Origin of the sequence: Streptomyces sp. NPDC086554, assembly GCF_040686095.1 — a bacterium.
Classification (GTDB): Bacteria; Actinomycetota; Actinomycetes; order Streptomycetales; family Streptomycetaceae; genus Streptomyces.
Genome location: NZ_JBFBJK010000011.1, coordinates 1 through 57671 on the forward strand (window position 1 = coordinate 1; position 57671 = coordinate 57671).

Annotated in this window: 45 protein-coding genes and 1 pseudogene; 24 read left to right on the forward strand and 22 right to left on the reverse strand. The window is 71.7% G+C overall.

Annotation, left to right across the window (positions count from 1 at the left end; all coding sequences use genetic code 11):
• Positions 1 to 417 precede the first annotated feature (417 nt).
• Together AB0O76_RS19330 and ptsP are read left to right on the forward strand one after the other, a co-directional pair.
• A complete protein-coding gene (locus AB0O76_RS19330) occupies positions 418 to 867 on the forward strand; it encodes a PTS glucose transporter subunit IIA (protein ID WP_365492389.1) in 450 nt (149 codons plus the stop codon).
• 77 nt (positions 868 to 944) lie between these two features.
• The gene (gene ptsP, locus AB0O76_RS19335) at positions 945 to 2615 is read left to right on the forward strand and encodes a phosphoenolpyruvate--protein phosphotransferase (protein WP_365492392.1); all 1671 of its coding nucleotides are present in this window, start codon (positions 945 to 947) and stop codon (positions 2613 to 2615) included.
• A gap of 104 nt (positions 2616 to 2719) precedes the next feature.
• Here the strand turns inward: ptsP and AB0O76_RS19340 are convergent, their stop codons facing one another.
• Positions 2720 to 3613: a hypothetical protein gene (locus AB0O76_RS19340; RefSeq protein ID WP_365492395.1), complete on the reverse strand. Its 894-nt coding sequence runs from the start codon at positions 3611 to 3613 to the stop codon at positions 2720 to 2722.
• 79 nt (positions 3614 to 3692) lie between these two features.
• A complete protein-coding gene (locus tag AB0O76_RS19345; RefSeq protein WP_365492398.1) occupies positions 3693 to 5675 on the reverse strand; it encodes an acetoacetate--CoA ligase in 1983 nt (660 codons plus the stop codon).
• A 211-nt stretch (positions 5676 to 5886) separates the two neighbouring features.
• Here AB0O76_RS19345 and AB0O76_RS19350 point away from each other — a divergent pair, with 211 nt between their 5' ends.
• Entirely contained in the window at positions 5887 to 8268 is a 2382-nt protein-coding gene (locus AB0O76_RS19350; protein WP_365492401.1) for a glycoside hydrolase family 31 protein, read from the forward strand.
• 24 nt (positions 8269 to 8292) lie between these two features.
• On the opposite strand, the gene AB0O76_RS19355 is transcribed toward AB0O76_RS19350, so the two are convergent.
• The gene (locus tag AB0O76_RS19355; protein WP_365492404.1) at positions 8293 to 8823 is read right to left on the reverse strand and encodes an NUDIX domain-containing protein; all 531 of its coding nucleotides are present in this window, start codon (positions 8821 to 8823) and stop codon (positions 8293 to 8295) included.
• A 73-nt stretch (positions 8824 to 8896) separates the two neighbouring features.
• Between AB0O76_RS19355 and AB0O76_RS19360 the strand changes: the two genes are divergently transcribed.
• The 5 genes from AB0O76_RS19360 (at position 8897) to glpK (ending at position 14046) form a co-directional block, all read left to right on the forward strand.
• Complete coding sequence (locus AB0O76_RS19360) at positions 8897 to 9709, forward strand: M15 family metallopeptidase (RefSeq protein ID WP_365492407.1); 813 nt, start codon at positions 8897 to 8899, stop codon at positions 9707 to 9709.
• A gap of 53 nt (positions 9710 to 9762) precedes the next feature.
• Positions 9763 to 10188 carry a zinc ribbon domain-containing protein gene (locus AB0O76_RS19365; RefSeq protein WP_365493089.1) on the forward strand — a complete coding sequence of 142 codons (426 nt, stop codon included), beginning with the start codon at positions 9763 to 9765 and terminating at the stop codon, positions 10186 to 10188.
• Positions 10185 to 11375, forward strand: coding sequence for a lipid-transfer protein (locus AB0O76_RS19370; RefSeq protein ID WP_365492410.1), 1191 nt, complete (start codon positions 10185 to 10187; stop codon positions 11373 to 11375). The genes AB0O76_RS19365 and AB0O76_RS19370 overlap by 4 nt, the downstream gene beginning before the upstream one ends.
• A gap of 371 nt (positions 11376 to 11746) precedes the next feature.
• The gene (locus AB0O76_RS19375) at positions 11747 to 12502 is read left to right on the forward strand and encodes an MIP/aquaporin family protein (RefSeq protein WP_365492413.1); all 756 of its coding nucleotides are present in this window, start codon (positions 11747 to 11749) and stop codon (positions 12500 to 12502) included.
• Positions 12503 to 12525: 23 nt separating this feature from the next.
• The gene (gene glpK / locus AB0O76_RS19380; protein ID WP_365492416.1) at positions 12526 to 14046 is read left to right on the forward strand and encodes a glycerol kinase GlpK; all 1521 of its coding nucleotides are present in this window, start codon (positions 12526 to 12528) and stop codon (positions 14044 to 14046) included.
• Between the two features lie 87 nt (positions 14047 to 14133).
• Here the strand turns inward: glpK and AB0O76_RS19385 are convergent, their stop codons facing one another.
• The 5 genes from AB0O76_RS19385 to AB0O76_RS19405 are packed head-to-tail and all read right to left on the reverse strand — an operon-like array spanning position 14134 to position 22321.
• Complete coding sequence (locus AB0O76_RS19385; protein WP_365492418.1) at positions 14134 to 14739, reverse strand: ATP/GTP-binding protein; 606 nt, start codon at positions 14737 to 14739, stop codon at positions 14134 to 14136.
• Positions 14720 to 18418 (reverse strand): hydantoinase B/oxoprolinase family protein, encoded by a 3699-nt coding sequence (locus AB0O76_RS19390; RefSeq protein ID WP_365492421.1) that lies wholly within the window; start codon positions 18416 to 18418, stop codon positions 14720 to 14722. The genes AB0O76_RS19385 and AB0O76_RS19390 overlap by 20 nt, the downstream gene beginning before the upstream one ends.
• A 25-nt stretch (positions 18419 to 18443) precedes the next feature.
• Complete coding sequence (locus tag AB0O76_RS19395; protein ID WP_365492424.1) at positions 18444 to 18848, reverse strand: DUF742 domain-containing protein; 405 nt, start codon at positions 18846 to 18848, stop codon at positions 18444 to 18446.
• A 9-nt stretch (positions 18849 to 18857) separates the two neighbouring features.
• Entirely contained in the window at positions 18858 to 19298 is a 441-nt protein-coding gene (locus AB0O76_RS19400) for a roadblock/LC7 domain-containing protein (protein ID WP_360780819.1), read from the reverse strand.
• Complete coding sequence (locus AB0O76_RS19405) at positions 19295 to 22321, reverse strand: nitrate- and nitrite sensing domain-containing protein (RefSeq protein WP_365492428.1); 3027 nt, start codon at positions 22319 to 22321, stop codon at positions 19295 to 19297. Before AB0O76_RS19405 ends, AB0O76_RS19400 begins: the two co-directional genes overlap by 4 nt.
• Before the next feature lie 450 nt (positions 22322 to 22771).
• Between AB0O76_RS19405 and AB0O76_RS19410 the strand changes: the two genes are divergently transcribed.
• Entirely contained in the window at positions 22772 to 23221 is a 450-nt protein-coding gene (locus AB0O76_RS19410; RefSeq protein WP_365492431.1) for a hypothetical protein, read from the forward strand.
• A 43-nt stretch (positions 23222 to 23264) separates the two neighbouring features.
• Here AB0O76_RS19410 and AB0O76_RS19415 read toward each other — a convergent pair whose 3' ends face one another.
• Positions 23265 to 24446: an FAD-dependent oxidoreductase gene (locus AB0O76_RS19415; protein WP_365492433.1), complete on the reverse strand. Its 1182-nt coding sequence runs from the start codon at positions 24444 to 24446 to the stop codon at positions 23265 to 23267.
• Positions 24443 to 24763, reverse strand: a complete 321-nt coding sequence (locus tag AB0O76_RS19420) for a bifunctional 3-phenylpropionate/cinnamic acid dioxygenase ferredoxin subunit (RefSeq protein WP_365492436.1) — start codon at positions 24761 to 24763, stop codon at positions 24443 to 24445. Before AB0O76_RS19420 ends, AB0O76_RS19415 begins: the two co-directional genes overlap by 4 nt.
• A 204-nt stretch (positions 24764 to 24967) precedes the next feature.
• Here AB0O76_RS19420 and AB0O76_RS19425 point away from each other — a divergent pair, with 204 nt between their 5' ends.
• The 4 genes from AB0O76_RS19425 (at position 24968) to AB0O76_RS19440 (ending at position 30813) form a co-directional block, all read left to right on the forward strand.
• Positions 24968 to 25810, forward strand: coding sequence for an IclR family transcriptional regulator (locus tag AB0O76_RS19425; protein WP_365492439.1), 843 nt, complete (start codon positions 24968 to 24970; stop codon positions 25808 to 25810).
• 283 nt (positions 25811 to 26093) lie between these two features.
• A complete protein-coding gene (locus AB0O76_RS19430; RefSeq protein ID WP_365492442.1) occupies positions 26094 to 27179 on the forward strand; it encodes an S-(hydroxymethyl)mycothiol dehydrogenase in 1086 nt (361 codons plus the stop codon).
• Entirely contained in the window at positions 27176 to 29656 is a 2481-nt protein-coding gene (locus AB0O76_RS19435) for an FAD-dependent oxidoreductase (RefSeq protein WP_365492445.1), read from the forward strand. The genes AB0O76_RS19430 and AB0O76_RS19435 overlap by 4 nt, the downstream gene beginning before the upstream one ends.
• Positions 29657 to 29694: 38 nt before the next feature.
• Complete coding sequence (locus AB0O76_RS19440) at positions 29695 to 30813, forward strand: aromatic ring-hydroxylating dioxygenase subunit alpha (RefSeq protein ID WP_365492448.1); 1119 nt, start codon at positions 29695 to 29697, stop codon at positions 30811 to 30813.
• Here the strand turns inward: AB0O76_RS19440 and AB0O76_RS19445 are convergent.
• The 4 genes from AB0O76_RS19445 to AB0O76_RS19460 all read right to left on the reverse strand — a co-directional run bounded on the left by AB0O76_RS19445 (position 30810) and on the right by AB0O76_RS19460 (position 38915).
• Positions 30810 to 35564 carry a hypothetical protein gene (locus AB0O76_RS19445; RefSeq protein ID WP_365492451.1) on the reverse strand — a complete coding sequence of 1585 codons (4755 nt, stop codon included), beginning with the start codon at positions 35562 to 35564 and terminating at the stop codon, positions 30810 to 30812. The genes AB0O76_RS19440 and AB0O76_RS19445 overlap by 4 nt on opposite strands.
• Positions 35565 to 35632: 68 nt before the next feature.
• Positions 35633 to 36481: a hypothetical protein gene (locus AB0O76_RS19450; RefSeq protein ID WP_365493092.1), complete on the reverse strand. Its 849-nt coding sequence runs from the start codon at positions 36479 to 36481 to the stop codon at positions 35633 to 35635.
• A 144-nt stretch (positions 36482 to 36625) separates the two neighbouring features.
• A complete protein-coding gene (locus AB0O76_RS19455) occupies positions 36626 to 38152 on the reverse strand; it encodes a hypothetical protein (protein ID WP_365492454.1) in 1527 nt (508 codons plus the stop codon).
• Positions 38153 to 38210: 58 nt separating this feature from the next.
• Positions 38211 to 38915 carry a GntR family transcriptional regulator gene (locus tag AB0O76_RS19460; RefSeq protein ID WP_365492457.1) on the reverse strand — a complete coding sequence of 235 codons (705 nt, stop codon included), beginning with the start codon at positions 38913 to 38915 and terminating at the stop codon, positions 38211 to 38213.
• Between the two features lie 167 nt (positions 38916 to 39082).
• On the opposite strand from AB0O76_RS19460, the gene AB0O76_RS19465 reads away from it, so the two are divergent.
• From AB0O76_RS19465 to AB0O76_RS19485, 5 genes and pseudogenes are all read left to right on the forward strand, one after another.
• Complete coding sequence (locus AB0O76_RS19465; RefSeq protein ID WP_365492460.1) at positions 39083 to 40384, forward strand: MFS transporter; 1302 nt, start codon at positions 39083 to 39085, stop codon at positions 40382 to 40384.
• Positions 40381 to 40845, forward strand: a pseudogene (locus tag AB0O76_RS19470) (DUF1445 domain-containing protein). Before AB0O76_RS19465 ends, AB0O76_RS19470 begins: the two are co-directional and overlap by 4 nt.
• A gap of 52 nt (positions 40846 to 40897) precedes the next feature.
• Entirely contained in the window at positions 40898 to 41686 is a 789-nt protein-coding gene (locus AB0O76_RS19475) for a 5-oxoprolinase subunit PxpA (protein ID WP_365492463.1), read from the forward strand.
• The gene (locus tag AB0O76_RS19480; RefSeq protein ID WP_365492466.1) at positions 41683 to 42297 is read left to right on the forward strand and encodes an allophanate hydrolase subunit 1; all 615 of its coding nucleotides are present in this window, start codon (positions 41683 to 41685) and stop codon (positions 42295 to 42297) included. The genes AB0O76_RS19475 and AB0O76_RS19480 overlap by 4 nt, the downstream gene beginning before the upstream one ends.
• On the forward strand, positions 42294 to 43166 hold the full coding sequence (locus AB0O76_RS19485) for a biotin-dependent carboxyltransferase family protein (RefSeq protein WP_365492469.1): 873 nt from the start codon (positions 42294 to 42296) through the stop codon (positions 43164 to 43166). The genes AB0O76_RS19480 and AB0O76_RS19485 overlap by 4 nt, the downstream gene beginning before the upstream one ends.
• Positions 43167 to 43171: 5 nt before the next feature.
• On the opposite strand, the gene AB0O76_RS19490 is transcribed toward AB0O76_RS19485, so the two are convergent.
• From AB0O76_RS19490 to AB0O76_RS19510, 5 genes are all read right to left on the reverse strand, one after another.
• Entirely contained in the window at positions 43172 to 44026 is an 855-nt protein-coding gene (locus AB0O76_RS19490; RefSeq protein WP_365492472.1) for an SGNH/GDSL hydrolase family protein, read from the reverse strand.
• Positions 44023 to 45324, reverse strand: a complete 1302-nt coding sequence (locus AB0O76_RS19495; RefSeq protein ID WP_365493095.1) for a glycosyltransferase — start codon at positions 45322 to 45324, stop codon at positions 44023 to 44025. Before AB0O76_RS19495 ends, AB0O76_RS19490 begins: the two co-directional genes overlap by 4 nt.
• Positions 45325 to 45428: 104 nt before the next feature.
• Positions 45429 to 46553, reverse strand: a complete 1125-nt coding sequence (locus AB0O76_RS19500; protein WP_365492475.1) for a glycosyltransferase family 1 protein — start codon at positions 46551 to 46553, stop codon at positions 45429 to 45431.
• Positions 46554 to 46701: 148 nt separating this feature from the next.
• Entirely contained in the window at positions 46702 to 48120 is a 1419-nt protein-coding gene (locus tag AB0O76_RS19505) for a HEAT repeat domain-containing protein (RefSeq protein WP_365492479.1), read from the reverse strand.
• A 302-nt stretch (positions 48121 to 48422) separates the two neighbouring features.
• The gene (locus AB0O76_RS19510; protein WP_365492482.1) at positions 48423 to 48815 is read right to left on the reverse strand and encodes an ankyrin repeat domain-containing protein; all 393 of its coding nucleotides are present in this window, start codon (positions 48813 to 48815) and stop codon (positions 48423 to 48425) included.
• Between the two features lie 291 nt (positions 48816 to 49106).
• Between AB0O76_RS19510 and AB0O76_RS19515 the strand changes: the two genes are divergently transcribed.
• Both AB0O76_RS19515 and AB0O76_RS19520 read left to right on the forward strand, forming a co-directional pair.
• A complete protein-coding gene (locus AB0O76_RS19515) occupies positions 49107 to 49301 on the forward strand; it encodes a hypothetical protein (protein ID WP_365492485.1) in 195 nt (64 codons plus the stop codon).
• Between the two features lie 48 nt (positions 49302 to 49349).
• The gene (locus AB0O76_RS19520; RefSeq protein WP_365492488.1) at positions 49350 to 50930 is read left to right on the forward strand and encodes a hypothetical protein; all 1581 of its coding nucleotides are present in this window, start codon (positions 49350 to 49352) and stop codon (positions 50928 to 50930) included.
• Positions 50931 to 51006: 76 nt separating this feature from the next.
• On the opposite strand, the gene AB0O76_RS19525 is transcribed toward AB0O76_RS19520, so the two are convergent.
• Complete coding sequence (locus AB0O76_RS19525; protein WP_365492491.1) at positions 51007 to 52506, reverse strand: PLP-dependent aminotransferase family protein; 1500 nt, start codon at positions 52504 to 52506, stop codon at positions 51007 to 51009.
• Between the two features lie 64 nt (positions 52507 to 52570).
• On the opposite strand from AB0O76_RS19525, the gene AB0O76_RS19530 reads away from it, so the two are divergent.
• The 4 genes from AB0O76_RS19530 to AB0O76_RS19545 all read left to right on the forward strand — a co-directional run bounded on the left by AB0O76_RS19530 (position 52571) and on the right by AB0O76_RS19545 (position 56104).
• The gene (locus tag AB0O76_RS19530; RefSeq protein ID WP_365492494.1) at positions 52571 to 53308 is read left to right on the forward strand and encodes a hypothetical protein; all 738 of its coding nucleotides are present in this window, start codon (positions 52571 to 52573) and stop codon (positions 53306 to 53308) included.
• A complete protein-coding gene (locus AB0O76_RS19535) occupies positions 53305 to 54072 on the forward strand; it encodes a glycerophosphodiester phosphodiesterase (RefSeq protein ID WP_365492497.1) in 768 nt (255 codons plus the stop codon). Before AB0O76_RS19530 ends, AB0O76_RS19535 begins: the two co-directional genes overlap by 4 nt.
• 48 nt (positions 54073 to 54120) lie before the next feature.
• Positions 54121 to 55473 (forward strand): MFS transporter, encoded by a 1353-nt coding sequence (locus tag AB0O76_RS19540; protein ID WP_365492500.1) that lies wholly within the window; start codon positions 54121 to 54123, stop codon positions 55471 to 55473.
• Between the two features lie 256 nt (positions 55474 to 55729).
• Positions 55730 to 56104 (forward strand): RNA polymerase-binding protein RbpA, encoded by a 375-nt coding sequence (locus AB0O76_RS19545; protein ID WP_030360404.1) that lies wholly within the window; start codon positions 55730 to 55732, stop codon positions 56102 to 56104.
• An 82-nt stretch (positions 56105 to 56186) separates the two neighbouring features.
• On the opposite strand, the gene fxsA is transcribed toward AB0O76_RS19545, so the two are convergent.
• The gene (gene fxsA / locus AB0O76_RS19550; RefSeq protein WP_365492503.1) at positions 56187 to 56762 is read right to left on the reverse strand and encodes an FxsA family membrane protein; all 576 of its coding nucleotides are present in this window, start codon (positions 56760 to 56762) and stop codon (positions 56187 to 56189) included.
• A gap of 99 nt (positions 56763 to 56861) precedes the next feature.
• Positions 56862 to 57653: a polyprenol monophosphomannose synthase gene (locus AB0O76_RS19555; protein WP_365492506.1), complete on the reverse strand. Its 792-nt coding sequence runs from the start codon at positions 57651 to 57653 to the stop codon at positions 56862 to 56864.
• Positions 57654 to 57671: the final 18 nt, after the last annotated feature.

Below are 57671 nucleotides of genomic sequence, written 5' to 3' on the forward strand. Positions count from 1 at the left end.
CTGGCGTTGACTTTTGGCACGCTGTTGAGTTCTCAAGGAACGGACGCTTCCTTTGTACTCACCCTCTCGGGCTTTCCTCCGGGCGCTTCCCTTCGTTGTGTTCCAAACTCTATCAGGTATTTCTCGTCTCCCTGACCACTCATCTGCGAGCACGCAGAAGCTGACCCAGGGATTAGGATCCGACTTGATAGGTGCTGCCGAGTCCGGACGCTTGACCGCGTCGCTCGCCTCAGGCAGGAGTCCGACTCTACATGGGGCGCTGAGTGGGCGCAAATCGTTTGTGCAGTGCCCCTACTCAGTCAACCGGGACCTCTCGCGCGGAACCGGGACTTTTTATGACTTACTCTTCTGAACAGTGCGCCGTCCGGGACAGGCAGTGACGGCGGCTACGAATCTCCGCCCCCTGGGAGGCATGCCATGACCAGCGTGACGTCACCGCTTGCAGGACGCGCCATCGGGCTCGCCGCGGTACCGGACCCCGTGTTCTCCGGTGCGATGGTCGGCCCCGGTACGGCCATCGACCCCGTGCGTGAGCCTTCAGAAGCTGTCGCCCCCGTCGACGGCATCGTCGTCTCGCTTCACCCGCACGCCTTTGTCGTCGTGGACGACCAGGGGCACGGCGTGCTGACGCACCTGGGCATCGACACCGTTCAGCTCAATGGTGAGGGCTTCGAGCTGCTCGTCAACAAGGGTGACACGGTGCAGCGCGGGCAGGCCATCGTGCGCTGGGACCCGGCGGCCGTCGAGGCGGCCGGCAAGTCCGCGGTATGCCCCATCGTGGCGCTCGAGGCCACCGCCGAGTCCCTCAGCGGGCTCGTGGAGGATGGGGACGTCAAAGCCGGGGACGCTCTCTTCAGCTGGAAGTGACGTCAACGCCGTCCCTGACGGCAAGTAGGACATCCACCGCGGCGGCTGGGCCCGTCGCTCTATTGGAGACGGGTGAAATGGAGACAACGCTGCGAGGCGTCGGCGTGAGCCATGGTGTGGCGATCGGCGAAGTTCGGCACATGGGGACGGCGGTGCTCGAGCCGCCTGCCAAGCAGATTCCCGCGGAGGAGGCCGAGCGCGAACAGGGGCGCGCCCGGCAGGCCGTGGAGGCTGTCGCGGCCGATCTGATTGCGCGCGGCAATCTGGCCGGTGGGGAGGCGCAGCACGTACTCGAGGCGCAGGCGATGATCGCCCAGGACCCCGAGCTCATGTCCGACGTCGACCGCCGCATCACGGTCGGCAGCACGGCGGAGCGCGGTATCTACGACGCGTTCTCCCACTACCGCGAACTGCTTGCCGGTGCCGGTGAGTACATGGCCGGTCGTGTCGCTGACCTCGATGACGTACGGAATCGCATCGTCGCGCGGCTGCTCGGCGTTCCGATGCCGGGTGTTCCGGACAGCGATGAGCCCTACGTTCTGATCGCGCGTGATCTCGCGCCTGCGGACACGGCGCTGCTTGACCCCGCGCTGGTGCTCGGCTTCGTCACCGAGGAGGGCGGGCCTACCAGTCACAGCGCGATTCTCGCGCGGGCGCTCGGTGTGCCCGCCGTTGTCGCTCTGCCGGGTGCGGGCGAGCTCGCCGAGGGCACCGTTGTGGCCGTGGACGGCAGCACCGGTGAGATCTTCGTCGACCCGAGTGCGGAGAAGCGGAGCCAGATGGCGGCCGCGGCCGCCGAGCGGAAGGCAGCCCTCGCCGCTTCGACCGGTCCGGGTGCGACGTCCGACGGTCACAAGGTGCCGCTGCTCGCCAATGTCGGCGGTCCCGCCGACGTGCCGGCGGCGGTGGAGGCCGGGGCCGAGGGTGTCGGTCTCTTCCGTACCGAGTTCCTCTTCCTGGACGACAGCACCAAGGCGCCGTCGGAGGAGAAGCAGGTCGAGGCGTACCGCAAGGTACTCGAGGCGTTCCCCGAGGGCCGGGTCGTGGTGCGTGTGCTCGACGCGGGCGCCGACAAGCCGCTCGACTTCCTGACGCCCGCCGATGAGCCGAACCCGGCGCTCGGTGTGCGGGGCCTTCGGTCGCTGCTCGAGCACCCCGATGTGCTGCGTACGCAGCTGACCGCGCTGGCCAAGGCCTCCGAGGGGCTGCCTGTCTACCTCGAGGTCATGGCCCCGATGGTCGCGGACCGTACCGACGCCAAGGCGTTCGCGGACGCGTGTCGCGAGGCGGGGCTGCAGGCCAAGTTCGGCGCCATGGTGGAGATTCCGTCGGCGGCACTGCGGGCGCGCTCGATCCTGCAGGAGGTCGAGTTCCTCTCGCTGGGCACCAACGACCTGGCCCAGTACGCCTTCGCGGCCGACCGTCAGGTGGGCGCGGTGTCGCGGCTGCAGGACCCGTGGCAGCCCGCGCTGCTCGACCTGGTCGCGCTGTCCGCCGAGTCGGCCAAGGCCGAGGGCAAGAGCTGTGGTGTCTGTGGCGAGGCTGCGTCCGACCCGCTGCTCGCGTGTGTGCTGACCGGTCTCGGCGTCACCTCCCTTTCCATGGGTGCGGCGTCCATTCCTTATGTGCGGGCGACTCTCGGCAAGTACACGCTGGCCCAGTGCGAGCGCGCTGCGGCCGCCGCGCGGGCCGCGGACAGCGCCGAGGACGCGCGGAAGGCCGCTCAGGCGGTTCTGTCCGGCGAGTAGCAGGCGAGTAGCAGGCGAGTAGCAGGTACGTGCGGGCCGCTCGGTCCGCTGTATGACGTGCGAGGGGCGTTCCATCCGATGCGGATGGGGCGCCCCTCGGGCGTTCAGTGCCGGTGTCGCCCTTCGGGCGGATCGTCTTCGATGGGTGGGGCCGCGCAGTAGTCGACGCCGGATTCCGGGGCGACGAGGTCGCCCGAGATCGCGTCCGTGCAGTAGGCGTCGAAGACTTCGGCCGCGGTGAGCGGCAGCAGGCGCTCACCGTGCAGGCGCCAGCCCTGGACGCGGTCCGGGCTGCCGTCGGCGGTCGTACGCATCACCAGGCCCGCGGCGCCGTGGGTGGCGATGCCGACGGCGAGGACCGTGGTGAACTCCAGGGCTTCGGTTTCGTCGAGCCGTGTGATGGCTTCGGTGTCCTGTTCGACGTGCAGCGCCGCGAGGAGCGTCTCCTGGGCGGCGGGCAGGCTGCAGACCAGGTGCCGGGTGCCGGGCCCTGTGGTTTCGAGGAGCCGGACGAGCAGGTCCGATGCCTGGTCGAAGGCGGCCCTGCCGATGTCCTCGCCGCAGACCGCGCACGCGCCGAGGCCGGCCAGGAGCATCGTGGCGTACTCCCAGGTGGCCTGGCGGACCGCCTCGTCGACGAGGTCGGGCAGAAGGTCCGTGAGCGGCTGGCCGTCGTAGGGGACGGTGGGCCCGGTGGAGGCCAGCTCGGCGGTGAAGCGGGTGCGGCTGGCCGGGGCGTCCGGTTCCAGGCCGCTGTCGGCGCAGTATTCCTCGTACTCCTCCGGGTCGAAGAGGGCGATGGAGGTGTGCCGGCCGTCGGAGGCGAGGGAGCGGAGCAGGCCTTCGGCCTGGCGCAGGTAGGTGGCGTGGTCGTCGAACGTGAAGGTGCGGTAGCGGCGCATCGCCGCGAAGTCCTCCTCGTCGGCCAACAGGCCGATGGTTCCGGCGACTTCGCGGCGCAGTGCGCGTCGCATGGTGCTGTGCTGTGTGCGGCCCATGATTCCCCCTGCGATCTGTTGATCAATGCTCACTCACAGTAATGGGCAGCACTGACAACGACCGTCCGACGGGAATTGATCAAGAACGTTGGCGGCCCAGGTCCTCGTAGAAACGGAGCAGTTCGAGGTTGTCCACCGATCCCGCGTTGACCGCCTTGTCCAGTGCGGCGCCTTGCAGCAGGCGCTTGACCGGGACCTCGATGCGCTTGCCGGTGAGGGTGTGCGGGATGCCGGGGACCTCGATGATCTCGTCGGGCACGTGGCGCGGGGAGAGCTGTGTGCGGATCGACTGCTTGATGCGGTCGCGCAGAGCGTCGTCGAGGGTGGCGCCGGCGGCGAGGTGGATGAAGAGGGGCATCCAATAGCCGCCTTCGGGTTCTTCGACGCCGATGACGAGGGATTCGCGGATCTCCGGGAGGCGTTCGACGACCTCGTAGATGTCGGCCGAACCCATGCGTACGCCTTGGCGGTTGAGCGTGGAGTCGGAGCGGCCGTGGATCACGACCGAGCCGCGCGAGGTCAGGGTGATCCAGTCGCCGTGGCGCCAGACTCCGGGATAGGTGTCGAAGTAGCTGTCGTGGTAGCGGCTGCCGTCGGGGTCGTTCCAGAAGTGGATCGGCATGGACGGCATCGGGTTGGTGACCACGAGCTCGCCGACCTCGTCGACGAGGGGCTTGCCCTGGGGGTCCCAGGACTGGAGGTCCGTGCCGAGGCCGGGGGCCTGGAGTTCGCCGATGTGGACGGGCAGGGTCGGCACCGCGCCGGCGAAGCAGGAGCACACGTCGGTGCCGCCGCTGACGGAGGCCGTCCACAGGCCGCCCGGCCTGTCCGCGAACTCGTCGTGCAGCCAGCGGAATCCGTCGGGCGGCAGCGGGGATCCGGTGGTGGCGACGCATTGGACGCGCGAGAGGTCGAAGTCGCGGGCCGGGTGTACGCCCGCTTTGCGGCAGGCCATGACGTACGCGGCGGAGGTGCCGAAGAGGGTGGCTCCCGTGCGTTCGGCGATGCGCCACTGGGCGCCGGTGTCGGGATAGCCGGGGCTGCCGTCGTAGAGGACGATCGTGGTGCCGGTGAGGAGGCCGGAGACGAGGAAGTTCCACATCATCCAGCCGGTGGACGTGTACCAGAAGAAGCGGTCCTCGGGGCCCAGGTCGCAGTGCAGGCCGAGCTGCTTGAGGTGTTCGACGAGGATGCCGCCCTGGGACTGGACGATGGCCTTGGGCAGGCCCGTCGTGCCGGACGAGTAGAGCACCCACAGGGGGTGGTCGAAGGGGACCGGTTCGAAGACGGGGGCGGTGTCCGACGCGGTGAGGGCGGACCATTCCAGGGCGCCTTCGGGGGCCTCGGTGCCGAGGAGCGGAATGTGTACGACGGCGCGCAGGGTGGGCAGTTCGCGGCGCAGCTCGGAGACGGCGGCGCGGCGGTCGTGTTCCTTGCCGCCGTAGCGGTAGCCGTCGACGGTGAACAGGACGACCGGTTCGACCTGCTGGAAACGGTCAAGGACGCTGCGGGCGCCGAAGTCCGGGGCACAGGACGTCCAGACGGCACCGACGGCGGCGGTGGCCAGGAAGGCGACGACGGCCTGCGGGATGTTCGGTACGTAGCCGCTGACGCGGTCCCCCGGGCGTACGCCGAGTGCGCGCAGTTCCGCAGCCAGGGAGCCGACCTGGCGGCGCAGCTCGGCCCAGGTCACCGGGACCGGTTCGTGGGTCTCGTCAACATGGAGGAGAGCGGGGTCGCTCGCGCGCGTGGGATCCTCCGCGGCGCGCAGGGCGTGTTCGGCGTAATTGAGCGTGGCCTCGGGGAACCACTCGGCGCCCGGCATGGAGCGGTCGCCGAGCACGCGCGCGTAGGGCGTCGAGAACCGTACGTCGAACCAGTCGGTCACGGCCTTCCAGAACGTGTCCAGTTCCTCCACCGACCAGCGGTGCAATGCCGCGTAGCCTCCGTCGGCGGGCGCTCCGTGGTGCTCGGCGGCCCACGCCTGGAAGCGTGTGATCCGCGCGCCGGCGATCCGTTTCTGGTCGGGCTGCCAGAGCGCTGAAGGGTTCGCTGAGGACATGGGGCGGCTCCCGGGCTGTACGCGTCGTATGCGTGTGTGGTGCGCGCGTGCTGGTGCGCGCGACACGGCTGAAAAGGACGATGCCACGTGATCGATTTCGGCACCAGGGTGAGCCTCACACAGTCGGCGCGGCGACTGTGTGCCGTCACCCCAGGTGAACGGCAGTTGAACGATCCACACACGCGGCTTCTTCGGTGGCAGGGTGAGCAGCATGAACGGTCGTGACCTGGTGCGTTCGATGAAGGCGGTCGGTTTGGTCGGTACGGCGCAGGGGTTGCGTACGGTGCGGTCCTCTTGGCGGATGAAACGGGCGGACGCGGCCGGGCTCGCCCCCCGGGGTGTCGAGCGCGCGCGGGTGCCCGGTCCGGTGACGGGCGTTGAGCCGGGGCCCGGGGGCGGGGTCGTGCGGTTCGCCCGTTCCGAGCTGCGGGTGCGGGTCACTACGGGCGGGGCCATCTTCTGGGGTTGGGACGGGGCGGAGCCCGATCCCTCGTACGCGTTGGTGAGCGGGAGTCCCGAGGCGGATCCGCGGGCCGTCCTCGAGCCCGACAAGGAGGGCGGCTGGCGGGTGGTGTCGGAGCGGGCGACGGTCGTCGTCTCGCGGCTCGGTGCCGTCGAGCTGCGCACGCCCGGTGGTCTGATGCTGCGCCGTGATCTGCCGCCGCGCTGGTGGGAGCCGGCCGGCGGGGGCGGGGCGCACTGGTTCCAGCGGTCGCAAGTGGCGGCGGACGCACGGTTCTTCGGGCTCGGGGGGCGTGCGCGGGGGCCGCGGCTGCGGGACGGGACGTACCGGCTGTGGAACTCCGACCCCGGGGGTGCGTTCGGGCCGGGCGACGGACCGCTGTACATCACCATGCCCGTGCAGCTGGTGGTGGCCGACGTCGGCTGCCATCTGGTCTTCCACGACAACACGTGGGACGGGACCGTGGCGGTGCGCGAGGGCGAGGAGGGTGCGGGGTCGGGGCACGACCGGGTGGGTTCGTGCGAGGTGCGCATGGCCGGCGGGCCGCTGCGGTGCTGGGTCATGGTGGGCACTCCCGCGCGCGTGCTGCATACCTGGGCCTCTCTGACGGGGCCGCCGGCGCTGCCGCCCGCCTGGGCGCTCGGGCACCATCACGCCCGCTGGGGCTTCGGCGGTGAGCAGGAGGTGCGGCGGATCGTGGCGGGCTACCGGGATCGGGGTCTGCCGCTGGACGCCGTCCATCTGGACATCGACCACTACGAAGCGCATCAGGTGTTCACCGTCGACAAGGAGACCTATCCCCATCTGCCGCAGCTGGCCGACGAGTTGCTCGAGGACGGTGTGCGTCTCGTGTCGATCGTCGACCCGGCGGTGAAGGCCGAACGGGGCAACGAGGTGTACGACAGCGGCACCACGAGCGACGCCTTTGTGCGGGACGCGGCGGGGCGGACGGTGCGTGGGGTCGTCTGGCCGGGTGAGGCGGTGTTCCCGGACTTCACGGACGCGCGGGTGCGGGCGTGGTGGGGCGGGCTCTACAAGGAGCGTCTGGCGCAGGGTTTCGCGGGTTTCTGGCACGACATGAACGAGCCCGTCTCTTTCTCCGCCTTCGGGGAGGCGACGCTGCCGCGATCGGCCCGGCACGCGTTGGAGGGGCGCGGCGGCGACCATCGGGAGGCGCACAACGTGTACGGGCTCGGCATGGCCCGTGCCGGGTACGAGGGGCTGCGTGAACTGCATCCCCAGGAGAGGCCGTTCGTGTTCTCGCGCTCCGGGTGGGCGGGGATGCAGCGCTACGGAGGGACCTGGTCCGGGGATGTGGCCACGGGCTGGCCGGGCTTGCGGGCCTCGCTGGCGCTGGTGCTCGGTCTGGGGCTGTGCGGTGTTCCGTACTCGGGGCCCGACGTGGGCGGGTTCGACGGCAGTCCGTCGCCCGAGCTGTATCTGCGGTGGTTCCAACTGGGGTCTTATCTGCCGCTGTTCCGTACGCACGCGGCGCTGCGGGCCGGGCGCAGGGAGCCCTGGGAGTTCGGCCCGGACGTGCTGGAGCACGCGCGCGTGGCGCTCGTCGAGCGCCGGCGGTTGCTGCCGTACTTCGTGACGCTGGCGCACCTGGCGCGGCGTACGGGCACGCCGTATGTGCGGCCCTTGTGGTGGGGCAGTCCGGAGGACCGGGCGCTGCGTGACTGCGAGGACGCGTTTCTGCTCGGGGACTGTCTGCTGGTGGCGCCGGTGCTCGAACCGGGAGCGGTCCGCCGCACGGTGCGGCTGCCCAAGGGGCGTTGGTACGACACGGCCACCGGGAAGGCGTACGAAGGGCCTGCCCGGGTGCTTCTGGAGGCGCCGCTCTCCCGGGTGCCGGTGCTCGCGCGGGCCGGTGCGGTGCTGCCGGTGCGGGGCGCCGACGGAGGGCTCGAGCTGGAGGTGTGGGCGCCCGCTCCTGGGCGTACCGGTGGTGGCCTGGTGATCAGGGATGCCGGTGACGGATGGCAGGAGCCGGACATCGAGCGGTTCGCCGCGCGGTGGATCGACGGGCGTGTGGTGGTCGAACGGGACGGCAGGGACGGTGAGGAGGCCGCGGGCGAGGTGGGGCTGCCGGTGACGGTGCGAGGTGTGCCGCAGGCTTCCCCGTAGGTCGGTGCCGCTCCCCCTCGGGCGTCAGTAGCGCCCTTCGAACCAGGCGCGCACCGCCAGCGTGTGCAGCGGGAAGGCGAGTTCGGCCGGGCGGTGGAGGAGGTGCCAGCCGTCCGTCTCGTCCGTCGGCGCGGAGCGGGGCAGCTCCGCCGCCGGGCGCTCCGGCAGCAGGCCGAAGAGCAGCAGGTATCCGTCGGGCGTGCTCAGCGCCTCGGCGAGGCGGACGTCGTGGCTCGCCGCGCTGATGCCCGTCTCCTCCTTGAGCTCGCGGACGACGGCGTGCCGCCAGTCCTCGCGGTCGTCGATGAAGCCGCCGGGCAGGGCGACTCCCCCGCGCGCGGGGGCGATGGTGCGGGTCACGACGACCAGGGCGGTGCCCTTGGTGTCGTACACGGGCTGGAGAGCCACCGCCACGGGCAGCGGATTGCGGTAGGCCAGGGCGCCGCACGCCGGGCAGGTGCGGGGCCAGCCGGTCATGTGCTCCCCGTAGGGCGCCCCGCAGCTCGAACAGTGGGAGTCCGGCACGGGGTGGGCGCGGTGCTGCGATGCGGACACGCGGCGGACTGTATCCGATCGCCCTGATGCCGGTCTTTCGCTCCGGGACCTGATCCTGATAGATGCAGGGTTCATGACAGGAATTGCCTCCGCCCCGCGGAATCTCGCCGTCACCGCCACCGCTCTCCTCGCCGTGGCCGCCACCTCCGCGCCCGCCCACGCGAAGCCCGAACCCAAGGCCCCCGACGGGTTCGTGGCGTTGCGCGACGTCGACCCGACGATCATCCAGGAGATGCGCTACCTCACGCCGCACAACTTCGTGGGCGAGCCCATCGACGGCTACAAGAAGCCGATGTGCATCCTCACCGAGCCGGCAGCCAAGGCGCTGCACAAGGCCCAGCGGAAGCTGCTGCGCGAGGGCTACTCCCTTAAGGTGTACGACTGTTACCGGCCGCAGCGGGCCGTCGACCAGTTCGTGCGCTGGGCCGAGGACCTCGGCGACGAGCGCATGAAGGCGGAGTTCTATCCCCATGTCGACAAGTCGCGGCTGTTCGAGGACGGTTACATCGCCGCGAAGTCCGGGCACAGCCGCGGCTCGACGCTCGATCTGACGGTGGTGAAGCTGCCCGCCCTGCCCACGCGCCCCTACGTGCCCGGAGAGGCGCTCACGCCCTGCTACGGACCCCAGGACGAGCGCTTCCCCGACAACTCCGTGGACATGGGGACGGGGTTCGACTGCTTCGACACCCTCTCCCACACGGACGACCCCCGTGTCACCGGCGAGCAGCGGGCCAACCGGGATCTGCTGCGGGGCGCGCTGGCGGAGGTCGGGTTCGTGAACCTGCCCGAGGAGTGGTGGCACTTCACCTACAAGCCCGAGCTCTTCCCGGACACCTATTTCGACTTCCCCGTGGCACGCCGGTCGTTGCCCGTGGCACACTTCTGACGTTCCGTCAGATCCAGTGTCGTGGAGGGGCCTTGTCGCGTACGCGTACTCCCGTGGTGGCCGACTGGTTCGCCGGGGAGGGAGACAACTTCCGTCTTCTGGGCACACGCTGCTCGGCATGCGCCTGTGTCTTCTTCCCCCGCGAGGACGGCTTCTGCCGCAATCCCGGCTGCTCGGGCGGTGACCTCGACGAGGTGCCGCTCTCGCGGCGCGGCCGCGTCTGGTCGTACACCGACAGCCGCTACCGGCCGCCCGCGCCCTATGTGTCCGATCCGGAACTCACCTGGCACCCCTACACGTTGATCGCTGTGGAGCTCGAGGCTGAGCGCATGGTGGTGCTCGGACAGTCGGTTCCGGGGGTCACCGTCGCCGATCTGGAGGTCGGCATGGAGGTGGAGGTCGTCCCCGGCGTGCTCAACGAGGACGCGGAGACGACCTGGACGACGTGGTACTGGCGGCCGGTGGGGGTGGGCGCATGACCAGCGAGGTGGCGGTGCTCGGCGCGGGCATGCACCCGTGGGGCAAGTGGGGCCGCAGCTTCATCGAGTACGGCACGGCGGCGGCCCGCGCGGCGCTCGCCGACGCCGGTGTCGACTGGCGCGATGTGGGTTCGATCGTCGGCGCGGACACCGTGCGCGGCGGATATCCGGGGTACGTGGCGGGGGCGACGTTCGCGAAGGCGCTCGGCTGGCAGGGCGCGCGAGTGTCGAGCGTGTACGCCGCGTGCGCCTCCGGAGCCCAGGCGATCAACACGGCGCGTACGCAGATCCTTTCGGGCCTGGCCGATGTCGTCCTGGTGGTCGGGGCCGATGCCGCTCCCAAGGGGTTCTTCCGGCCTGCGGGCGGTGACCGCCACGACGACCCCGACTGGCTCCGGTTCCGCGTCCTCGGCGCCACGAATCCCGCCTACTTCGGGCTGTACGCGCGCCGCCGAATGGCCGTGCACGGTGACACGCTGGAGGACTTCGCCCAGGTCAAGGTGAAGAACGCGGCCGCGGGATCGCTCAATCCGAACGCGCGCTACCGCAAGACCGTCACGGCGCAGGATGTGGCCGCGTCCGCCACGGTCGCCGACCCGCTGCGGCTGCTCGACATCTGCGCGACCTCCGACGGAGCGGCGGCGCTCGTGCTCTCCAGCATGAAGTTCGCCCGGCGGCACGGCGCGGCGGACCCGGTGCGGATCCGCGCGGTGTCCACGGTCACACCGACGTATCCGAACACCGTCCTCGACCTGCCGGACATCGCGACGGACTCGGCGGCCGCCGTGCCGCCGGGCGACCTGACCTTCCGTGCCTCCATCGCGCAGGCCGCGTACGAGGAAGCGGGCATCGGGCCCGACGACCTCTCCTTGGCTGAGGTGTATGACCTCTCCACCGCTCTTGAACTGCAGTGGTACGAGGACCTGGGGCTGTGCGGCGAGGGCGAGGGGGCCAAGCTGCTGCGGGAGGGGGCGACCGCCCCGGGTGGTCGCATACCCGTCAACGCCAGCGGCGGGCTCGCGTCCTTCGGAGAGGCCGTCCCCGCCCAGGCCATCGCCCAAGTGTGCGAGCTGACATGGCAGTTGCGCGGCGCGGCGGGGGCGCGGCAGGTGCCGGGGGCGCGCGTGGGGATCACCGCGAACCAAGGGCTGTTCGGCCACGGATCCTCGGTCGTGGCGGTGCGCTGAGTCCTGCCACCGGTCATCGGCAGGTCTGCACGGAGGAAGGCCCCGCGCCGGTTAACCGTTGCCGTCCGCGACCTTGACGCTCCATCACCACCGGTGAACACTTCCGGTGTCAGTCGGCATCGCCGCACTTCGGCTCCGCGCCATTCAGGGCCCCTGTACGCGCGAAGGGTCTGCACGAAGGGCCTGTTCAGCGGGTCATCCCCCATGGGCGATTCGACTGCGACGGCACGCTCGCCATCGATGCCGGGCGGGGCGCGGGACACTCCTGCCCTCGGCTGAAGTCGCTGGGCGTAGCCAGGCAGTAGTCGTGGGAACGCACCCTGCACGGAGTACCGGGGACCAGCGCCCCGGGCGAGGGCCTAGGAGCCGCCATGTACTCGAATGGGGACATCTTCGTCGGTGAGATCATCGGCACCGCGATTCTGATTCTCTTCGGCGCCGGCGTATGCGCCGCCGTCACACTGAACTATTCCAAGGCGAAAGCCTCCGGATGGATCGTCATCGCCTTCGGATGGGGCTTCGGCGTGCTAGCGGGCGCGTATACCGCCGCGCCGCTCTCCGGCGGCCATCTCAACCCGGCCGTCACGATCGGCATCGCCGTCGACAGCGAGAAGTGGGACAAGGTCTGGATCTATCTGCTCGGGCAGATGATCGGCGCCATGATCGGCGCCGTACTCGCGTACCTCGTCTACTTCGCGCAGTTCAACGCCAATGTGCCGCGCGGCGAGAAGAGCGACGCGGAGAGCGTGGACGAGCCGTTGCCGACCCTGGGCATCTTCTCCACCATCCCGGAGATCCGTAACCCGGTCGCCAACCTGCTCACCGAGATCATCGCGACCATCGGCCTGGTGCTTCCGCTGCTCGCCTTCGGCCTGACCAAGGGCCTCGGCGAGTCCGGCACGCTCGTACTCATCGTTGCCTTCCTGGTCGTCGGCATCGGCCTCTCGCTCGGCGGGCCCACGGGCTACGCCATCAACCCGGCCCGCGACCTGGGCCCGCGCATCGTGCACACCTTCCTGCCGATACCGAACAAGGGCACATCCGACTGGAGTTACGCCTGGATCCCCGTGGCCGGGCCCCTGATCGGCGGAGCCCTCGCAGGTCTCATCTACAACGCAGCCTTCTGACTCAGCTGACTCAAGGGGTAGCCATGCCGGACAACTCCGAGAAGTTCGTCGCCGCCATCGATCAGGGCACCACCTCCAGCCGCTGCATCATCTTCAATCACGCGGGCGAGATCGTCGCCGTCGACCAGCGTGAGCACCGCCAGATCTTTCCCAAGCCTGGCTGGGTGGAGCACGATGCCACCGAGATCTGGTCCAAGGTGCAGGCGGTGGTCGCCGGGGCAATCGCCAAGGCCGGGCTGCGCGCCGACCAGCTCAGCGCGCTCGGCATCACCAACCAGCGCGAGACGACGGTCCTGTGGGACCGCGCCACGGGCAAGCCCGTGCACAACGCGATCGTCTGGCAGGACACCCGGACGTCGGCGCTCTGCAACGAACTGGGCGGCACGGACGGCCAGGACCGGTTCCGCGAGCAGACCGGTCTGCCGCTCGCGAGCTACTTCTCCGGGCCCAAGGCCGCCTGGCTGCTCGACAACGTGCCGGGCCTGCGGGCCCGCGCCGAGCGCGGCGAGATAGCCTTCGGCACCATCGACTCCTGGCTGATCTGGAACCTCACCGGCGGCACGGACGGCGGCGTGCACGTCACCGATGTCACCAACGCCGGGCGCACCATGCTGATGAACCTGGCCACGCTCCAGTGGGACCAGTCGATCCTGTCCGCGATGAACGTCCCCGAGGCGATCCTGCCGGAGATCAGGTCGTCGGCCGAGGTGTACGGCACGGCGGTCGGGCAGCTCTCCGGAGTGCCGGTCGCCTCCGCGCTCGGCGACCAGCAGGCGGCGATCTTCGGTCAGGCGTGCTACGACACCGGGACGGCCAAGAACACGTACGGAACGGGCAGTTTCCTGCTGCTCAACACCGGGAACAGGCCCGTCCCCTCCAAGAGCGGGCTGCTCACCACGATGGGCTACAAGATCGGCTCCGAGGCGCCCGTCTACTGCCTCGAAGGGGCCATCGCGATCACCGGCGCGCTGGTGCAGTGGTTCCGCGACCAGCTCGGCATCATCCGCAGCGCCGACGAGATCGAGCCGCTGGCCGCGAGCGTGGAGGACAACGGCGGTGCGTACATCGTGCCCGCGTTCTCCGGCCTGTTCGCGCCCTACTGGCGCTCGGACGCGCGCGGCGTCGTCACCGGCCTCACCCGGTACGTGACCAAGGCGCACCTCGCCCGCGCCGTCCTGGAGGCGACCAGCTGGCAGACCCGTGAGGTCGTCGACGCCATGTACCAGGACTCCGGGGTGCAGTTGCGGAGCCTGAAGGTGGACGGCGGGATGACCAAGAACAATCTGCTGATGCAGCACCAGGCGGATGTGCTCGGCGTTCCGGTGATCCGGCCGCGGGTCTCCGAGACGACGTGTCTGGGTGCCGCGTACGCCGCCGGCCTTGCGACCGGCGTGTGGAACGACCTGGACGAGCTGAAGGCCCACTGGCAGCGGGACGTGGAGTGGACGCCGGTGATGGACGCGGAGTCGCGCGACCGCGAGTACCACAACTGGCACAAGGCGGTGGAGCGGAGCTTCGGCTGGCACGAGGACGGCGCGAGCTGAGCCGAGGATGACCGCGGCCCGTACCCCGGTCGGCGGGGGTACGGGCCGTGACGCCGCCTACTACGGGCCGTTTCGCTGTCTACGGAGTCAGGTGGTCGCCGGCTCTCTGGCCGCGGCGGCCACCGACATCGCGTGCTCCACGACGCCGATCAGGACCTCCTTGACGGACTGCCGCTCGCGGGCGTCGCACAGCAGCACGGGCACTTCGGGGTCGAGGTCGAGCGCCTGGCGCACGGCATCGGCGGGGTAACGGGACGCCCCGTCGAAGCAGTTGACGCCGACGACGAAGGGTATGGAGCGCCGTTCGAAGTAGTCGACGGCGGCGAAGCAGTCCTCCAGGCGGCGGGTGTCGGCGAGGACCACGGCGCCGAGGGCCCCGGTGGCCAGCTCGTCCCAGAGGAACCAGAAGCGGTCCTGTCCCGGGGTGCCGAAGACGTACAGCACCAGGTCCTCGCGGAGCGTGATCCGGCCGAAGTCCATGGCGACCGTGGTGGTGTGCTTGCCCGAGACGCCGCTGGTGTCGTCGACGGGGCGGCCCGCCTCGCTGAGCGGCTCCTCGGTGCGCAGCGGTTTGATCTCGCTGACCGCGCCGACGAGGGTCGTCTTGCCGACGCCGAACCCTCCTGCCACCAGGATCTTCAGCGTGACCGGCTCGACGGGGGCCTTGCCGCGCTCAGAACGCTTGAAGATCATCGCTCGCTTCTCCTGCATCAGTGGTGGCACGTGCGTCGGGGGTGGCACGCGCGTCGGGGGTGTCACGTGCGTCTGTGGTGTCGTGCGGGGCCGGTCCGTATCCGCCGCCGCCAGGGGTTTCGATCACGAGTACGTCGTCGGCGCCCAGGTCCGCCGAGTCGCTTCCGTCGAGCGCGAGCACGCCGCCGTCGGCGCGCTCCACACGGCCCGTGCCGAGGGCGCCCGGGCTGCCGCCCGCCATGCCGTACGGCGCAACCCTGCGGTGCTGGGACAGCGTGGAGACGGTCATCGGCTCGCGGAAGCGGATGCGCCGTACGGCCCCGTCGCCGCCGCGCCACCGCCCGTCGCCCCCGCTGCCGCGCCGCACGGCGAACTCTTCGAGGAGCACGGGCAGCCGCCACTCGAGGACTTCGGGGTCGGTGAGCCGGGAGTTGGTCATATGGGTCTGGACGACGGACGCGCCGTCGAACCCGTCGCCGGCTCCGGATCCCGAGGCCACCGTCTCGTAGTACTGGTGGCGGTCGTTGCCGAAGGTGACGTTGTTCATCGTGCCGGAGCCCTCGGCCTGGACGCCCAGGGCGCCGTAGAGCGCTCCGGTGATCGCCTGCGAGGTCTCGACGTTCCCGGCGACGACGGCCGCCGGCGGTTCGGGCGCGAGCAGGGAGCCCGGCGGCACGACGATGCGCAGGGGGCGCAGGCAGCCGTCGTTGAGCGGGATGTCCTCGGCCACCAGGGTGCGGAAGACGTACAGGACTGCGGCGTTGACCACCGCGAAGGGCGCGTTGAAGTTCGTGGCGAGCTGGGGTGACGTACCGGTGAAGTCGACGGTTGCCGAGCGGTTCTCGCGGTCGACCGTGACGCGGACCCGGATGACGGCCCCGGAGTCGGTTGGATAAGTGAACTCGCCCTCTTCGAGGGTGTCGATGACGCGGCGAACGGCCTCTTCGGCGTTGTCCTGGACGTGCCGCATGTACGCCTGCACCACGTCGAGGCCGAAGTTCTCGATCATGCGGGCGACTTCGTCGACGCCCTTCTGGTTGGCGGCGATCTGGGCGCGCAGGTCGGCGAGGTTGGTGGCCGGGTTGCGGGAGGGGTAGGGGGCGTCGGTGAGCAGGGCCAGGGTCTCGGCCTCGCGGAACCGGCCGCCTTCCGCCAGCAGCCAGTTGTCGAAGAGGATGCCCTCCTCCTCGATGGTGCGGCTGTTGGCGGGCATGGAGCCGGGGGCGATGCCGCCGATCTCCGCGTGGTGGCCCCGGGAGGCCACGTAGAAGAGGATCCGCTCCCCCGGAGTGCCGTGCTCCCCCGGGGCGTCGAACACCGGGGTGATCACAGTGACGTCGGGGAGGTGGGTGCCGCCGTGGTAGGGGTCGTTGACGGCGTAGGTGTCCCCGGGGCGCATGGTCGTGCCGCGGCGCCGGATGACCTCCTTCACGCTCGTCCCCATGGAGCCCAGGTGCACGGGGATGTGCGGGGCGTTGGCGACGAGATTGCCGTCGGGGTCGAAGAGCGCGCAGGAGAAGTCAAGGCGCTCCTTGATATTGACCGACTGGGCCGTGGACTCCAGGCGGGCGCCCATCTGTTCGGCGATGGACATGAAGAGGTTGTTGAAGACTTCGAGGAGGACGGGGTCGGCCTCCGTGCTCGCGGTGGAACCCTCGGGCTCCGCCACGCGTTCCATGACCAGGTGTCCTTCGTCCGTCATGGCCGCCTGCCAGCCGTCGTCCACGACCGTCGTGGCACTGGCCTCGGTGATGATCGCGGGTCCGGTGACGGTCTCCCCCGGCGGCAACTGCTCGCGGCGGTGCAGGGGTACGTCGCGCCAGGCGCCGCCCGTGTGCAGGCGGACGGTCTCCGGTGTGCCCCGCCGGGCCTCGCCCGCGAGCACCGAGAGGTCCGGCTGCTCGGTCACTCCGGTGGCCTCCACGGAGAGGGCCTCGACGACGACGGGACGGTCCAGGGTGAAGGAGTAGGTGGTGCGGTGGCGGTCCTCGAAGGCACGGATCATGGCGTCCGGCTCGGTGAGCTCCACGGTGAGCGTGGTGTCGGTGCCGTCGTAGCGCAGTTGGGCACGCCGCGTGACGCGCACGCGGTCCACGGGCACGTCCTCGGCGAGGAGTTCGGCGCGGGCCGCCCCTTCCAGGTCGTCTGCGGTCTTCAGGACGCGCGGCATGGCGGACGGCTCGAGGCGGACCTCCACGGACTGCTCGCGCATCGCGGTGGTGTCGGCGAGGCCGATGCCGAGCGCAGAGAGCACACCGGCCATCGGCGGTACGAGGACGGTGCGGATGCCGAGCGAGTCGGCGACCATGCACGCGTGCTGGCCGCCGGCGCCGCCGAACGTCGTCAGGGCGTAGCGCGTGACGTCGTGGCCCTTCTGGACCGAGATGCGCTTGACGGCGCCCGCGATGTTGGCCACCGCGATCTGCAGATAGCCCTCGGCCACCTGCTCCGGGGTGCGGTCGTCGCCGGTGCGCTCCCCGATGTCGTGGGCAAGGGCGGCGAAGCGGTCGCGGACGAGTGTCTCGTCGAGCGGCTGGTCGCCGTCCGGTCCGAACACCCGGGGGAAATGGGCGGGTTGGACACGGCCGAGCGCCACGTTCGCGTCGGTGACCGTGAGCGGCCCGCCGCCCCGGTAGCTCGCCGGGCCCGGCGTCGCGCCCGCCGAGTCGGGGCCCACGCGGTAGCGGCTGCCGTCGAAGTGCAGCACGGAGCCGCCGCCCGCGGCGACGGTGTGGATGTCCAGCATCGGCGCGCGAAGGCGTACGCCCGCGATCTGCGTGGTGAAGACCCGTTCGTACTCGCCGGCGTAGTGCGACACGTCCGTGGAGGTGCCGCCCATGTCGAAGCCGATGACCCGGTCGAAGCCCGCGCGCTGCGACATGCGGGCCATGCCGACGATGCCACCGGCGGGACCGGACAGGATGGCGTCCTTGCCGCGGAACTGCCCGGCCTCCGTGAGGCCGCCGTTCGACTGCATGAACATCAGCCGCACGCCCCGCAGTTCGTCGGCGACATGCTGGACGTAGCGGTGCAGGACGGGCGACAGATAGGCGTCGACGACGGCGGTGTCACCGCGCGGGACGAGCTTCATCAGCGGGCTCACCTCGCTGGAGAGCGAGACCTGGGGGAAGCCGATCCCCGCGGCGAGTTCGCCGATCGCCCGCTCGTGCGCGGGATACAGATGGCTGTGCAGACAGACGACGGCCACGGAGCGGATCCCGTCGTCGTACGCCGCCCGGAGCGGTCCGGCGAGGGCCTCCAGGTCGGGCGTGCGCAGCACGTCGCCGTCGGCGGTGACGCGTTCGTCGACCTCGATGACCCGCTCGTGCAGCGAGGCGGGCAGCACGATCTCGCGCGCGAAGATGTGCGGGCGGTTCTGGTACGCGATGCGCAGGGCGTCGCCGAAGCCGCGGGTGATGACCAGGGCGGTGAGCTCGCCCTTGCGCTCCAGGAGGGCGTTGGTGGCGACGGTGGTCCCCATGCGGACGGCTTCGACAGACGCGCCTGGCGCGCCGGGGGTGTCACCGAGGAGTTCGCGGATCCCCGCGACGGCCGCGTCGGCATACCGCGCGGGGTTGTCCGACAGGAGCTTGTGCGTGAGCAGCCGGCCGTCCGGACGCCGCGCGACGATGTCGGTGAAGGTGCCGCCCCTGTCGACCCAGAACTGCCAGCCAGTCACGTCTCACTCCCCGCTTCCGCGCTGTTCAGAGCGCCCGGAGGCCGTTGATCACGTCGCGCAGAATACTCTCGTCGGGCAGTTCCGCGGGGGGTACGGGACGTGTCACGTGCACCAGTTCGTCGTCGACGAGATCGCCGATGAGGACCCGGATCACGCCGATGGGAAGGTCGAGTTCGGCCGCCAGTTCGGCGACCGACTGAGGGCTGTCACGGCAGAGCCCGACGATGTCCACATGCTCCGGGGACAGCGTCTGGTCCGTCTCCGGATCGTCGGCCCGGGCCTCGGCGATGACGACCGCGATCAGGTCGAGGCGGTGCTGGGCCGGACTGGTGGTGCGTCCGCGTGTCATGGCGTACGGACGTACCACCGGCCCGGCGTCGTCGTCGAACCAGCGATGCGTCCTCTGCGTCCCCTGACCGTCTTCGCTCATGCCCTCCCGCTACCCTCCCGTGGGCAGGTCGGTGCGCGGCGCCGTACCCAGATGCACACCCACCCTCTTGACCAGCAGCGTCATTTCGTACGCGACCAGGCCCACGTCGGAGTCCGCGTCCGAGAGGACGGCGAGACAGCTGCCGTCGCCCGCGGCCGTGACGAAGAGGAAGGCGTCGTCGAGCTCCACCACGGTCTGGCGGACCCTGCCCGCCTCGAAGTGGCGTCCGACGCCCTTGGCCAGGCTGTGGAACCCCGAGGCGACGGCGGCGAGATGCTCGCTGTCCTCCCTGGTCAGGTCCTTCGATACGCCGGTCGGCAGGCCGTCGCCGGAGAGCACGAGCGCCTTGCGGATGCTGGCGACCCGCTGCACCAGGTCGTCGAGGAGCCAGTTCAGCTCCCCCGATCCCCCGGGCATGGCGATGCGTGCGTCGGCCTTCGGTGCGGTCATCGACCGTCCCCCTCAGATGTGGTTCCTGGTGCTGTGCCGTCGGAGGCGTCGTCGCCCGCGGCGTTCTCTTCACGGCCGCGCTGCCAGCCACGCTGGAGCGATGCCATCCGGCTGCGTACCTCGTCGGCGTCGCGCTCCTGCGGCCTGGTCCCGGCCGTCGGTGCGCGCTCCGGGCGCTGGTCGGGACCGTCCTTCAGTTGAGGCGCGAGGTTGGCCTGACGGACGCGCCGGGGCAGTCCGCCGGGGGCTTGGGTGGGCACCTGTCCGGCGTCGGGTGACGTCGCGGTGCGTTCGGGGGTCTCCGTGGACGTCGAGGTGCGCTCAGGGGTCTCCGTGCGCCGACTGCGCCTGGGGAGCTCCGGCGGCGGCTGGTCGGCAGCGGTGACGTCGCGGTGCGGGGGCGACAGGTCGGGCCAGGCGGACTGCGGTTCGGGGCGGCGCGGCAGGTCGACGGCGTCCGTCGCGGTACGGCCGCGCCGCCGGCTCGGCAGCTCCGGAACGGTGGGCTCGGGACGGCCTTCGGCATCGGTGCCGCGGCCCCGTAGCGGGAGATCGGCGTTCACGGCGCCGCCCTGGGGGCGTCCCACGGGGGTGTTCTCCGCCGCGATGCCGCCCTGGGGGCGGCCCGCCGGGCTCTCCGGGGCCGCGTCGTCCTCCGCCGTCGTGCCCCGGTTCCTGGTGTGCGTCACGGGGCGGCCGTGCGAGGAGACCAGCTTCGGGGTCCTGCGGCGGGGCAGTGGCACCGGGTCGGTCGGGTGGCCCTCGTCCGCGGGGTCGTCGTCCGGGGACGATTCGTCGGGGCGTACGGGTTCACGCTGGCCGGTCTCCCGCTCGTCGCGGGCCTGTTGGTGCTGCTCGTCGCCGGGGACCCCGGCGGCGCGGCGGCGCGGACGGAAGAGACCGCCGCGCTCGCTGTCCTCGTCCTCCAGGGCGCCGGGGAAACCGTCGAGGTCCGCCATGCCGACCGGTGCCTCCAGCTCGACGGGACCGTCGAGGATGGACGCGGGCAACCCGGGCAGCTGGACGGGCACTTGGCCGAGGGCCGCCGTCTTGTCGCCCTTCTTGTCGCGGCCCACGGCCTCCTTGGACTGCGGTCGGTCGAGGCGGAATCCGATGCCGTTGGTGTCCGGTACGTCGTCCGTGAGCAGCGTCTCGGGGATGAACACGACGGCGGTGGTCCCGCCGTACGGAGAGGGCTGCAGGGAGACGCGTACGCGCTGCCGCTGGGCGAGGCGGCTCACTACGAAGAGGCCGAGCCGGTCGGTGTCGGAGAGTTCGAACTCCGGCGTCTCGGCGAGGCGGAGGTTGGCGTCCAGGAGCGCGTCGGCGGCCATGCCGAGTCCCCGGTCGTGGATCTCCAGGGTGAAGCCGTTGGCGACATGCTCCCCCAGGACCTGCACCGCGGTGTGCGGGGGCGAGAACACCGTGGCGTTCTCCAGGAGTTCGGCCAGCAGGTGGGTGAGGTCGGCGACCGCGGGGCCGGTGACGGCGATGCGCGGCAGGCGGCGCACCTCGATGCGTTCGTAGTCCTCGACCTCGGCGACGGCCGCGCGGACGACGTCCATGAGCTGGACGGGCTTGCGCCACTGCCGCGAGGGGGCGGCGCCGGAGAGGATCACGAGACCCTCGGCGTGCCGCCGCATGCGGGTCGTCAGGTGGTCGAGGCGGAAGAGGTCGGCGAGTTCGTCCGTGTCCTCGGTCCTGCGCTCCATCGTGTCGAGCAGGGTGAGCTGCTTGTGCAGGAGCACCTGGCTGCGGCGTGCGAGGTTGACGAACACCTCGGAGACGCCGCGGCGCAGATCGGCCTGCTTCACGGTGGCCTCGACCGCGGCGCGCTGCAGGGTGTTGAGCGCCTGGCCGACCTGGCCGATCTCGTCCTTCTCGTACGTCAGACGGGGCGCCTCGGTCTCCACGTCGACCTGTTCGCCGGCCGCCAGGCGGCGCAGCACGCCGGGCAGCCGCACACCGGACGCCTCGTGGGCCTCCAGGCGCAGGCGCCGCAGGTCACGTATGAGGCTGCGGCCGATGCGCAGGGACATGAAGACCGAGAACAGCAGCGCGAGCAGACCGAAGACGCCTGCCACGGCAACCCGGATGATCACGCCGACGGCCACCGGCTCGACCCGGTCCTGCAGGCGGTCGCTCGCCGCGTCGCCGCGTTCGGCGAGGTCCTTGAGGGCCTTGCCCGCCGCGGCGTCCCAGCGCGCCGATGTGACCACGCGCGGCGTGCCGGCCGCGGACTCGGCAACTGCCTTCTCGGCGCCCCGCAGCTGGGTCGTCTCGGCGCCGTTCCAGTAGCGCTCGTAGTGGCCGCGCTCGTCCTCCGGCAGCTGGCCGAGGCTGACCTCGTACAGCAGGGTGCGCTGGGCCCGCAGGTCGGCGATCTCCCGGATCTCGGTCTTGGTGATCCGGTGGGCCACGAGCGCGGAGCCGAGCAACGCGTCCTCGCGGGAGAGCAGTTCACGCGCGCGTGCCACTCCGACGAGCGCGCGGCCCTGCCGGTCGAGCTTCGCGTCGTCGAGGCCCTGGAGGGTCATCAGGAAGCCGTAGCAGGGGTCGATCAGCTTCGTGTACATCTTGAGCGCGCCGGCGCGGGTGATGGTGCCCTCTTCGACCGTGCGGCGCAGCGACTCGATGCCGTCGAAGGCGTCGAGGATCGAGGCGAGCCGGTCGGCGGACTGTCCGGACACCGCGTCGCGCACGTCCGGGTCCTTGGCCCTCTCCTTCACCTGCGCGACCATGTCGTCGGTCGCGGCACGGCTGCGGCGCAGCGCGGCGAGCGCGTCGGAGGCCCGGGGGTCGGCGAGATAGACGAGGGTCTGGCGGCGCTCCTGCTGGACGACCTGGGCGGTGTCGTCGACCGGGTAGCCGATCGTGTCGACGAGGTTCGCGACGTCGATCAGGTTCTTGGCCGACTGCCCGGTGACGTAGGTGGCGAAGCCCCACAACGCGGTCAGGGAAAGGAGCGGCACCAGCAGCAATGCCACGATCTTCCGGCGGATGGACTTCCCGCGAAAGCGCATGGCCTCCCCCAGATCGGCCCCCTGCGGCCGCGCTATGGCCAGGGGCACACATGTGCGTCAACAAACGGCGTGAGCCTACTACCGACCCAGGGGCAACTCGAAGGCACGTCCGGACGGATTTCAGCCGTGACGCGAAAGGGACGTCCGAAGTTGTCCCTCCATTACGGGAGATTGCATCCCGCGTGTGGCACGTGCCACGCGGCACAATCCCCGTGCGGATGTGCCCAGTTGGCCGGATCTCTTCGCTTTGCCGAAGCCGTTCGGGAATCTTCCCGGCCGCTCGTTCGTCTGTGAATAAGGGAGTTGGGACAGCGTGCGCCAAGACCGCATGCCGTGCCGAGGTGGTGTAAAGCCGAGCAATTCGGGCAGCCACTGAGGTGCCGGGTCCGATGACATCTCAGTAGGTGGGCCACGGGGCACAGGCGGGGCAGCGGGGGGAGTGACGAGTTGATGGGCACGGCGGAGCGCCAGCGGGCGCCTGAGCAGCAGGTCGGTGAGCGCGGCGAGAGCCGCAGGGAGTTGTGGATCGAGGAGCCTGCGCGCAGACGGCGGCTGCCGGATCCGGTGCGCACGGCCGCCGTGCGCGCGGTCATCATCGTGTCGCTGACGTTGATACAGGCGATGATCGCGTTCCTGAGCGCCGTGGCGGGATCCTGGCTGTCCTTCCCGATGGTGCTCAGCAGTGTGGCCAGCACCGTGGTCGCCACCTGGGGCGTGCTCGACGTGTGGGTGACGCGCCAGGTGTACAACCAGCGGCACGGCGTGGTGTCGGTGCCGAGCAGCACGGCACGCGGGCTGCGGCGTGAGCGGCGCCGGGCCCGCAGGCAGGCGCGGGCCGCGGCGCGCGGCAAGGAGCGCATACGGAGTCGGGGCGGGGCGGGGCAGTTGTCGCATTCCTGAGGGGGCCGAGGGGACATGGCGGTCCCCCCAGCCGCCCAGCCGCTCACACCCCGGCAGGCACCCCCACCCCCGCCGGTTCCGCGGCGCCCGCCGCCAGTGCGCGCCGCATCCGCATGAACGGGCGCGGCCGGTCGACGGCGAGCACCGCCGTGGTCCGCCCCTCCCGCTCGTACGCGACGAGGAAGCCGCCCTCGTCCGGCGAGCCCTCGACCAGGCGCACGGTGTCGTCGGCCCGCCGCCGGCCCGCGAACTGGATGCGGGAGCCGTACTGGTCGGACCAGAAGTACGGCAGCGGGCGGACCGTTTCGACGGTGCTCGCGGCCAGCAAGTTGCGTACGGCGACGCGGGGTTGCTCGGTGGCGCTCGTCCAGTGCTCCGCGCGCTTGCCGCCCACGCGGGCCACGTCCCCGACGGCGACCACGTGCGGCAGCCCGGTGACACAGCCGTCGTCGCAGAGGACCCCGTCGTCCAGGGCGAGGGGCGAGCCCGCGAGCCAGCCGGTGTTGGGGGTGGCCCCGATGCCGACGACGACCACGTCGGCGGGGAGCAGCCTGCCGTCGGACAGCTCCACCGCGCGGACGGCGGTGTCGCCGCGCAGTGCCGCCACGCCCGTGCCGGTCACCAGCGTCGCGCCGCCGCGCGTGTGCAGTCCCGCGCACACCGCGGCCATCTCCGGGCCGAGTTGCGGGAGCAGCGGCAGTGGTGCGGCCTCGACGACCGTCACCTCATGCCCGAGCGCCGCGCACGAGGACGCGGTCTCGGCGCCGATGAATCCGCCGCCGATCACGACGACCCGCTGCGAGCCGACGGCCAGTTCCGCGCGCAGGGCGCGGGCGTCGTCCAGCGTGCGCAGGGTGTGCACGCCCGCCAGGCCGGGCCCCGGCAGCCGGCGGGCGGACGCCCCGGTGGCGATGACCACGCCGTCGCTCGGTACGGTCCTGCCGTCGTCGAGAAGGACGGTGCGGCCACGCGCGTCGAGGCCGCGGGCGCGCGTCCCGAGCAGCCACTCGGCGGCGAGCTCGGCCGTCTCCTCGCCGTCGGTGAGGGCCAGTTGGGCCTCACCCGACCGGCCGGTGAGGAAGTCCTTGGAGAGCGGGGGCCTGTCGTACGGCTGGTGCGGCTCGTCGCCGACGATCACGAGCCGGCCGTCGAATCCCTGGGCACGCAGCTCGCGCGCCGCGTAGAGCCCGGCGAGCGAGGCGCCCACCACGGTGATGGTCCTCATGCGGCGGAGCCCTCCTCCGCTGCCAGGTGGACATGGATCGTTCCGTCGTCGACGCTCACCCGGTGGGTGCGCACGGCGCGGCGTGCGGGCAGGCAGGTCGGTTGCCCCGTACGGAGATCGAATGAGGCGGCGTGCAGCGGGCATTCGACCAGACAGCCTTCGAGCCACCCCTCGGAGAGAGAGGCGTCCTGGTGGCTGCAGGTGTCGTCGATGGCGTAGATCTCGCCCTCGGCGTTGAACACCGCAACGGGCGGTGTGGTGTCGACACGGACGGATTCGCCCACGGGGAGGTCTTCAAGGCGGCAGACGGGAATCATGGGCCCCCCTCTCTTGATCTCTCTCGTAGATCTCGCTGGCCCGGTCCTGACACCTTCTCGGTACAGGACCCTTCGGTAACATGATGTTTCACATGGCGCACGAGGGAGCGCTATGCGCAACAGAATCCGGGCGGGAAGCCCACCGCGTCAAGGGCTTCCCGCAGATGCGGCTTCAACAGGCCGCAAGGTGGTGAGAGTTGAGATATGACCCGCACGCGGAAACAGCCTGATCAGAACGAGGAGCCGCGCGAGAACGAGCCCGGGGAGTCACGCGAGAAGCAACCGAAGGCGGCCCCGGGGTCCGTCCAGTCCGTGGACCGCGCCGTGAGCGTCCTGGAGATACTCGCCCGGCTCGGAGAGGCCGGGGTCACCGAGATCGCCGACGAGCTCGGGGTGCACAAGTCGACGGCCTTCCGGCTCCTCGGCGTCCTGGAGAACCGCGGCCTTGTCGGCCAGGCGAAGGACCGCGGGAAGTACTTCCTGGGCGCCGGCGTACTGCGCCTCGCGGGGGCGGCGGCAGTGCGTCTGGACGTCTCCCAGGAGGGCGGCCCGGTCTGCCGTGAACTCGCCGACGAGCTGGGCGAGACGGTCAACATCGCGATCCTCGACGACGACGCCGCGGTCAACATCATGCAGGCGCGCGGCCCGGCGTCCGTGACCGCGCAGAACTGGCTGGGCAGACGCACTCCGCTGCACGCCACGTCCAGCGGCAAGATCCTCCTGGCCCACTTGCCGACGACGCTGCGCGAGGGGCTTGTCGCCCGTACGCTGCCGCGCCTGACCGAGCACACGGTGACCGGCACGGTGGCGCTGCGCGGCGAGCTGGAGGCCGTCGTCGAGCAGGGGTACGCCATCGCCGTGGAGGAGCTCGAGGTGGGCCTTGCCGCCGTCGCCGCCCCGGTGCGCGCACACGACGGCAAGGTCATCGGGGCGCTGAGCGCGTCGGGGCCGGTGTACCGCCTGACCGACGAACGGCTGACCGAGCTCGCCAAGCGCACGGTCGTCGCGGCGGTGGAGCTCTCGCGGCGGATGGGCTACGGCTTCTGAGGGACCCGCGCTGGACACGGAGGACGAGGGCGGAACCAGGGATTCCTGGTTCCGCCCTCGTCGCGTTTCCGCACGCACCCTCGTCGCGTTTCGGCACGCACCCTCGCCTCGTTTCCGTCGCGAATCCGTATTCGCCCCAGTCGCGTGTCGATCGTGTTTCGCCGTGCCCTGCCGATTTGCCAAGGCTTAACTCCCACCCCTTGACGGCCTCTTGATGGCGTTCCCACTATGTCTCTCATAGCGCAACCCGTCGTGCAGTGCGCAACAGCAGAGGAGCCTGGCCGTGCCACACGAGGTCCGTGCCGTCGTCGCCATGAAGAAGGGCGCACCCGTCGAGGTGCAGACGATCGTCGTGCCAGATCCCGGACCGGGAGAGGTACTTGTCTCCGTGCAGGCCTGCGGGGTCTGCCACACGGATCTGCACTACCGGGAGGGCGCGATCAACGACGACTTCCCGTTCCTGCTCGGCCATGAGGCGGCCGGCACCATCGAGGCGGTGGGCGACGACGTCACCGATCTCCGCCCCGACGACTACGTGGTCATTGCCTGGCGTGCCCCCTGCGGAGCCTGCCGCTCCTGTCTGCGCGGCCGCCCCTGGTACTGCTTCGACTCACGCAACGCCGCTCAGCCCATGACCCTCCTGGACGGCACCCCCCTGAGCCCCGCCCTCGGCATCGGCGCCTTCGCCGAGAAGACCCTGGTCGCCGCCGGGCAGGCGGTGAAGGTCGACCCGGCGGCCCGCCCCGAGGCCGCCGGGCTCATCGGTTGCGGTGTGATGGCCGGTTACGGGGCCGCCGTGAACACCGGCCGGGTCGGCCGCGGCGACACCGTGGCCGTCATCGGCTGCGGCGGGGTCGGCAACGCCGCGATCGTCGGCGCCTCGCTTGCGGGGGCGCGCCGCGTGATCGCCGTCGACATCGACGAGGCCAAGCTCGACGGGGCGACCCGGTTCGGCGCCACGCACACCGTCAACTCCCGCGGCACGGACCCCGTCGACGCGGTGCGCGAGCTGACCGGCGGCTTCGGCGTCGACGTGGCGATCGACGCGGTCGGCCGCCCGGAGACGTACAAACAGGCCTTCTACATGCGGGATCACGCGGGCGTCCTTGTCCAGGTCGGCGTGCCCGACCCCGAGATGACGATCGACCTGCCCCTGATCGACCTGTTCTCGCGCGGCGGCGCCCTCAAGTCCTCCTGGTACGGCGACTGTCTGCCGAGCCGTGACTTCCCGATCCTCATCGACCAGTACCTCAGCCGCAGGTTCGACCTGGGCGGATTCGTCTCCGAGACCATCGCGCTCGACCAGGTCGAGGAGGCGTTCGGCAGGATGCAGCGCGGCGAGGTCCTGCGTTCGGTGGTGGTCCTGTGAGCGACCGCGTGCCCGCACCTGAGCCCGACGCCCCCGCGCCCCGCGTCGTCGTCATCGGCGCCGGCATCGTCGGCTGTTCCCTGGCCGACGAGCTGACCGCCCGCGGCTGGACCGACGTCACCGTCCTCGAACAGGGGCCGCTGCCCGCCCCCGGCGGCTCCACATCGCACGCCCCCGGGCTCGTCTTCCAGACGGGACCGTCCAAGACGCTGACCGCCTTCGCGACGTACACGGTCGAGAAGTTCGGCTCCCTCGAAGTGGACGGCCTCTCCTGCTTCAACCCGGTCGGCGGCCTCGAACTCGCCACCACCCCCGAACGCTGGGCCGACCTGCACCGCAAGGCCGGATACGCCGCCTCCTGGGGAATCCGCGCCGAACTGGTCGGGCCCGCGCGGTGCAAGGAGCTGTGGCCGCTCATCGACGAGAGCCGGGTCATCGGCGGCCTGCACACCCCCGACGACGGGCTCGCCCGCGCCGTGCTCGCCTGCCGCGCGCAGATCGAGCGGGCACGCGCGCGTGGCGCCCGTTTTCTCGAACGGCACACTGTCACCGGCATAGAGCGGGAGGACGGCCCCACGGGTGGCCGCGTCACCGCCGTCGTCACCGACCGGGGCACCTTCCCCGCCGACCACGTCGTATCGGCGGCGGGCTTCTGGGGTCCGGTGATCGGGCGCATGGCCGGCGTCGACATACCCCTGCTCCCCCTTGCCCATCAGTACGCGAAGACCGAGCCGCTCCCCGAGCTCGCGGGCGTCAACGACCCACGTACGGAGGCTTCGAGGCCGATCCTCCGATTCCAGGATCGTGATCTGTACTTCCGTGAGCACACCGACCGCATCGGTATCGGTTCGTACGCCCACCGTCCGCTGCCCATCGACGCGTTCACGGTCCCGGCGTACGACGACGCCGAGGAGATGCCGTCCTCGTACCCCTTCACCGAGGAGGATTTCGCGCCGAGTTGGGAGGACTGCGGCTGGCTGCTGCCCTCCCTGCGCGACACCGAGGTCGCCAAGGGCTTCAACGGCGTCTTCTCCTTCACGCCGGACGGGATGCCGGTGCTCGGTGAGTCCCGTGCGCTGCGCGGCTTCTGGCTGGCCGAGGCGGTGTGGGTGACGCACTCCGCGGGTGTCGCGAAGGCCGTCGCGGAGTGGATGGTCGACGGACGGCCCTCCATCGACGTACACGACTGCGATCTCACGCGCTTCGAGGACGCCCAGCGCTCTCCCGCGTACATCGCCGACCGGGGTGCACAGCAGTTCGTCGAGGTCTACGACGTGCTGCATCCCCTGCAGCCCATGGAGCAGCCCCGGCCGCTGCGGGTCAGCCCCTTCCACGCCCGGCAGCAGGAGCTCGGCGCCGTCTTCCTGGAGGGCGGCGGCTGGGAGCGTCCGCACTGGTACGAGGCGAACGCCCCGCTCGCCGCGGACGTCGAGGTGCCCGAGCGCGACGCCTGGTCTGCTCGCCACTGGTCGCCGGTCGCGGCCGCCGAAGCGAAGGCCACCCGCGAGAAGGTCGCCCTCTACGACATGACGCCGCTGCGCCGCCTGGAGGTCTCGGGCCCGGGCGCGCTCGACTTCCTGCAGCACATGACCTCCAACAACCTGGCCAAGAAGCCCGGTTCGGTGACGTACACGCTGCTCCTGGACGAGGCGGGCGGCATCCGCTCCGACCTCACCGTGGCCCGCCTCGCACCCGACCGCTTCCAGGTGGGCGCCAACTCCCCCGCCGACCTGGACTGGCTCCTGCGCCACGCCCCTGACGGCGTCCACCTGCGGGACATCACATCGGGCACCTGCTGCATCGGCGTCTGGGGGCCGCTCGCCCGCGAGCTCGTCCAGCCGCTCACCCGCGACGACTTCTCGCACGAGGGGTTCGGCTACTTCAAGGCCAAGGAGACGTACATCGGGCATGTCCCGGTGACGGCGATGCGCCTGTCGTACGTGGGCGAGTTGGGCTGGGAGCTGTACACCGGCGCCGACACCGGGCTCCGGCTCTGGGACACGCTCTGGGAGGCGGGGCAGCGGCACGGCGTGATCGCCGCTGGACGGTCGGCCTTCAACAGCCTGCGCCTGGAGAAGGGTTACCGGGCCTGGGGCCATGACATGACCGCCGAGCACGACCCGTACGAGGCGGGCGTCGGCTTCGCCGTCCGGATGAACAAGGGCGACTTCGTGGGGCGTTCGGCGCTTGAGGCGAAGGGGACCCCGGAGCGCAGGCTCACCGCGCTGCTGCTCGACGACCCGGCCGCCGTCGTGCTCGGCAAGGAGCCGGTGTCCATCGACGGGGCCGGGGTCGCCGCCGGGTATGTCACCAGCGCCTCGTACGGCTACACGCTGGGCCGTTGCGTCGCGTACGCCTGGCTGCCGCCCCTGGAGGCGGGAACGGCGACGCACATCGAGTACTTCGGCGAGAAGGTTCCCGCGACCGTCGCCGACGAGCCGCTCTTCGACCCGAAGATGACCCGCATCCGCCGCTGACCGCCGTTCGCCGCGCCCCTTGTGAGGAGTACGTCACCGTGACGACGACCCCGATCTCCGACAGCCTCGTCTCGACGCTGCCGGGCCACTTCTACACGGATCCGGAGATCTTCCGGCAGGAGCAGGAGCGCGTCTTCGAGTCCCTCTGGTTCTGCGCGGTGCGCTCCGCCGACCTCGACAAACCCGGCGCCTTCCGCACCGTCCAGATCGGCCGCGAGAGCGTCCTGGTCACCCGGTCCCGCTCCGGAGAGCTGCGGGCCTTCCTGAACATCTGCCGGCACCGCGGCGCGCGGCTCTGCACCCAGGAGTCGGGCGAGGTCCGCCGCAATCTCCAATGTCCCTACCACGCCTGGACGTACGACCTCGACGGCAAGCTGATCGCCGCGCCCAACCTGGTGAAGATGCCCGACGTCGACCGCACCGCGTACGGCCTGGTCAAGGTCGCGCTGCGAGAATGGCTCGGCTACGCCTGGGTGTGCCTGGCCGATGAACCGCCCTCCTTCGAGGAGACCGTCGTCGGCGCCGCGGTGGAGCGTCTCGGCGACGCGGCGTCCATCGAGCGCTACGGCACAGAAGGGCTCGCCCTCGGCAAACGCGTCACCTACGACGTGCGGGCCAATTGGAAGCTGATCGTCGAGAACTTCATGGAGTGCTATCACTGCGCGACCATCCACCCCGAACTGACCGAGGTCCTGCCGGAGTTCGCCGACGGGTTCGCCGCCCAGTACTACGTAGGGCACGGCGCCTCGTTCGGCGACGAGGTCAGCGGCTTCACCGTCGACGGCAGCGCGGGCTTCGGCCGGCTGCCCTCGGTCGCCGACGACCAGGACCGCCGCTACTACGCGATCACCATCAAGCCGACCGTCTTCGTCAACCTCGTCCCCGACCATGTGATCCTGCACCGGATGTTCCCCCTCGCCGAGGACCGCACGGTCGTCGAGTGCGACTGGCTGTACGCACCCGACGTCGTCGCGTCCGGCGCCGATCTCGGCAAATCCGTCGAGCTCTTCCACCGGGTCAACGAACAGGACTTCGCGGCCTGCGAGCGCACCCAGCCCGCGATGGCGTCACGCGCCTATCGCGGGGGCGGGGTGCTCGTGCCGACCGAGCACCACATCGGGATCTTCCACCAGTGGCTGGCCGATCGGCTTGCTTAGGAAGCCGTAGTCGGCCTCTTGTACATCCGCGTCGCCGTGATCTCCCCGTGCACCGTCTCCTCGGCCGGGTCCTGCTGCGGCAGGCCCGGCCGCAGGTGCTCCTCGACGCTGATGTACTTCAGGCCCGCACGCAGGTCCGCGTCGTTGCGCAAGCGGATGACCAGCGGGAACTCTGCCAGCGCGGTCGTGTCGAACAGCCCTGTGGTGTAGAGCAGCTGCACGCCGAGCGCGTCCGACACGGCCCTCTGGAGCTCCAGGAGATACGTCGCGTTGGCGCGGCCGATGGGGTTGTCGAGGAACAGCGTGCCGGCGTGCCGGTGCTTGTCACGGCCCCGGTCGTTGCTGCGCAGCGCGGCCATCGTGCAGTACAGAGCGATGGCCGCGGTGAGCAGCTGGCCGCCGGAGAAGACGTCGCCCATCTGCCCGACGGGCACCCGCTCGGCACGGAGCACGGCGTCCGGCTTGAGGATCTCCACGGCGATGCCGCGCGGCTCCAGGGCGGCCTGAACTCCGCGCAGCAGCAAGGACATTCCGTCCCGCCGCAGATCGGAGTTCTTCTTCACGGCCGCCCGCGTGGCGTCGTCGATGACCTCGCCGAGGCGCTCGGTCAGCGTCGCCTGGTCGGGTTCGTCGAAGCGGACCCGCAGGAACTCCTGGCCCGACCACTCGCCCAGGCCCTCGGGCAGCTGGGAGAGACGCTGCGCGGAACGGAGCGTGGCGAGCGAGGACTCGACCAACCCGCGCAGCCGGTCGACGATGCTGTCGCGGTTGCGCTCCAGCTGCTCCAACTCGTCGGTGAGGACCCGCAGTCGGGGTGCGAAGGCGTCCGCCCACTTCTTGGCGTGCTCCGGCAGCGCGGAGGCGGGCAGTTCGCGGATCTGCTGGCGGGCGGGGGTGCGTACCTGCTCGTAGCGGGTGGAGTTCGCATGGCGTACGAGGATGTCGCCGGCCTCGCGGACGGCGGACTCGGCGGCGGAGAGGTCGGCGGCGCAGCCGCGCAGCGAGCGGCGGGTCTCGGCCGCCGACTGGCGGGCCTCTTCGAGGGAGCCGGGGAAGGGCTCGGGCTCGTCCGTGTCCTCCTCATCTTGGTGCTCGCGCAGCAGGTCGCGCAGGAGCGCGGCCGTCTCGTCGAAGCCCCCGGCGGCATCCTCGGCGGCGCGGTGGGAGTGCAGCAGGGCGGCGTGCGCGTCCTTGGCCCGGCTCAACGCCTCGGTGTGGGCGGCCAGTTCCGAGGTGGCGGTGCGCAGCAGGGTCTGTGCCTGCTCGGCGTCGGCGGGCACGAGCTCTTCGGGGAGCTCGGTGTGCGTGTCGCCGTCCTCGGGGGCGAGCCGCTCGGCCTCGCCGCGGAGCCTGCCGAGCTGCTCGCTCGCGCTGGACGCGCGGGTCTCGATGAGCTGGACCTGGGCTTCCGCGCGGGCGGCCGCGGCCTGCCGGGACGGGCCGTCGGAGCCGTCGGTGCCTTCGAGGAGGAGGGCGGCGCGGGTGCGGACCTTGTTGCTGAGCCGGTCGAGTTCGGCGAGCGCGCCGCTCTCGTCGCTCTCCGCTCGGGCCTGCTCGGCGCGCAGGTCGGCGCCGACGCCGACCTTCTCGTAGAGCTGGGACGCGGCGCGGTAGGCCTCGCGCAGGGCCGGGAGGGAGGACTTCGGGGCGTCGGTGCCTTCCGGCACGTCCTCGGGGGCGCCGGCGATCTCGGCACGCTCGGCGCGCAGGGCGCGGGCGGTGCGGCGGGCGTCGTCCGCCGCGCGCTGGGCGGCGCGGCGGTCCTCGTCGGCGGCGCGGGCGCGGTCCAGGCAGGTCTGTGCGCGGGACTCCGACTCGATGGCGTCGTCGGCGAGTTCACGCAGCTTGGTCTGCCAGCCCGCGCGCTCGCGGAGCCGGAAGGCGAGCCCCGCGAGGGCGTCGGCGACGCGGCGGGCGCGCTGGGCGGCCTCCTGCCGCTCGTCACGCACGCGTGCCGCTTCGGCGGCCGCCTCGTCGGCCTCGGCGCGGATGGTCCTGGCCTCGGCGAGCTCGGCCTCGGCCTCCTCGGCGAAGGCGCGGGCGCCGCGTGCGGCGGCGGCCAGCTCGTCGAGCCGTCCCGCCGGGCAGCCGGTGCGCCAGGAGGCGAGCCGCGCGGCGAGCTCACGGTCCTTGGCGAGGCGGACGGCGAGCGCCCTGATCTCCTCGTCGCGCTGAGCGGCCCGTGCGCGCAGCGTCTGCCGCTCCTCGTCGGCGGCGTGCTCGTCGTGCATGGCGGGGTTCGGCGGTACGAGGAAGACTCCCCCGTCGCCCGCTTCGTCGGCCGGGGTAGGGGCTAGGAGCGCCGCTGCCGTGCCCACCGCGACCGCCGAGCGGGGCAACAGCGCGGCGCCGTCGAGGGCTTCGCGGGCGCGTGCGTGGGTGGCCGGGTCGGTGATGACGACGCCATCAACCAGCTCGGGCCGGGCGGCGAGCACGCGCGCGTGGTCGACGGGGTCGACGGCCTGGGCCAGATAGCGCCACCCGGGCAGCGCGGGGATGCCGTGCTCGCCGAGGAACTCGACGGTGGCCAGGACGTCGGGGCCGGGCGGCAGCAGTCCGCCGTCACCGAGGGCGCCCAGGATGCGGGAGTCGTCGGCGGCGGCGGTCCGCAGCTCGAAGAGCTGCCGCTCTGCGGAGCCGACGCCGTCTTCGAGAAGCGTGCGCAGGTCGTCGGCGCTGCGGTCCAACTCCGCTACGGAGAGGGGGCCTTCGGCTGGGGTATGGGTGGCGGTGGCGCTGGAGCCGCCGTCCGTGCCGGACCCCGCGGCCGCGCCGGAACCCGGGGCCTCGACTGCCGGGGAGCCTTCGCCTGTGGCGTCGCCGGAGTGCGCGGTGCCGTCGCCGTCCGTACCCGCGCCGCCCCGCGCCCCCTGCCGGGGCTGCGGCACCCCTCCTGAGGACCCCCCGGTCGGCAGCCCTAGCAGCTCGGCGAGGCGCTCGTCCTCGGCGATCGATTCGGCGGCCCCGCGTTCGGCGTCGTACGCGTGCTCGGCGGCGTCCGCGGCGTCCGACGCGCGGGCCGCGGTGAGTTCGGCGCGGGCCTCGGCGGCGCCCGCCTCCTTGGCGTGCTCGGCGGAGCGCAGCGCGGCCTCGCGGGTGCTCTCCCAGGCGGTCACCGCGCTCTTCTCGGCGTCGCTGGCCGCCAGTGCCGCGCGCGCGGGGTCGGCGTCGGGCGCGGTGTCGTCGAGCCAGCCCGCACGGACGGCCTCGGCGGTCTCCTGCTCGACCTCGGCAAGGCGCTGGCGCAGGTGCCCTGCCTCGCTGCGGGCGCGCTGCGCCTCTGTCGCGGCGGAGGTGGCGTCGCGGTGGGCGGCCTCGCCGGTCTCCTGGAGTGCGGCCGAGCGCTCCTCCTCCTCGTTGGCGAGCGACTCGGCGCCCTCGGCCGCGGTGTGCAGGACCCGTACGAGATCGGCCGCCGCCTTGGCGCGGGCGGCGAGCGCGGGCGCGGCGTCCCGCTCGGCCTCCAGGATCGCGGCGGCCACGCGCGCGGAGCGGTCGGCGGCCGCGCGGTGACGAAGCACGGCCTCGGCGGCCTGCCAGGCGGAGTGCAGCTGACGCGCGTCGGCCAGCTCGCGGCGCTGGGCTGCGGCGGCCTTCTCGGCGACGGTGAGCGCCAACGACGCGTGCCGGAAGGCGAGTTCGGCGGCGATCAGCGCTGACCGGCCGCGGGCCTGCTCGGCCGTGGTGACGGTGTGCGCGGCGGCGGTGACCCGCTCGGCGAGTTCGGCGGCGCGGCCCCGCTCGGCGACGGCCCGCGCGGAGAGCCGGCGGGCGAGTGTCCGGGTGCGCCGCTCGGCGCCCGCGTGCACGTCACGCGCGCGTGCCCGCGTTTCGGCGGCGTCGACGATCCGCCCCAGCAGATCGACGGAGCCCGCGGTGAAGTCCCGCTCGGCGATGAGTTCGGAGCGGCGCCCCAGCTTGTTGCCGAAGCCGTGGACCAGGTCGGCGAGGCCGTCCGTGTCGCGGGTGTCCGTGACGGCGCGAAGGAGCAGGTCGGTGAAGTCGGAGTCCTTCTTGACCGCGAAGAGACCGGCGGCCTCACCCTCGTCGGCGTTCATCTCGCGCTGGTAGCGGAAGAGTTCGGGGTCGAGGCCCAGGTCGCCGAGGTGTTCGTTCCAGCGGTCGTGGATCTCTTCCCAGTGCACTTCGAGGTGGGGGTACGCCTTGACCGCCTCGGTCATCGCGTCGCGGAAGCCCTTCATGGTGCGGCGCCGTCCCTGGGCGCCCGACGCGCCTTCCACGGGCGGCCGCACGGCGGTGGACTCGGCGACGGGCAGCGAGTCCAGGCTCATGCCGGGTCCGGGCCTGAAGGAGTACCAGGCCTCGGCGAACTTGCGCGGGTCGTTGGAGACCTGCCGTCCGCGCCACTCGCTGACCTTGCCGACGACGACGCACTCGCCGGTCAGGGTGTGCTGCCACTCCAGGGCCACGTGCCCGCAGTCGTCGGCGAGAAGGAACTTGCGAAGGACTCCGGAGCTGGCGCCGCCGAGCGTGTTGCGGTGGCCCGGCAGCATCACCGAGAAGATCAGCTTGAGCAGTACGGACTTGCCGCCGCCGTTCTCCAGGAAGAGCACGCCCGCGGGCGCCGGGCGGCGCGGCGGGCCGACCGGCTCCTCCTCGAAGAACTCCGCCTGGGCGGGCGCGGGGTCGGGCACCTCCGCGCCCACGCCGCGCAGGTCAAGCACGGTGTCGGCGTAGCGCGCACCGGCGGGGCCGATGGAGTAGAGGCGGACCCGGGACAGCTCGTACATGGCGGCGGACTCTCGTCGTAAGTCGTGGGGAACGGCGGGACGTTGAAGTGCGGTGGGCGGCGGTGACGTCAGGAGTGGAAGGGCAGGCCCGCGTCGGCGGCCAGCTCCAGATCGTCGGTCTCGTCGGGAGGCAACAGGGTCGCGGACCCGTCGGTGACGGGCACGATGCCGAGTTCGAGGAGCTCGGCCATGGCCGCGCCGCCCGCCATGTCGCGTACCTGAAGCTGGTAGCGCGCGGTCGTGCGATACGTCCCGCCGGAGTCGTCGCCCGTGCGCTGCAGGAACCCGGAGTCGGTGAGGAACGCGACGGCCTTGCCGATGATCCCGGTGGTCGAACCGGCGAGCCTGCGGGCGTCCTTGGTGGCGCCGGTGGAGCTGCGCCGCGCCCAGATCCGCCAGGCGGCCTCGAGGCCGGGGGCGTCGGTCGCCGGGTCGGTGTTCTCGCCCTGCTCCTCGGCGCGTTCCTCCAGGCGGTGACAGGCCTGGCGTACGAAGGCGTCGACGCCATTGACCGTGACCCGGCCGATGTATCCGTCGTCGGCGAGGTCCTCGGGGCGCGGGAACGCCATGGCGGCGACGGCGAGATGGGCGAGGCCGTGCAGGAAGCGGTCGGTGGAGTCGGCGGCGGTCCTGCGCGCGTAGTCGCCCATGCGGACGGCGAACACGGAGTCCTCGGCGGCGGTCACGGCCATCCCCGCGCGCGGGGACACCTCCAGGACGACGAGTCCGAGCCCGGCGGCGACGGCGTCGGCGAGCCGCGCGAAGGGCGGGTCCTCGCGGTACCTGCGAAGGAGTTCGGCGTACTCCTGGTCGCGGGCGGGCTGCAGCTTGGGCTGCAGGCCGAAGGCGACCAGGCGCGCGGCGTCGGCGGCGTCGGCCGGGGTGACGGCCGCGGGCGCGGCGGGCGCCACAGGCACCGTCGGGGGACCCGGCTCGCCCCACGCGGCGTGCTCTGCGGGGTGATCGGTCACGGCTTGTGCTCCTTGCGGCGGTCGTACGGGAAAGTCCTGGGAGGGGCCGGGGTGTTCACGCGGCCTCCATCCGGTCGGCGGAGGGAGTGTTCACGCGGCCTCCGTCCGGTCGGCGGCCATGCCCGCGGCGTCGAGCAGGGCCGTGCCCACGATGAGGTCGGCGCCGCCGAACTCCGGGTCGTCGAGTTCCGTGCCGTCGTCCACGGCGAACAGGAGCTTCTCCTCGCCCTGGCGGTAGGCGGTGCCGACCGGCGGGCTCGCCGCGTGGACGGCCAGGAGGGCGACCAGATAGGGCAGTTCGGTGTCGCGGCCGCGGGCGTCGGCGAGCAGTCCGGAGAGGCGGCGTGGCGCGTCGGCGGGCAGGTCGAGCAGCTCCATGGCGCTCGCGAGCTGCTCCTCGCTGAAGCGGCTGTCGTCGGGCGTTGCGATGAGGTCGGGCTCGGGCATCTCCACGCCCAGGTGCTCGCGCTCCTGCGGCGGCGTGAGCAGTATGTCGACCAGGTCCCCGACACGTACGGAGACAGGCGTGCGCAGCCCCGTCCCGCGCGCGAAGAAGGCGTTGGTCACGCGGCTCGCCTGCTCGACCGGGAGCGGCAGGAGCGGCGCGACCAGCTGCCCGTACAGATCGAGGCCGGTGCGCGCGGTGGGCGCCGCGAAGGCCTGGCGGTCCTGCTCGGCGCGGAACAACGGCCCCGCTTCGAGGAGCCGGGACTGCAACTGCGTGTGGCGGCGGATGCAGTCCTTGACGATGTCGACGAGCTCGGCGGCGCGGCGCTTGTGCTCGGGGTCCTCGGACTCGTCGCGGGCCTTGCGGATGTTCGTCAGGATCGCGTTCTCGTGGCGGTAGCGGTCGGCGACGTGGTCGAGTGCCTCGGCGATCATGTCGGGGACTGCCTGCAGCCAGTCCACCGCGCGCACGTTGCGCCGGGTCGCGTCGAGGGCCTTGCGGAGGGTCTCCGAATACTGCACCGTCCGGTAGCGCGCCTGCTCGGCGGCGAGCTGGGCGTCGGCGAGACGGCCGCGGCTGATCAGGACCTCGAGCTTCACCTCGGCGGCGATCTGGGCGCTGGTGACGTCGGTGTCGAGGGCGCCCACCAGGACGTTGACCGCTTCGTCGGTCGTGCGGAGGTAGACGCTGCCGCCGTACCCGGGCACCTCCTCGATCAGCTTGAAGTCGTAGTCCCTGCGCACATACGTGCCGTCGGGCGCGAAGGTGCCGTACACGGCGCGGAAGCCGCGGTCGACGCTGCCGACGTTGATCAGGTTCTCCAGGACCCAGCGGGCCACCCGCTCGTGCTCGGCGGCGGGGCGGCGGGGGGCCTGCGCGGCGACGCGCGGGAGCAGCCTGGCCACTATCTGCTCATGGTCGGCGCCGGTGTCGAAGTCCATGTTGAGCGTGACGAGGTCGATGGCGGAGAGGGCCACCTCCGCCATCGCGTACACGGTGTACTCGCCCGCCAGGTTGGCCTTGCGCGTGTCCAGGTCGTGCAGCGGCGCCGTGCAGGCGAGCGCGCGGAGCCGCCGCGCCAGGCCCTCGTCGGCGGCCGGGCCCAGAGCGGGCCTCGGCCCCGCGCTGAGCTGGGGCGGAGCGGTGTCCGTAACGGCAGGCGAAGTCACGGTGCACAGACTAGGTCCTCGGTCTGACAACGGTCGAAACGGCGCAGAAGCGACCGGCTCAGGCCTCGGCCGTCACGAGGTGTCCGTACACCTCGACGAGCCCGCTGCGGGAGTCGTCCAGGTACTCCGCGAGCAGTCGCTCGGCCTCGGCGGCGTCCCCGGCCCGGAGGGTGTCGAGGATCTGCCGGTTGCGTGCGAGATACGGCTCGTGGAGGCGTCGCGGATCGTCCACCACGTGGAAGGCCAGGCGCAGTTCGGCGAAGACGCTGCGCATGACCTCGTCGGTGCGGGCGCTGCCGGCGAGCGCGACCAGCTCGCGGTGGAAGTGGATGTTGGCAGTGGAGACGCCCTTCCACTCGCGTTCACGGGCGGCCTTTGTGCCGTCCTCGACGGCGCCCGCGAGCCCGTCGAGCGCGAAGGGCGGGTCGCCGAGTCCGCGGACGACCGCGCATTCCACGAGGCGCCGGGTGCGGTAGATGTCCTCTACGTCCCCAATGGTGAGAACTCGGACAAATACCCCGCGGTTGAGCTGATGGACAAGCAGTCGCTCGTGCGTCAGCAGCCGGAAGGCCTCACGCAGCGTGTTCCGCGAGACGCCGAGTGCGCCGCCGATGCTGTCCTCGGACAGCCGTGCCCCGGGCGGGAAGTAGCCCTCCGCGATCCGGCTGCGAAGGATGTCCGAGACCCGCTCCGCCGTGCTCGTGCGCCCCAGGAGCGCCCGGTCGTCGGCCAGTCCGCTCGCGCCAGCCATTCCCTCGGTCATGCCCGGATTCAATCGCAGATACAAGAACGAAACAACATGGGTATTGAGGGATCGTTCAACGATCCTCTACCTTGGCGGGCACGGCACGGTCCCCACCCGCTCCGCACGTTCACCGAAATTCCCGCTCGGCCCACTCCGCACCCTCCGTCCCCCTCTGCGAGGTGCCCATGAGCACACCCCCTCCACCTCAGGCCGTCTCCACCGACGCACGCCCCGCCGCGGGCGAACTCCCCGAAAGCGGCGGTGCGTTCGGCTGGCTGCGCGACCTCGGTCCGCGCGGCCGCCGCGCCTTCGCCGGTGCCTTCGGGGGCTACGCCCTCGACTCCTACGACTACTTCACGCTGCCGCTGAGCATGGTCGCGCTCGCCGCGTACTTCGGTCTGGACAGCGGCCAGACCGGCCTGTTCACCACGGTCACCCTCGTCGTCTCCGCGGTCGGCGGCGCCGTCGCGGGCGTCGTCGCCGACCGGATCGGCCGGGTCAAGGCGCTGATGATCACGGTCATCACGTACGCCGTCTTCACCGTCGCCTGCGGCTTCGCGCCCAACTACGAGACGCTGCTGGTCTTCCGCGCCCTCCAGGGCCTCGGTTTCGGCGGCGAGTGGGCGGTCGGCGCGATCCTGGTCGCCGAGTACGCCACCGCCAAGAACCGCGGCCGCACGCTCGGCGCGATCCAGAGCTCCTGGGCGGTCGGCTGGGCCCTGGCGGCGATCGTCTACACCCTGGTGTTCCAGTTCCTCGACGAGGACATCGCCTGGCGCGTGATGTTCTGGACCGGCGCGCTGCCCGCCCTCCTGGTGATCTACGTACGCCGCAACGTCCACGACGCCCCCGAAGCGGCCGCGGAACGGCAGAAGAGCGCCGACAAGGGCTCGTTCACCGCCATCTTCAAGCCCGGTCTGCTGCGGATCACCCTCTTCGCCGTACTGCTCTCGACCGGTGTGCAGGGCGGCTACTACACCCTTGCCACCTGGGTGCCCACGTACCTGAAGACCGAGCGCGGGCTCACCGTCGTCGGCACCGGCGGGTATCTGACCTTCCTCATCTCCGGGGCCTTCATCGGCTATCTGGCCGGCGGATATCTCACCGACGTGCTGGGCCGCAAACGGAACATCACTCTCTTCGCGTTCCTCTCCGCGGCCAGCATCCTGGCGTACACGAACATCCCTGACGGCTCCAACGGCCTTCTCCTGGTGCTCGGTTTCCCGCTCGGCTTCTGCATGTCGGCGATCTTCAGTGGCTTCGGTTCGTTCCTCAGCGAGCTGTATCCAGCCGCCGTGCGCGGCACGGGCCAGGGCTTCACGTACAACACCGGGCGCGCCGTGGGCGCCGTCTTCCCCACCATGGTCGGCTTCCTGGCCGACAGCTGGGGCGTCGGCGGTGCGCTGGTCTTCGGGGCGGTGGGCTACGGCATCGCCGTCCTCGCCCTGCTCGGGCTCCCCGAGACGCGGGGGAAGGAGCTGCTGTGACCGGGGCCTCCACCGTGCTCAAGGACCCCGCGCAGGCCCGCGCGCACTTCCGTTCGGGGGCGAGCGGGCCGACCGCGGGCTGGGCGGCAGGACACACGCAGGCCAACTTGACGCTGCAGCTTCACCTTCGAGTGGGCGCTGGCCGAGTCCGGCATCCCGATGCGCCACATCGAGCAGGGCCGCAACGTCTCCATATACGTGACCGCGCGCCCCTGCTGCCCGCGGTGCACGGCGGCCCGGTGCACTGCGGCGAACCCGCGGGGCTCGGCATCGACGATCTCGACCGTCCGGACTTCGGTGATCCGGTGGCCGCCGAGCCCGGTGACATCCCGGTGTTCTGGGCCTGCGGGGTGACCCCGCAGGCGGCGGTGATGGCCTCGCGGCCGCCGTTCGCCATCACCCACGCGCCGGGCCAGATGTTCATCACCGACGCCCGTGACGAGCAGTACCGGGTGGCCTGAGCGGGGTGACCGCCGGGCACGGGAAAAGCAGCGAAACAGGAGACCTACGTAGATGACCGACGCCTCTGCAGGAACGTCTGCCGACGCCGTGATCGATCTCAACGCCGACCTCGGTGAGGGCTTCGGCCGCTGGCGCCTGACCGACGACGAGGAGCTCCTCTCCGTCGTCACCAGCGCCAATGTGGCCTGCGGCTTTCATGCGGGGGACGCGGTCACCATGCGCCGGGTGTGCGCGCAGGCGGCCGCGCGCGGGGTACGGATCGGCGCGCAGGTCTCCTACCGCGACCTGGCGGGCTTCGGGCGGCGCGCGATGGACGTGCCGCCCGACGAGCTCGCAGCCGAAGTGGCGTACCAGATCGGCGCCTTGGAGGTCTTCGCACGGGCGGCGGGCACGCGCGTGTCGTACGTGAAGCCGCACGGCGCGCTCTACAACCGCGTCGTCCACGACGAGGACCAGGCGCGTGCCGTCGTCGACGGCGTACTGCTCGCCGACGGCACGCTCCCGGTGCTCGGCCTGCCCGGATCGCGCTTCCTGGAGGTGGCCGACAAGGCGGGCCTCCCCGTCGTCACGGAGGCCTTCGTGGACCGCGCGTACACCCCGCAGGGCACGCTCGTGCCGCGCGGCCAGGACGGCGCCGTCATCGCGGACGAGGCCGCCGTGGTCGAACGCTCGGTCTCCATGGCCAGGTCGGGGACCGTCACCGCCCAGGACGGGCAGCGGATCGAGGTCCGCGCGCGTTCGCTGTGCCTGCACGGCGACACTCCGGGGGCGGTGGGCCTGGCCCGCGAGATCCGGGCACGGCTCGAAGCGGCGGGCGTCGGCGTCGAGGCCTTCGCGTGAGGGTGCTTCCGGTCGGCGGCCGGGCGCTGCTCGTCGAACTCGCCGACGGGGCCGAGGCGCAGGCGCTCCACGCCGAGCTGCTGCGCCGCAGGGCCGCGGGACTCATCCGCGTGCGCGAACTCGTGCCCGCGGCGCGCACGGTGCTGCTTGACGGCCTCGACGACCCCGGCCGTGTCGGGGCGGAGCTCGCCGGTCTGGAGATCCCGCCGCTCCCGGCTCGCGACGAGGACGTACTGGAGATCCCGGTGCGATACGACGGCCCCGACCTGGCGGAGGTGGCCGCGCACTGGGGTGTGCCGCCCGGGGAGGTCGCACGGATCCACTCGGCGGCCGAATTCCGGGTCGCCTTCTGCGGGTTCGCGCCCGGCTTCGGCTATCTGACGGGGCTGCCGGGCCCCTACGAAGTACCGCGCCGGGCCACTCCGCGCACGACCGTCCCGGCGGGCAGCGTCGCCCTCGCCGGGCCGTACACCGGGGTGTACCCGCGCCCGTCGCCCGGTGGCTGGCAGCTGATCGGTTCGACCGATGCCGTGCTGTGGGACCACGCGCGCGTGCCCGCCGCGCTGCTCGCTCCCGGCGTACGGGTGCGCTTCGTCCCGGAGGCACGATGACCGACCGTGCCTTCGCCGTCGTACGGGCCGGGGCGCTGACCACCGTGCAGGACCAGGGACGCCCCGGGCACGCGCACCTCGGGGTGCCGCGCTCCGGAGCGCTCGATCCGGCCGCCGCGCGCCTGGCCAACCGCCTCGTCGGCAACCCACCCGACGCCGCCGTCCTGGAGACCACCCTCAACGGGTGCTCCGTGAGGCCCCGTTGCGCCGTGACGGTGGCGGTCGTCGGCGCGCCGTGCGCGGTGACTGTCGACGGGCGTCCCGTGGCGTGGGGTGCGCCCGTGCGCGTCCCGGCCGGGGCGCTGCTCGACATCGGAGCGGCCGTCTCCGGAGTACGGTGCTACGTCGCGTTCGGCGGCGGCGTCGCCGTCGAACCCGTGCTCGCCAGCCGGTCCACGGACCTGCTCTCCGGGCTCGGCCCACCGCCCCTGGCGGACGGAACCGTCCTCCCCCTGGGAGGCGTTGTCGCGCCCCACGCGCGCGTGGACACCGTCCCGCACCCGGCGCCACCGCACGAACTGATCCTGCGGGTGACGCCCGGACCACGCGCCGACTGGTTCACGCCCACCGCCCTGCGCACGCTGACCACGCGCGCGTACCGGGTGTCGTCGGCGAGCAACCGCATCGGCCTGCGCACCGAAGGCCCGTCCCTGGAGAGGGCGTTCACCGGCGAGCTGCCCAGTGAAGGCATGGTCCTCGGCGCCGTCCAGGTGCCGCCGGACGGCCGGCCCGTGGTGTTCCTCGCCGACCACCCGACAACCGGCGGATACCCGGTGATCGCGGTGGTCAGGGAGGCCGACCTCTGCGCGGCCGCCCAGACGGTGCCGGGCACGCCGCTGCGTTTCGTCACCGGCGCACCGCGTACCTGAGACCCCTACGCCGCGTCCGGCTGCTCGGCGGCCGAGAGCGCGGCGAGGGCCGTGGCCACCCCGTGGCTGGCGATCAGGTCGAGGCGCGCGCTGCTGCCCCGCATCTGGTGGCGTACCTCGTCGGCCGCGAGGGTGAGCAGCTGGGGCAGCAGATCGGTGCACCGGCGTGCCACCCATCCGGTGCCGGCGGTGGCCAGCCACCAGATGCTCGCCGACCGGGTGGGCTGCGGGAGTTGGGGCTCGGGGGACGGCGGGCTTCCGGCGGCGGCGCCGCGTGCCGCGAGCAGTGCGTGGAAGCGGGCGGCGAGCAGTCGGTGCCCGCGTTCGCCGGGGTGCAGCCGGTCCGCGCTCCACAGGTCGCGGTCGGCGACCCAGTCGCCCTCCGCCGCGTGCAGGTGCACCGCGCCGTACCGCTCGGACAGGGCGTGGACGACCGCGTTGACTCCGCGCTGGCGCCTTGCCAGCGGGCGGGCCAGCGCGCCCGGCAGGCCGAGCATGGCGCCGGGGTCGGGCAGGCAGGCGGTGAGCAGCAGGGCGCCCTGCTGCGCGCAGGAGGAGTAGATCTGATCGAGGCGGGCGGCGACGGCGTGGATGTCGAAGGTGCAGCGGAGGGTGTCGTTGACGCCGACGACTACGGAGACGATGGCTGGCCGCAGGCCCAGTGCCGCGGGCAGCTGGCGGTGCAGGACATCCGAGGTCTGGGCGCCGCTGACGGCCAGGTTGTGGAACTCCACGCCTGCTTCGTCCCCCGTGAGCCCGGCGGCCAGCAGCGCCGCCCAGCCGCGCCATCCTTCCGCTACGGGGTCGCCGATCCCCTCGGTGAGGGAGTCGCCCATGGCTACGAAACGCAGCGGGCTCATGATGCGTACCCCGTGTGATCCGTTGCCGTGCTTGCCCCTCCGCCTGATGCTTCGGTGCTCGGCAGGGGGGTTGTGCCCACCCTTCCCCAAGCTCTCGGCTCCGCTCGAGCAGGGGAGACCCCACTCGCCTTGCGGGACGCCTGCCCACAACCAGGGCAACCAGGGCAACCAGGGCACGCGCCAGCAGGGCTCGCCTCGTGCGCTGTCAGGAACGCCCCGACCGCCCCGTCCCACCCGAAGCCCTCCGCACGCGCGCGTGCCGCCCCCCTGCGCTCCCGCTCAGGTCGCGCCAGCAGCGTCCGGACTGCCGAAGCGAACGCCCCTCCGTCGTCCTCCGCTGCGATGCCCGCCCCGCCCACGATCTCCGGCAGCGCCGACGACGCGCTGGCCACCACCGGTGTGCCGCAGGCCAGGGACTCCAGGGCCGCGAGGCCGAACGTCTCGCACGGGCCCGGCGCCAGGCAGACGTCGGCCGTCGCCTGCAGCGCCCCCAGGGCCGCGCGGTCCGCGACATGGCCGAGGAAGGTCACCGGCAACCGCCGCTCGCGCGCCCGCTGTTCGAGGCGGCCGCGCAAGGGGCCGTCCCCCGCCACGACGAGCACGGCCCGTACGCCCCGCCCGCGCAGCGCCTCCAGGGCGTCGAGCGCCGTGCCGGGGCGCTTCTCCACAGACAGCCGTGAGCACAGCACGAGAAGCACGTCGTCCACGCGCGCGTGGCGGGCCCGCACGCGGGCATCGCGCAGCCCCGGGTGACGCCCTTCCAGATCGACGCCGAGTGGAGCACGTACGACATTGCGCGCCCCGATACGGACGAACTCCCGCTCCGCCCACTCCGTGGTGCACACGACACGCGCGTACGCGTGCGCGGTACGGGAGTTGAGCGCGTCGGCGGCACGGAGGGCGGCCCCAGGAGGCAGGCCCCAGGTCCTGAGGACCGCGTCGGTCGCCTCGTGGGAGACCATCACGGCCGGGATGCGGCGGTAGCGGGCCCACGCGCCGGTCCAGCGCAGTGTCGTACGGTCGGAGACCTCGAGCCGGTCGGGGGCGAGGCGCTCCAGGAGCCTTGCCACCCGCGCGCGGTCCGTGAGAACCCGGTAGCCGCCGGTGCCGGGCAGCACGCGGCCCGGCAGGGTCAGCACGCGCCCCTGCTCGGTGTCGTGCACCGAGGCCCGCTCGCCGGGCACGATGAGGACGGGCTCGTGTCCGGCCGCCCGGTAGCCGCGGCCCAACTCGCGCAGTGCGGTGCGCAGTCCGCCCGACGAGGGCGCGACGAAGTTGGCGAGCCGCACGATCCGCAGCGACTCCGTGGGCCGTGCGCCGGACCCCGCCGCCGCCTCGCGGGAAGCAGCTTCGCGGGAAGCTGCCGCCTCCCTGTAGGCCGCCTCCCTGTAGGCCGCCGCACTCACGCCGCCACCGCCGTCCGCGTCGCGAGCACCTCGGCGTAGTGGCCGACGAGCTGCTCGCCCACGGCGCCCCAGGTGCGCCCCTCGACGGCGGCACGTCCGGCCGCTCCGTAGGCGGCGCGCAGCCCCGGATCGGCGGCGAGCGCCCACACCGCGTCCCGCACCGCGAGGACGTCCCTCGGCGGTACGAGGACGCCGGTGCGTCCCGGCACGACGAGGTCGAGCGGTCCGCCCGCGGCGGGCGCGACCACCGGGACTCCGCTGGCCATCGCCTCCTGCACGGTCTGGCAGAACGTCTCGTAGGGCCCGGTGTGCACGAACAGGTCCAACGAGGCGAAGATCCTGGCGAGTTCGTCCCCGGTACGGCGCCCCAGGAGGAGTGCGCCCGGCAGCGCCGCCCGCACGGAGTCCTCGCTGGGCCCGTCGCCCACGACGACGACGCGCACGCCCTCCAGGCCGCAGGCGCCGGCAAGGAGTTCGACCTGCTTCTCGGGGGCGAGGCGGCCCACGTAGCCGACGATCAGCTCGCCGTCCGGGGCGAGTTCACGACGTATCGCGTCGTCCCGCAGGGAGGGGCGAAACCGTGTGGTGTCCACGCCGCGCGGCCACAGCCGCACCCGTGGCACGCCGTGCGCCACAAGGTCGCTCAGGGCGGCCGACGACGGGGCGAGCGTGCGATCGGCCGCCGTGTGCACGGCGCGGATGCGCCGCCAGGCGGTGGACTCCCCCATGCCCATGTACGTACGTGCGTAGCCGCCCAGGTCCGTCTGGTAGACGGCGACGGCCGGAATGCCCTGCCGGGCTGCGGCCGCCATGCCGCGGGCGCCGAGCACGAACGGGCTGGCGAGATGGACGAGTTCGGCCCGGTGCGCGCTCAGCGCCGCGGAAAGGCGACGGCTCGGCAGCGCCACCCTGACCTGCGGATAGCCGGGAAGCGGCAGGGAGGGGACGCGGACGACGGGGCAGGGCGCGCTTTCATCGGCGTCCGCCCCGGCCGCGGGGGCCGGGGCGATGACGAGGGGGTCGTGACCGCGGGCGACGAGCTGCCGGGCGGTCTGCAGCGCACAGTGCGCCACACCATTGACGTCGGGAGGGAAGGATTCGGTGACGATGACGACACGCATACCCGTGTTGTCGTCGTGCGGGGCGTGGGCACGTCAACGTGGATCTTTCCTGGCGGGGAACGTCCCATGAGCGTTCCCCTCCACGCCCGCCTCAGGGGCGGGATCGCGCCCCGCTCAGGGCCGGGATCACGCCCCGCTCAGCGCCGCGTCACACCTCGGCCGCGTCGGGGTCGATTCTGCTGCGCACGGCGGTCTGTACGTCGTCCTCTTCGGCGGGGTCCGCGGCGAGCCTTCTGAGCTGGGTGACCACGCGGGCGTCACCGGTCTCGGCGTGCCGTGCGGCGACCTCGCGGGTGGACTCCTCGCAGTCCCACAGGCATTCGACGGCGAATCCGGCGGCGAAGGAGGGGTCGGTGGCGGCGAGCGCGCGGGCGGCGCGGCCGCGCAGATGGGACGAGGCGGTCTCGCGGTAGACGTGCCGAAGGACGGGTGCCGCGCAGGCGATGCCGAGCCGTCCGGCTCCGTCCACGAGGGTCCAGAGGGTGGGCGCGTCCGGGCCCTCGCCGCGGACCGCTTCCCGCAGCGCGGCGAGCACCAGCTTGCTGTCGTGGGCGCCGCCTCGGCAGGCGAGCACCCGTCCGGCGGCGGCGCCGAGGGCGTCGGGCCGGTACGCCCAGCGGCGGGCCCGCTCCACGGCGGCGACGCTGCGCATCCGCTCGAAGGCCTCGGTCGCCGCGTCCACCACGACCCGGGACGGGCTCTCCACGGCGTACTCGATCAGCTCGAAGACAGCGGGGTCATGGGCGTCGGCCAAGTAGCGCAAGGCGGTGCCGCGCGCCCCGTCGGAGCCGTTGCGGGCGGCTTCGAGGATCTCGGCGCGGTCGTCGGGTCCGGCGACCGCGGTCAGGCAGCGGGCGGCAGGAACGTGCAGCACGGCGCCGCGCTCAAGTCCCTCCTGTGCCCAGTCGAAAACGGCCTGGACGCTCCAGCCGGGGCGTGGCCCCGACGGCCGCATCTGGCGCTGCCAGCGGTCGAAGGAGCCCCGTTCCCGTGCGGCACGCACACGGGCGCCGATATCGGCGCGGGGGTCCTCCTCCCACAGCCGCCAGGGCCGCGGCTCGTAGGCGTCGCGCACGGCGGCGGCCAGTTCGGCCTCGCCCTCCGCGTCGGCGGGGAATCTGGCGAGCACGGGGGCGGCCAGGGCGCGCAGGCCCGCGTCGTCGTCCCGCAGCGCGAGCTCGTCGAGAGCCCACGCCCAGTTGGCACCGAACGCCGCGTACCTGCGCAGCAGCTCCAGGGCGTCACGCCTGCCGTACGAGGCCAGGTGGCCCAGGACCGAGAGCGCGAGGCCGGTGCGTGAGTCGTCCGTGTCCAGGACGTCCTCGGGGTCGAACAGGTGCCGCTCGATGCCCTTGATCTCGCCGCGCAGATCGAGGTAGAGGCGGGCGAAGTACAGGGAGCGGTTCTCCACCTGCCAGTCGTGGCGGGGATCGTGGAGCACACAGTGGTCGAGGGCGGCCAGCGCCTCGGACCGGGGTGCCGTGAGTGCGTGCAGCGTGCCGTCGCCGCGGCCCCGCTGCAGCAGGCCGAGCAGGGTACCGCTGGGCGCTATGACCGGATCGAACATGGGAAACAGCCTCACATCAAGCGTCGACGCAACCGGGAATCGTGAATTACCTGGCCGTGCGCCAACAGGTCGGGCCGCCCGCCGTCTCTTGCTTGTTGTAGACCATCTTCCTCTGCCTCTCGTCCATGGCCCGAAGGGATCCCGGACGGAGAGTCCGGGGGCGGGCCGCTCACGGTCCGCGCGGTGCGGCAACACCTGCCCCGCCGTCGCGTCCGTAAATCACGTCGTCATGATGACCCAGCGGTTCAGCCCGCCGCGACCACATTTCCAGCGCCCCCGTTGTTGCTGGTCAGCTACCCCGTTCAGGCCGCCCCGAACAGCTCGAGCAGCTCCGTCTTGGCAAACATCCGGGCGGTGTCCACCGCTGACGGAGTCCCCGCGGCCGGATCGGCGCCACCGTCGAGCAGCGCCCTGATCACCGCGTCCTCGCCCTTGAAGACGGCTCCGGCGAGCGGCGTCTGCCCCCGGTCGTTGGCACGGTTGGCGTCACCGCCCCTCTCCAGGAGGGCACGGACCGCTTCGGCGTGCCCGTGGTAGGCCGCCAGCATCACGAGCGAGTCGCCGCTGTCGTTGGTGAGGTTGGCCGGAACGCCCGCGTCCACGTACGCCGCGAGCGCCTCGGTGTCGCCCTGGCGGGCCAGATCGAAGATCTTGGTCGCCAGCTCCACGACTTCCGGGTCGGGTGCTTCGCTCATGGACCGGACCGCCTTTCGACTGCGGGATAGATCGGGGGCGCACGGCGCGGGTGCAGCCGTACGAGTGAATCGACAGGGTACTGCCCGTCCGTGCACATGGCCGGGCCCGCCCACGGCAAAGATCACAAGGGGGCCGTACACCTCACGACCTGCGCTCGGGTGGCCCAGGAGCCTCGGCCATTCGAGGGAAATTACATGAAATTCCCCCATTTGCACCTTTTATCGTATGGATACATGCTGTGAATCTGGAACAACTCATGGTGACTGTCCCCGCCAACCAGGAGAATCCTCATGATCCTTTCCGTCTCGAGCGTCGTGCTGCTCGGCATCATCGTCTTCCTCTTCTTCCGCAAGGACGGCCTCAAGGCGTCCCACGCGGTGGTCTGCGCACTCTTCGGCTTCTTCATGGCGGGCACCGCCATCGCTCCGAGTATCAAGGCGGGCAGCGCGAGCCTGGCGAGCCTTCTCGGCGGGATCAAGTTCTGACGTCCCCTGCCCCCCGTAGTACTTCGTTCGCACCATCAGGAGACTGACGTGGCCCGGCGCCCCCTCCCCCGCATTCTGAGCAACGGCACTGCCCCGATCGCCCGGAGCCGGGAGCTCGCACGGTCGGCCGCCGACAGCGCCACCGACGTCCTCCACCCGCTGATCACGATCACCCGTGGACTGCGCCGGCTGGTTTCAGTCGGGCGGCGCAAGTGGGCCGACACACCCAAGGACCGGCGCGGACCGCTGCTGTTCCTCGTGGCCTCCGTGGTCCTGGTCGTGGCACTCATTCCGTACGGTCCGCTGCTCGCCGCCATCTGCCTGATGGCGGCCGCCGCGTGGACAGGACGGGAGCGCACGGCGCCCGCGCCGACCGGCCCCGACGAGACGCAAATCCAGCGGCTGCAGTCCCTCTACGAAGCACTCGTCCCGTACTTCTCCGTCCCCGAGGACCCCGCCCCGCTCTTCTCGCACGGCGGCGAGTGGGACAAGGCCTTCTCGTCGTACGTGTTCGACGACTCCGGACGCGTCTCCCATCTGGTGGTGCGCTACCCGGCGTACTTCACCGATGGCGAGGCCGAGTCCCGCGCACGGATCGAGCAGCTCCTGCACGCCAAGTCGGGCCGCGGCCGCGAATACCACTTCGAGTGGGACGCGGAGGGCAACCAGCTCACGGTGAACGTGCTGCCCCCGCTGCCCACCGACATCGCCGCCCAGCGATTCGTCACCGCGCCCGGCGAGACCGTGCTCGGCTTCACCGACCCCACCGGAGTCCAGCGCACCCTGCCCGTGGCGGACGGCGACGACCAGCGCGACGCACCCCCCGTCGTCTGGCGCACAGGCCCTCGTTCCACCGAGCCGCACCTCCTGGTGGTCGGCCAGCCCGGCAGCGGCACCACCAGCCTGCTGCGGTCCATCGCCCTGCAGGCCCTCCAGCACGGCGACATCCTGATCGTCGAGGGCAGCGGCACCGGCGACTACGCCTGCCTGACCGGCCGTGACGGCGTCCTGGCCGTCGAGTGCGGGCTCGCCGGGGCCCTGGCCAGCCTGGAGTGGGCGGCACACGAGACGGAGCGGCGCCTCATCTCCGCCAACCGCGCCCGGCAGGCCGGCCACCCCGCACCGGACGACACCAAGCGCCCCCTGTGGATCCTCCTGGACCGCCCCAGCATCCTCGGCCACCTGGCGGCGGCCGACGGACACCAGGACCCGCAGTCACTGCTCCAGGTACCGCTGCGGCACGGCAGGGCGGCCGCGGTCACGGTCGTCGTGGCCGACCAGTTCGACAGCCTGGACGCGCTGAGCGACCCCGTACGGCAGCACACCCGCGCGCGCGTGGTGCTCGGCCCCGCGACGCCCGGCCAACTCGAGGACATCCTCGGAGTACCGCCGCACACGACCCCCACGGCCGACGTCCCGCCCGGCCGCGGCTACGCCCGGCTCGGCTCGGCCGCGGTGCACCGCCTCCAGGTGCCCGCGACACCCGACCCGTACGACGACGCGACCACCGAGTCGCACCGGCAGGCGGTCCTGGAGCTGCTGCCGGGGCGGAGCGCACCGGCGGATGAGGCCGAGACGGTGGCGGGACCGGCGAGGGCTGAGCCTGAGCCGGTGCCTGCCGAGGGCTGAAGAACACATGACGGATGACTGGTGACAGATTTCAGAATCTGTCACCAGTCATCCGTCACCCGCTGTCTGCCGGGCATCAGGCCACAAACGCCCGAGGCGTCTCCACCCCAGCCCCCGCCCCCGTCTCCACCAGTCGAGCCGCCGCCGCCAGTCGCGCCGCCGCCTCATCCGCCACCGCGCCTCCCACGGTGAACGGCAGCCGCACATACCCCTCGAAGGCGCCGTCCACTCCGAAGCGTGGCCCTGACGGAACCCTGACCCCCACGCGTTCGCCGACCTCGGCGAGGCGGGAGCCGGAGATGCCGCCGGTGCGCACCCAGAGGGTGAGGCCGCCGGCCGGGACCTCGAACTCCCAGCCGGGCAGTTCACGGCGGACCGCGGCGACCAGGGCATCACGGTTCTCGCGTGCCTGGGCCCTGCGCACCTCGACGGCCGACTCCCAACCGCCGGTGTTCAGGAGCCAGTTCACGGCCAGCTGCTCCAGGACGGGGGTGCCCATGTCGGCGTACGCGCGGGCCGAGATCAGGCTGCGGATCACATCGGGGGCGGCCCGCACCCAGCCGATGCGCATGCCCGCCCAGAAGGCCTTGCTCGCCGAGCCGACGGTGATGACGGTCGAGCCCGCCGGGTCGAATCCGCAGACGGGGCGCGGCATCGGCAGGTCCGTGTCGAGCTGCAGTTCGCTCATCGTCTCGTCGACGACGAGGACGGTGCCCGATGAGCGGGCCGCGTCGACGAGTTGGCGCCGCTGGTCCTCGTCGGCGAGTGCGCCGGTGGGGTTGTGGAAGTCGGCGACCACGTAGGCGAGCCGGGGCGCCGCGTCGCGCAGCACCTGGCGCCAACGGTCCATGTCCCAGCCGCCGAGTCCATCGGCCATGGCGACGGGGACGAGGCGGGCGCCCGTCTCGCGCATGAGCTGGAGGATGTTGGCGTACGACGGGGATTCCACGGCGATGCGTTCGCCGCGCGGCGCGAAGAGGTGGCAGATCGCGTCGATGGCGCCCATCGCACCGGTCGTGACCATGATCTGTTCGGGCATGGTCGGGATGCCGCGTGCGGTGTAGCGCTCGGCGAGCATCTGGCGCAGTTCGGGCAGTCCTGCCGGGTAGTCGCCGTGGGTGTGCGCGTAGGGAGGCAGTTCCTCGAGGGCGCCCTGGACGGAGCGGGTGAGCCAGGGCTCGGGCGCGGGCAGGGCAGCGCACCCCAGGTCGATCATCGAGCCGAGCGCCTCGGGCGGCAGGGGTTCAAGGCCGCGCGCGGGCAGGGGGTTTCCGGCCGGGACTGCGGTCCAACTGCCCGCTCCCCTGCGGGATTCCAGGAATCCTTCGGTGCGCAGTGCCTCGTATGCGGCGGCGACGGTGGTGCGGCTGACGGAGAGCGACACGGCCAGTTCGCGCTCGGCGGGCAGCCGGGCGGCGACGGGGACCCGGCCTTCGAGGACGAGCATGCGGATGCCGTCGGCGAGGGCGCGGTAGGCGGGCGGCCTGCGGGTGCCCGGGCCCGCGGGGCGGCTCTGCTGAGAGGTGAGCAGCCGGGCGAGCTGCGTGGCACCCACCGCCGAAGTCCACTGAGCCATGATTCCCAGTCCACCTTCCTGGAATTGGCCATGGTTGGCATCCCTTTACGAGCCACAGAGTGTCATGCGTCAGGCCACTACCACTAGCGGGGGGCATTCCTTGTCCACGACGAAGCCCACGACGAAGCCCTCCACCACGGAGCGGCCGCGGCCGGTGAAGGCGCATCTGGCGCGCCGGCTGATCCAGTTGTACGTAGGTCTGGCGCTGTACGGGGCAAGCTCCGCGCTCCTGGTGGAGTCCGGGCTCGGCCTCGAACCGTGGAACGTGCTGCACCAGGGTCTGGCGGAGCTGACCGGGATGTCGATCGGCGTCGTCTCGATCTTCGTGGGCGCGGCCGTGCTGCTGCTGTGGATCCCGCTGAGGCAGCGTCCCGGTCTGGGCACGGTGTCCAATGTCTTCGTCGTGGGCCTGGCGATGGACGGCACCCTCGCGCTCGTTCCGGACGCGCACGCGCTCGCCGCCCGTGTCCCGCTCCTGGTGGCGGGCATCGTCCTGAACGGTGTGGCGACCGGGCTCTACATCTCGGCCAGGTTCGGGCCTGGGCCGCGGGACGGTCTGATGACGGGCCTGCATCAGAGCACGGGCCGTTCGATCCGCCTGATGCGGACGCTGATCGAGGTGGCGGTGGTGGCCACCGGCTTCACTCTGGGCGGCACGGTCGGCGTGGGGACGATCCTGTACGCGCTGGCGATCGGGCCGCTCGCCCAGTTCTTCCTGCGCTTCTTCGCCGTCCCTGCTCCATCCAGGGGTGATGTGGTGGCCGCCGGCGGTCAACCGGAGCAGGCGATACTGCGGCGGTGACCACGCACATACGCCATCCCTATCTCGATCATCCGGGCCCGCTCGCCTTCGCCCACCGCGGCGGGGCGGCCGACGGTCTGGAGAACACCGTGGCCGCGTTCCGGCACGCCGTCGGCCTGGGCTACCGGTACATCGAGACGGATGTGCACGCCACGTCGGACGGCAAGCTGGTCGCTTTCCACGACGCGACCCTTGACCGGGTGACGGACGGGGTCGGGCGGATCGCCGACCTTCCCTGGGACGACGTGCGCCACGCGCGCGTGGCGGGCAGTGAGCCTGTGCCCCTCTTCGAAGAGCTCCTGGAGTCGTTCCCGGACGTCCGCTGGAACGTGGACGTCAAGGCCGAGCCCGCCCTGCTCCCGCTCCTTGATCTGCTGCGCCGTACGGACGCCTGGGACCGTGTGTGCGTGGGCTCGTTCTCCGAGGCCCGGGTGGCCAGGGCGCAGCGTCTTGCGGGACCGCGCCTGGCCACCTCGTACGGGACGCGGGGTGTGGCGGCGCTCCGGCTGCGCTCCTATGGCGTGCCGGCCGCGGTGCGCCGTTCCGCGGTGTGCGCGCAGGTGCCCGAGACGCATGGCGGGATCCGGGTGGTCGACCGCCGCTTCGTGCGCGCGGCCCACGCGCGCGGGCTGCAGGTCCATGTCTGGACGGTCAATGACGCGGAACGGATGACGGCGCTTCTCGACCTCGGAGTGGATGGCATCATTTCCGATCACATCGAGACGCTGCGCGAGGCGCTGAAGGACCGGGGCACCTGGGCCTGACCGCTTTGGCGGGGGCAGCGGACCACGGGGATCAGCGAGGGGGCACGGGTGGGCGACGACACCGTGCGGGCAGAGCGGACGGCCGATGAGGAGGCCGCCGGGCGGCGGCGCGAGCAGCACGGCTGGTACGTCTACGACTGGGCCTGTTCCGTCTACTCGACGAGCGTCCTGACGGTGTTCCTCGGCCCTTATCTGACGGAGATCGCCAAGGCGGCCGCGGACGCGGACGGGTACGTCCATCCGCTGGGTGTCCCGGTCAGCGCCGGGTCGTTCTTCGCGTACACGGTCTCGGTGTCGGTGCTCGTCTCGATCTTCGTGATGCCGCTGGCGGGCGCCGCAGCCGACCGTTCGGGCCGTAAGAAGCCGCTTCTGGCGGCAGCCGCCTATCTGGGGGCCGGGGCGACGGCGGGGATGTTCTTCCTGGACGGCGACCGCTATCTGCTGGGCGGTTTCCTGCTGATCGTCGCCAATGCCTCGCTCGCCGTGTCGATGGTGCTCTACAACTCCTATCTGCCGCAGATCGCGACGCCTCAGGAGCGCGACGCGGTCTCCTCGCGCGGCTGGGCGTTCGGTTACGCGGCCGGCGCGCTCGTCCTGGTGGCGAATCTGGTCCTGTTCCTCGCGCATGACACCTTCGGTGTCTCCGAGGCGACGGCCGTACGCATCTGTCTGGCGTCGGCAGGTGTGTGGTGGGGCGCGTTCACGCTCGTACCACTGCGGAGGCTGCGCGACCGCAAGGCGCCGCCTTCGGAGACGGCGGGCCGCGGCTGGCGGCAACTGGCGTCGACCGTGCGCGACATGCGGCAGCACCCGCACACCCTCGCGTTCCTCCTGGCGTACCTGGTCTACAACGACGGTGTGCAGACGGTGATCTCCCAGGCGTCGGTGTACGGCTCGGAGGAGCTGGGCCTTGGCCAGTCCACGCTGATCGTGGCGGTCCTGCTGGTGCAGCTGCTCGCGGTGGCGGGCGCGCTGGGCATGGGGCGCCTTGCTCGGACGTACGGGGCCAAGCGCACGATCCTGGGCTCGCTGGTGGCCTGGACGGTGACGATCGGCGCCGGGTATTTCCTGCCGTCGGGGGCGCCGGTGTGGTTCTTCGTGCTCGCCTCGGGGATCGGTCTGGTGCTCGGCGGCACCCAGGCCCTCTCCCGGTCCCTGTTCTCGCATCTGGTACCTGCGGGCAAGGAGGCCGAGTACTTCTCCGCGTACGAGATCAGCGATCGCGGCATGGCCTGGCTGGGGCCCCTGCTGTTCGGCCTGACGTACCAGCTCACGGGGAGCTACCGGGACGCGATCATCTCGCTGGTGGCCTTCTTCGTGATCGGTTTCGTGCTGCTCGCGAGGGTGCCTGTACGGCGTGCGGTGCGCGACGCGGGAAATCCCGTACCCGACAGGATTTAGCAACTGAAGCCAAAGGGCGGTAGTGTACGCGTTTGGCCTACCAGGCGGACCGTTACTGCGCGATGAGCATTCAGAAACGCTGGGTGACATCTGTTACCAGATGTGACAAACCGGGCGCTGGTGGGTACAACAAGGGGCGGCATACGACGGCGACGCATGACCCTGAACGGGAATCTTTACCGCCGACCGGACGTTGACCGGATGACGACGACAGCGACACCTGTCCTGTGGGCGACAAGCCCGGGAGGCACGATTCATGAGTGAGCGAGCTCTTCGCGGCACGCGCCTCGTGGTGACCAGCTACGAGACCGACCGCGGCATCGACTTGGCTCCGCGCCAGGCCGTGGAGTACGCATGCCAGAACGGACATCGATTTGAGATGCCGTTCTCGGTAGAGGCGGAAATCCCGCCGGAGTGGGAGTGCAAGGTCTGCGGGGCCCAGGCACTCCTCGTTGACGGCGATGGACCTGAGGAGAAGAAGGGGAAGCCTGCGCGTACGCACTGGGACATGCTCATGGAGCGCCGTACTCGGGAGGAACTCGAGGAGGTCCTGGAGGAGCGCCTTGCGGTTCTCCGGTCAGGAGCCATGAACATCGCGGTGCACCCGCGGGACAGCCGCAAGTCCGCCTGACGGCGAACTGAACAACACCGCACATACGAAGGCCGGGGCCCTGCTGAGCAGGGCCCCGGCCTTCGTATGTGCGTATGCAGGCTCAGTGCGGGAGCTGCGGGTCGTCCGGGCGCGGTCCCCGGTTCTGCGGCTCGTCGTCCCTGATGACCTCGCCCTGGACGACCTTGCCGTCCGGGCGGTGCATGCGCGCCTGCTGGAAGGCGTCGCCGAGGCCGCCGGGGGTGGCCTCGCGGACCTTGCGCTCGATGGTCCGCTCCGCGAATCGGCTGACGGTCTTCTGGACGGGCGGCACCAGGAGAACCAGTCCCAGGGCGTCGGAGATCAGCCCCGGCAGGATGAGCAGCAGCCCGCCCAGCATCGTGAGGGCGTTGCCGCCGCCCCGCTCGGCTGCGGGGGGCGTCAGGCCGCTCTGCTGCTGTTGCAGGGTCTCGCTGAGCTCCCGGAAGGCCCGGCGTCCGGCACGCTTGATGACCACGCCGCCGAGCACCACACCGGCCACGAGCAGCAGGAAGACCGTGAGCCCGCCGGCGGCGCCCGCCACGACGGTCAGCAGCCAGATCTCCAGGACCAGCCACGCGGCGATGCCGAGCGGCAGGAACCTCAGGACGCGTGAGCGCCGGGGCCGGGCGGGTCGGGTGGGCGGTACGCCAGTCGTCATGGCTCCAGTGTGCCTGGGCCCGGTTCAGTCCGGCATAAGGGGATGATCAATAAGTGCCGCTCAGGCGCCCACGGCCCGCCGTGGGCGCCGGTGCGGGCCTCAGCGCGGCTTGCGGCCCGTGACGCGGCCGACGCGCTCGCCCACGCCCCACGCCGTGACGCGCCAGAGCGCCTCGGCGACGATGTCCTGGCTCATCTTGCTGTCGCCGTGTTCGCGCTCGATGAACGTGATCGGGACCTCGACGACGTGGTACCCGGCCTTGATGGCCCGGCGGGCCAGGTCGACCTGGAAGCAGTAGCCCTGCGACGCGACCTCGTCGAGGCCGATGCCTTCGAGGGTCTCGCGGCGGAACGCGCGGTAGCCGCCGGTGATGTCGCGCAGCGGCACGTCGAGCATCAGCCGGGAGTAGGTGCTGCCGCCGCGGGAGATGAACTCGCGGTACTTGGGCCAGTTGACGATCCGTCCGCCCGGCACCCAGCGCGAGCCGAGCACGAGGTCGGCGCCCTTGAGGGCGGTGAGCAGCCGGGGCAGTTCCTCGGGCTGGTGGGAGCCGTCGGCGTCCATCTCGACGATCACGCCGTAGTCGTGGTCGAGGCCCCACCGGAAGCCCGCGAGGTAGGCGGCGCCGAGGCCTTCCTTGCCCTTGCGGTGCAGTACGTGCACCTGCTCGTCGTCGGCCGCGAGCTCATCGGCGATCTTGCCGGTGCCGTCGGGGCTGTTGTCGTCGGCGACGAGGATGTGCACATCGGGCACGGCGGCCCGGACACGGCCGACGATGGACTGGATGTTCTCCGCCTCGTTGTAGGTCGGAATGATCACCAAGGCCATGCCGAGCGGGCCGAACTGCCTCCCCTGGTCACCGGTTTCGGAGACCCCACCGCCGTCGTTCACTACTGCCCCTTCGTTCGT

Excerpts from the sequence above, each read along its gene's own strand:
- AB0O76_RS19330 (WP_365492389.1), top strand. The coding sequence starts at position 418 with ATGACCAGCGTGACGTCACCGCTTGCAGGACGCGCCATCGGGCTCGCC.
- ptsP (WP_365492392.1), top strand. The coding sequence starts at position 945 with ATGGAGACAACGCTGCGAGGCGTCGGCGTGAGCCATGGTGTGGCGATC.
- AB0O76_RS19340 (WP_365492395.1), bottom strand. The coding sequence starts at position 3,613 with ATGGGCCGCACACAGCACAGCACCATGCGACGCGCACTGCGCCGCGAA.
- AB0O76_RS19345 (WP_365492398.1), bottom strand. The coding sequence starts at position 5,675 with ATGTCCTCAGCGAACCCTTCAGCGCTCTGGCAGCCCGACCAGAAACGG.
- AB0O76_RS19350 (WP_365492401.1), top strand. The coding sequence starts at position 5,887 with ATGAACGGTCGTGACCTGGTGCGTTCGATGAAGGCGGTCGGTTTGGTC.
- AB0O76_RS19360 (WP_365492407.1), top strand. The coding sequence starts at position 8,897 with ATGACAGGAATTGCCTCCGCCCCGCGGAATCTCGCCGTCACCGCCACC.
- AB0O76_RS19370 (WP_365492410.1), top strand. The coding sequence starts at position 10,185 with ATGACCAGCGAGGTGGCGGTGCTCGGCGCGGGCATGCACCCGTGGGGC.
- AB0O76_RS19375 (WP_365492413.1), top strand. The coding sequence starts at position 11,747 with ATGTACTCGAATGGGGACATCTTCGTCGGTGAGATCATCGGCACCGCG.
- glpK (WP_365492416.1), top strand. The coding sequence starts at position 12,526 with ATGCCGGACAACTCCGAGAAGTTCGTCGCCGCCATCGATCAGGGCACC.
- AB0O76_RS19385 (WP_365492418.1), bottom strand. The coding sequence starts at position 14,739 with ATGATCTTCAAGCGTTCTGAGCGCGGCAAGGCCCCCGTCGAGCCGGTC.
- AB0O76_RS19395 (WP_365492424.1), bottom strand. The coding sequence starts at position 18,848 with ATGAGCGAAGACGGTCAGGGGACGCAGAGGACGCATCGCTGGTTCGAC.
- AB0O76_RS19400 (WP_360780819.1), bottom strand. The coding sequence starts at position 19,298 with ATGACCGCACCGAAGGCCGACGCACGCATCGCCATGCCCGGGGGATCG.
- AB0O76_RS19405 (WP_365492428.1), bottom strand. The coding sequence starts at position 22,321 with ATGCGCTTTCGCGGGAAGTCCATCCGCCGGAAGATCGTGGCATTGCTG.
- AB0O76_RS19410 (WP_365492431.1), top strand. The coding sequence starts at position 22,772 with ATGGGCACGGCGGAGCGCCAGCGGGCGCCTGAGCAGCAGGTCGGTGAG.
- AB0O76_RS19415 (WP_365492433.1), bottom strand. The coding sequence starts at position 24,446 with ATGAGGACCATCACCGTGGTGGGCGCCTCGCTCGCCGGGCTCTACGCG.
- AB0O76_RS19420 (WP_365492436.1), bottom strand. The coding sequence starts at position 24,763 with ATGATTCCCGTCTGCCGCCTTGAAGACCTCCCCGTGGGCGAATCCGTC.
- AB0O76_RS19425 (WP_365492439.1), top strand. The coding sequence starts at position 24,968 with ATGACCCGCACGCGGAAACAGCCTGATCAGAACGAGGAGCCGCGCGAG.
- AB0O76_RS19445 (WP_365492451.1), bottom strand. The coding sequence starts at position 35,564 with ATGTACGAGCTGTCCCGGGTCCGCCTCTACTCCATCGGCCCCGCCGGT.
- AB0O76_RS19460 (WP_365492457.1), bottom strand. The coding sequence starts at position 38,915 with ATGACCGAGGGAATGGCTGGCGCGAGCGGACTGGCCGACGACCGGGCG.
- AB0O76_RS19465 (WP_365492460.1), top strand. The coding sequence starts at position 39,083 with ATGAGCACACCCCCTCCACCTCAGGCCGTCTCCACCGACGCACGCCCC.
- AB0O76_RS19475 (WP_365492463.1), top strand. The coding sequence starts at position 40,898 with ATGACCGACGCCTCTGCAGGAACGTCTGCCGACGCCGTGATCGATCTC.
- AB0O76_RS19485 (WP_365492469.1), top strand. The coding sequence starts at position 42,294 with ATGACCGACCGTGCCTTCGCCGTCGTACGGGCCGGGGCGCTGACCACC.
- AB0O76_RS19490 (WP_365492472.1), bottom strand. The coding sequence starts at position 44,026 with ATGAGCCCGCTGCGTTTCGTAGCCATGGGCGACTCCCTCACCGAGGGG.
- AB0O76_RS19500 (WP_365492475.1), bottom strand. The coding sequence starts at position 46,553 with ATGCGTGTCGTCATCGTCACCGAATCCTTCCCTCCCGACGTCAATGGT.
- AB0O76_RS19505 (WP_365492479.1), bottom strand. The coding sequence starts at position 48,120 with ATGTTCGATCCGGTCATAGCGCCCAGCGGTACCCTGCTCGGCCTGCTG.
- AB0O76_RS19510 (WP_365492482.1), bottom strand. The coding sequence starts at position 48,815 with ATGAGCGAAGCACCCGACCCGGAAGTCGTGGAGCTGGCGACCAAGATC.
- AB0O76_RS19515 (WP_365492485.1), top strand. The coding sequence starts at position 49,107 with ATGATCCTTTCCGTCTCGAGCGTCGTGCTGCTCGGCATCATCGTCTTC.
- AB0O76_RS19525 (WP_365492491.1), bottom strand. The coding sequence starts at position 52,506 with ATGGCTCAGTGGACTTCGGCGGTGGGTGCCACGCAGCTCGCCCGGCTG.
- AB0O76_RS19530 (WP_365492494.1), top strand. The coding sequence starts at position 52,571 with ATGCGTCAGGCCACTACCACTAGCGGGGGGCATTCCTTGTCCACGACG.
- AB0O76_RS19545 (WP_030360404.1), top strand. The coding sequence starts at position 55,730 with ATGAGTGAGCGAGCTCTTCGCGGCACGCGCCTCGTGGTGACCAGCTAC.
- fxsA (WP_365492503.1), bottom strand. The coding sequence starts at position 56,762 with ATGACGACTGGCGTACCGCCCACCCGACCCGCCCGGCCCCGGCGCTCA.